The 56565-nt window shown below is 65.5% G+C and carries 53 protein-coding genes (2 of these 53 running past the window's edge); 10 read left to right on the top strand and 43 right to left on the bottom strand.

All coding sequences use genetic code 11. The features are described from left to right. A protein-coding gene (locus tag NUU27_RS00515; protein ID WP_257760069.1) for a LacI family DNA-binding transcriptional regulator crosses the window boundary here: on the top strand, positions 1–906 show its 3' portion. The gene continues 111 nt to the left of window position 1, outside the view; the window shows 906 of its 1017 coding nt (coding positions 112–1017); its start codon lies beyond the left edge, outside the window; the stop codon is at positions 904–906. A gap of 387 nt (positions 907–1293) precedes the next feature. Here NUU27_RS00515 and NUU27_RS00510 read toward each other — a convergent pair whose 3' ends face one another. The 8 genes from NUU27_RS00510 to NUU27_RS00475 form a co-directional block, all read right to left on the bottom strand. Continuing rightward, on the bottom strand, positions 1294–2124 hold the full coding sequence (locus NUU27_RS00510; RefSeq protein ID WP_257760068.1) for an amidohydrolase: 831 nt from the start codon (positions 2122–2124) through the stop codon (positions 1294–1296). A 2-nt stretch (positions 2125–2126) separates the two neighbouring features. After that, on the bottom strand, positions 2127–3167 hold the full coding sequence (locus NUU27_RS00505) for an aldo/keto reductase (RefSeq protein WP_257760067.1): 1041 nt from the start codon (positions 3165–3167) through the stop codon (positions 2127–2129). Next, entirely contained in the window at positions 3164–4459 is a 1296-nt protein-coding gene (locus NUU27_RS00500; protein ID WP_257760066.1) for an L-fuconate dehydratase, read from the bottom strand. The genes NUU27_RS00505 and NUU27_RS00500 overlap by 4 nt, the downstream gene beginning before the upstream one ends. Next, the gene (locus tag NUU27_RS00495; protein WP_257760065.1) at positions 4459–5313 is read right to left on the bottom strand and encodes a fumarylacetoacetate hydrolase family protein; all 855 of its coding nucleotides are present in this window, start codon (positions 5311–5313) and stop codon (positions 4459–4461) included. Before NUU27_RS00495 ends, NUU27_RS00500 begins: the two co-directional genes overlap by 1 nt. Positions 5314–5381: 68 nt before the next feature. Then, a complete protein-coding gene (locus NUU27_RS00490) occupies positions 5382–6329 on the bottom strand; it encodes an ABC transporter substrate-binding protein (RefSeq protein ID WP_257760064.1) in 948 nt (315 codons plus the stop codon). A gap of 83 nt (positions 6330–6412) precedes the next feature. Next, entirely contained in the window at positions 6413–7420 is a 1008-nt protein-coding gene (locus NUU27_RS00485) for an ABC transporter permease (protein ID WP_257760063.1), read from the bottom strand. Next, positions 7417–8994, bottom strand: coding sequence for a sugar ABC transporter ATP-binding protein (locus tag NUU27_RS00480; RefSeq protein WP_374565112.1), 1578 nt, complete (start codon positions 8992–8994; stop codon positions 7417–7419). Before NUU27_RS00480 ends, NUU27_RS00485 begins: the two co-directional genes overlap by 4 nt. 7 nt (positions 8995–9001) lie before the next feature. Continuing rightward, a complete protein-coding gene (locus tag NUU27_RS00475; protein WP_257760062.1) occupies positions 9002–9751 on the bottom strand; it encodes an SDR family oxidoreductase in 750 nt (249 codons plus the stop codon). Positions 9752–9892: 141 nt separating this feature from the next. Between NUU27_RS00475 and NUU27_RS00470 the strand changes: the two genes are divergently transcribed. Continuing rightward, entirely contained in the window at positions 9893–10660 is a 768-nt protein-coding gene (locus NUU27_RS00470) for an IclR family transcriptional regulator (RefSeq protein WP_257760061.1), read from the top strand. A 3-nt stretch (positions 10661–10663) separates the two neighbouring features. On the opposite strand, the gene nadC is transcribed toward NUU27_RS00470, so the two are convergent. The 9 genes from nadC to NUU27_RS00425 form a co-directional block, all read right to left on the bottom strand. Further along, positions 10664–11524, bottom strand: coding sequence for a carboxylating nicotinate-nucleotide diphosphorylase (gene nadC, locus NUU27_RS00465; protein ID WP_257760060.1), 861 nt, complete (start codon positions 11522–11524; stop codon positions 10664–10666). Between the two features lie 4 nt (positions 11525–11528). Further along, the gene (locus NUU27_RS00460; RefSeq protein ID WP_257760059.1) at positions 11529–13058 is read right to left on the bottom strand and encodes an L-aspartate oxidase; all 1530 of its coding nucleotides are present in this window, start codon (positions 13056–13058) and stop codon (positions 11529–11531) included. Beyond that, positions 13055–14029, bottom strand: coding sequence for a quinolinate synthase NadA (nadA, locus tag NUU27_RS00455; protein WP_257760058.1), 975 nt, complete (start codon positions 14027–14029; stop codon positions 13055–13057). Before nadA ends, NUU27_RS00460 begins: the two co-directional genes overlap by 4 nt. Positions 14030–14090: 61 nt before the next feature. After that, entirely contained in the window at positions 14091–15032 is a 942-nt protein-coding gene (locus tag NUU27_RS00450) for a hypothetical protein (RefSeq protein WP_257760057.1), read from the bottom strand. 119 nt (positions 15033–15151) lie between these two features. Continuing rightward, complete coding sequence (locus NUU27_RS00445) at positions 15152–16192, bottom strand: L-idonate 5-dehydrogenase (RefSeq protein WP_257760056.1); 1041 nt, start codon at positions 16190–16192, stop codon at positions 15152–15154. Positions 16193–16201: 9 nt separating this feature from the next. After that, positions 16202–17479 (bottom strand): TRAP transporter large permease, encoded by a 1278-nt coding sequence (locus NUU27_RS00440; RefSeq protein WP_257760055.1) that lies wholly within the window; start codon positions 17477–17479, stop codon positions 16202–16204. After that, positions 17476–17973, bottom strand: coding sequence for a TRAP transporter small permease (locus tag NUU27_RS00435; protein ID WP_257760054.1), 498 nt, complete (start codon positions 17971–17973; stop codon positions 17476–17478). Before NUU27_RS00435 ends, NUU27_RS00440 begins: the two co-directional genes overlap by 4 nt. Before the next feature lie 195 nt (positions 17974–18168). Then, positions 18169–19146, bottom strand: a complete 978-nt coding sequence (locus NUU27_RS00430; protein ID WP_257760053.1) for a TRAP transporter substrate-binding protein — start codon at positions 19144–19146, stop codon at positions 18169–18171. 34 nt (positions 19147–19180) lie between these two features. Continuing rightward, complete coding sequence (locus NUU27_RS00425) at positions 19181–19879, bottom strand: GntR family transcriptional regulator (RefSeq protein ID WP_257760052.1); 699 nt, start codon at positions 19877–19879, stop codon at positions 19181–19183. Positions 19880–20090: 211 nt separating this feature from the next. Here NUU27_RS00425 and uxuA point away from each other — a divergent pair, with 211 nt between their 5' ends. Together uxuA and NUU27_RS00415 are read left to right on the top strand one after the other, a co-directional pair. Further along, complete coding sequence (gene uxuA, locus NUU27_RS00420) at positions 20091–21308, top strand: mannonate dehydratase (protein WP_257760051.1); 1218 nt, start codon at positions 20091–20093, stop codon at positions 21306–21308. Continuing rightward, positions 21305–22810: a mannitol dehydrogenase family protein gene (locus tag NUU27_RS00415; RefSeq protein ID WP_257760050.1), complete on the top strand. Its 1506-nt coding sequence runs from the start codon at positions 21305–21307 to the stop codon at positions 22808–22810. Before uxuA ends, NUU27_RS00415 begins: the two co-directional genes overlap by 4 nt. On the opposite strand, the gene cysG is transcribed toward NUU27_RS00415, so the two are convergent. The 9 genes from cysG to NUU27_RS00370 all read right to left on the bottom strand — a co-directional run bounded on the left by cysG (position 22787) and on the right by NUU27_RS00370 (position 36209). Beyond that, the gene (gene cysG, locus NUU27_RS00410) at positions 22787–24262 is read right to left on the bottom strand and encodes a siroheme synthase CysG (RefSeq protein WP_257760049.1); all 1476 of its coding nucleotides are present in this window, start codon (positions 24260–24262) and stop codon (positions 22787–22789) included. The genes NUU27_RS00415 and cysG overlap by 24 nt on opposite strands. Next, positions 24234–26912 (bottom strand): nitrate reductase, encoded by a 2679-nt coding sequence (locus NUU27_RS00405; protein WP_257760048.1) that lies wholly within the window; start codon positions 26910–26912, stop codon positions 24234–24236. The genes cysG and NUU27_RS00405 overlap by 29 nt, the downstream gene beginning before the upstream one ends. A gap of 2 nt (positions 26913–26914) precedes the next feature. Then, the gene (nirD, locus tag NUU27_RS00400; protein WP_257760047.1) at positions 26915–27253 is read right to left on the bottom strand and encodes a nitrite reductase small subunit NirD; all 339 of its coding nucleotides are present in this window, start codon (positions 27251–27253) and stop codon (positions 26915–26917) included. Beyond that, complete coding sequence (gene nirB / locus NUU27_RS00395; RefSeq protein WP_257760046.1) at positions 27253–29703, bottom strand: nitrite reductase large subunit NirB; 2451 nt, start codon at positions 29701–29703, stop codon at positions 27253–27255. Before nirB ends, nirD begins: the two co-directional genes overlap by 1 nt. Positions 29704–29708: 5 nt before the next feature. Further along, a complete protein-coding gene (locus tag NUU27_RS00390; RefSeq protein WP_257760045.1) occupies positions 29709–31472 on the bottom strand; it encodes an ABC transporter ATP-binding protein in 1764 nt (587 codons plus the stop codon). A 9-nt stretch (positions 31473–31481) separates the two neighbouring features. After that, the gene (locus tag NUU27_RS00385) at positions 31482–32567 is read right to left on the bottom strand and encodes an ABC transporter permease (protein WP_257760044.1); all 1086 of its coding nucleotides are present in this window, start codon (positions 32565–32567) and stop codon (positions 31482–31484) included. A gap of 65 nt (positions 32568–32632) precedes the next feature. Next, positions 32633–33982, bottom strand: coding sequence for a CmpA/NrtA family ABC transporter substrate-binding protein (locus tag NUU27_RS00380; protein ID WP_257760213.1), 1350 nt, complete (start codon positions 33980–33982; stop codon positions 32633–32635). A 408-nt stretch (positions 33983–34390) separates the two neighbouring features. After that, a complete protein-coding gene (locus NUU27_RS00375) occupies positions 34391–35611 on the bottom strand; it encodes a CmpA/NrtA family ABC transporter substrate-binding protein (RefSeq protein ID WP_257760043.1) in 1221 nt (406 codons plus the stop codon). Beyond that, positions 35601–36209 (bottom strand): ANTAR domain-containing response regulator, encoded by a 609-nt coding sequence (locus NUU27_RS00370; protein WP_257760042.1) that lies wholly within the window; start codon positions 36207–36209, stop codon positions 35601–35603. The genes NUU27_RS00375 and NUU27_RS00370 overlap by 11 nt, the downstream gene beginning before the upstream one ends. Positions 36210–36625: 416 nt before the next feature. Here NUU27_RS00370 and NUU27_RS00365 point away from each other — a divergent pair, with 416 nt between their 5' ends. Then, positions 36626–37462, top strand: coding sequence for a universal stress protein (locus NUU27_RS00365; protein WP_257760041.1), 837 nt, complete (start codon positions 36626–36628; stop codon positions 37460–37462). 140 nt (positions 37463–37602) lie between these two features. Continuing rightward, positions 37603–37992 carry a phasin family protein gene (locus NUU27_RS00360; RefSeq protein WP_257760040.1) on the top strand — a complete coding sequence of 130 codons (390 nt, stop codon included), beginning with the start codon at positions 37603–37605 and terminating at the stop codon, positions 37990–37992. Positions 37993–38124: 132 nt separating this feature from the next. Here NUU27_RS00360 and NUU27_RS00355 read toward each other — a convergent pair whose 3' ends face one another. Continuing rightward, positions 38125–38337, bottom strand: a complete 213-nt coding sequence (locus NUU27_RS00355) for a hypothetical protein (protein WP_257760039.1) — start codon at positions 38335–38337, stop codon at positions 38125–38127. A 581-nt stretch (positions 38338–38918) separates the two neighbouring features. Between NUU27_RS00355 and NUU27_RS00350 the strand changes: the two genes are divergently transcribed. Beyond that, positions 38919–39599 (top strand): Crp/Fnr family transcriptional regulator, encoded by a 681-nt coding sequence (locus NUU27_RS00350; RefSeq protein ID WP_257760038.1) that lies wholly within the window; start codon positions 38919–38921, stop codon positions 39597–39599. Positions 39600–39620: 21 nt separating this feature from the next. On the opposite strand, the gene NUU27_RS00345 is transcribed toward NUU27_RS00350, so the two are convergent. The 11 genes from NUU27_RS00345 to NUU27_RS00295 all read right to left on the bottom strand — a co-directional run bounded on the left by NUU27_RS00345 (position 39621) and on the right by NUU27_RS00295 (position 49994). Beyond that, entirely contained in the window at positions 39621–40541 is a 921-nt protein-coding gene (locus NUU27_RS00345) for a 1-phosphofructokinase family hexose kinase (protein ID WP_257760037.1), read from the bottom strand. Next, the gene (locus NUU27_RS00340; protein ID WP_257760036.1) at positions 40513–41229 is read right to left on the bottom strand and encodes a CBS domain-containing protein; all 717 of its coding nucleotides are present in this window, start codon (positions 41227–41229) and stop codon (positions 40513–40515) included. The genes NUU27_RS00345 and NUU27_RS00340 overlap by 29 nt, the downstream gene beginning before the upstream one ends. Positions 41230–41342: 113 nt before the next feature. Next, positions 41343–42419, bottom strand: coding sequence for a saccharopine dehydrogenase family protein (locus NUU27_RS00335; protein WP_257760035.1), 1077 nt, complete (start codon positions 42417–42419; stop codon positions 41343–41345). A gap of 6 nt (positions 42420–42425) precedes the next feature. Next, positions 42426–43205 (bottom strand): amino acid ABC transporter ATP-binding protein, encoded by a 780-nt coding sequence (locus tag NUU27_RS00330; protein WP_374565098.1) that lies wholly within the window; start codon positions 43203–43205, stop codon positions 42426–42428. 12 nt (positions 43206–43217) lie between these two features. Continuing rightward, entirely contained in the window at positions 43218–43883 is a 666-nt protein-coding gene (locus NUU27_RS00325; RefSeq protein ID WP_257760034.1) for an amino acid ABC transporter permease, read from the bottom strand. Between the two features lie 180 nt (positions 43884–44063). Further along, positions 44064–44981, bottom strand: a complete 918-nt coding sequence (dapA, locus tag NUU27_RS00320; RefSeq protein ID WP_257760033.1) for a 4-hydroxy-tetrahydrodipicolinate synthase — start codon at positions 44979–44981, stop codon at positions 44064–44066. A 22-nt stretch (positions 44982–45003) separates the two neighbouring features. Beyond that, entirely contained in the window at positions 45004–45753 is a 750-nt protein-coding gene (locus NUU27_RS00315) for a dihydrodipicolinate reductase C-terminal domain-containing protein (protein ID WP_257760032.1), read from the bottom strand. Between the two features lie 12 nt (positions 45754–45765). After that, positions 45766–47163, bottom strand: a complete 1398-nt coding sequence (locus NUU27_RS00310) for an aldehyde dehydrogenase family protein (RefSeq protein WP_257760031.1) — start codon at positions 47161–47163, stop codon at positions 45766–45768. Further along, complete coding sequence (locus tag NUU27_RS00305; protein WP_257760030.1) at positions 47160–48512, bottom strand: FAD-dependent oxidoreductase; 1353 nt, start codon at positions 48510–48512, stop codon at positions 47160–47162. Before NUU27_RS00305 ends, NUU27_RS00310 begins: the two co-directional genes overlap by 4 nt. Further along, positions 48505–48810 carry a (2Fe-2S)-binding protein gene (locus NUU27_RS00300; RefSeq protein ID WP_257760029.1) on the bottom strand — a complete coding sequence of 102 codons (306 nt, stop codon included), beginning with the start codon at positions 48808–48810 and terminating at the stop codon, positions 48505–48507. The genes NUU27_RS00305 and NUU27_RS00300 overlap by 8 nt, the downstream gene beginning before the upstream one ends. Continuing rightward, the gene (locus tag NUU27_RS00295) at positions 48807–49994 is read right to left on the bottom strand and encodes an FAD-binding oxidoreductase (protein WP_257760028.1); all 1188 of its coding nucleotides are present in this window, start codon (positions 49992–49994) and stop codon (positions 48807–48809) included. The genes NUU27_RS00300 and NUU27_RS00295 overlap by 4 nt, the downstream gene beginning before the upstream one ends. Positions 49995–50141: 147 nt before the next feature. On the opposite strand from NUU27_RS00295, the gene NUU27_RS00290 reads away from it, so the two are divergent. The 3 genes from NUU27_RS00290 to NUU27_RS00280 all read left to right on the top strand — a co-directional run bounded on the left by NUU27_RS00290 (position 50142) and on the right by NUU27_RS00280 (position 52698). Beyond that, the gene (locus tag NUU27_RS00290) at positions 50142–51071 is read left to right on the top strand and encodes a LysR family transcriptional regulator (protein ID WP_257760027.1); all 930 of its coding nucleotides are present in this window, start codon (positions 50142–50144) and stop codon (positions 51069–51071) included. Positions 51072–51232: 161 nt separating this feature from the next. Continuing rightward, a complete protein-coding gene (locus NUU27_RS00285) occupies positions 51233–52057 on the top strand; it encodes a transporter substrate-binding domain-containing protein (protein WP_257760026.1) in 825 nt (274 codons plus the stop codon). 164 nt (positions 52058–52221) lie between these two features. Continuing rightward, positions 52222–52698, top strand: coding sequence for a group III truncated hemoglobin (locus NUU27_RS00280; RefSeq protein WP_257760025.1), 477 nt, complete (start codon positions 52222–52224; stop codon positions 52696–52698). Between the two features lie 37 nt (positions 52699–52735). On the opposite strand, the gene NUU27_RS00275 is transcribed toward NUU27_RS00280, so the two are convergent. The 5 genes from NUU27_RS00275 to NUU27_RS00255 all read right to left on the bottom strand — a co-directional run. Then, complete coding sequence (locus tag NUU27_RS00275) at positions 52736–53509, bottom strand: aspartate/glutamate racemase family protein (protein WP_257760024.1); 774 nt, start codon at positions 53507–53509, stop codon at positions 52736–52738. 3 nt (positions 53510–53512) lie between these two features. Then, positions 53513–54829 (bottom strand): TRAP transporter large permease, encoded by a 1317-nt coding sequence (locus NUU27_RS00270; protein WP_257760023.1) that lies wholly within the window; start codon positions 54827–54829, stop codon positions 53513–53515. Continuing rightward, a complete protein-coding gene (locus NUU27_RS00265) occupies positions 54829–55326 on the bottom strand; it encodes a TRAP transporter small permease (RefSeq protein WP_257760022.1) in 498 nt (165 codons plus the stop codon). Before NUU27_RS00265 ends, NUU27_RS00270 begins: the two co-directional genes overlap by 1 nt. Positions 55327–55388: 62 nt before the next feature. After that, entirely contained in the window at positions 55389–56402 is a 1014-nt protein-coding gene (gene dctP / locus NUU27_RS00260; RefSeq protein WP_257760021.1) for a TRAP transporter substrate-binding protein DctP, read from the bottom strand. Positions 56403–56469: 67 nt separating this feature from the next. After that, positions 56470–56565: the 3' portion of a 3-hydroxybutyryl-CoA dehydrogenase gene (locus tag NUU27_RS00255; RefSeq protein ID WP_257760020.1), read on the bottom strand. The gene runs 888 nt beyond the window's last position; only the last 96 of its 984 coding nucleotides appear in the window; the start codon falls outside the window, past its right edge — the gene reads right to left on this strand; it ends in the stop codon at positions 56470–56472.

Here is a 56565-nt window from a genome sequence, read left to right as displayed (position 1 = left end):
CGCGAAGAGATCGCCCGGGCCATCGACGAGCTGGGATATGTCCCCGACCGGGCGGCGAGAGCCCTCGCCTCCAGCCGGACGGATGTGATCGGCGTCCTCATCCCCTCGGTGACCAACAACGTGTTTTCCGAGGTGCTGCTCGGCATCTACACCGCGGTCGAAAACACGCCCTTCGACATCCAGCTCGGCAACACGCGCTACTCCTCGCTGAAGGAGGAGGACCTCCTGAAGGTCTTTCTGAGCCAGAAGCCCGCCGGCCTCATCGTCACCGGCATAGACCAATCGGAAACGTCGCGGGCGCTGCTGAAGAACGCGGCGTGCCCGGTGGTGCAGATCATGGAAATCGACGAGGATCCGATCGATCTCATGATCGGCTTCTCCCATTACGAAGGGGCGCGAACCGCCACGGCACACCTGATCGAGCAGGGATACAGGCGGCCGGGATTTGCCGGCGCCAGGATGGACCCGCGTTCGCAGCGGCGTTTCCGCGGCTTTCGCGACGTGGCGACCGAAGCCGGGCTTTACGCGGAGGAGCGGGTCATCACGACGACCGCGGCGTCCTCGGTGACGCTGGGCGCGCAGCTTTTCGCCGAGCTGATCGAGCGCGCTCCCGATCTGGATTGCGTGTTCTGCAACAATGACGACCTGGCGCTGGGAGTCCTTTTCGAGGCGCAGCGGCGACGGATCGCGGTTCCCGGGCAACTGGGAATCTGCGGCTTCAACGACCTGGAGATGATGGCCGCCGCAGAGCCCCCCATCACCAGCATCCGCACGTTCCGGCACGACATGGGCCGGCGGGCGGTGGAATTGCTGGTGGATGCGATCGCACAAGGCCGGCCCCGCAGCGGTGCGGTGGTCGATCTGGGATTCGAACTCAGGAAACGCAGCAGCACTAGATCGCGATGATTTTGGATTGAATCAATCCAGAATCATAAACGCGATCGCTTTCAAGAAATTAGAGCGGGATGCGGGTGGAAAACCGCTTCACACTTTTCCTCATCCCGCTCCAGCCGCAAGCCGAATTCTGCTTAGAGTATCCGTGTTGCTTGAAGCGTCTGGCGCCCTTCACACCCCCCTCTGCCCTGCCGGGCATCTCCCCCTCAAGGGGGGAGATTGGACGGCCGCAGGGATTTTGACCAACCGTCCAGCGTTGCAGGGGATGCGATACGGCGCGGTCTGCTAATCTCCCCCCTTGAGGGGGAGATGGCCGTCAGGCCAGAAGGGGGGTGTGAAGGGCGCGACACCGCTGGGCCGAAACCACGGCCGATCGCTTCCGTCAAAACAGGTAACGATCTAGACCAGGCCGTAGGCCCTCACGGCATTCCCGCCCAGGATCTTCGCATGATCCTCGGCGGCGCAGGATGCCAGCAGCGCTTCGGTCGCCCTGCACCAGTCGGCGTAGCTTGCGGCCATCGTGCAGACCGGCCAGTCGCTGCCCCAGATCAGGCGGCTGGCACCAAACACCTGCAGCACATGCCGGACATAGGGTTGCAGCCGGTCGGGGCTCCAATCCTTCCCCGCCTCCGTCACAAGGCCGGACAGTTTGCAGGACACCTGTTCCCGCTTCGCGAGCTCCGACATGCCGCGCGCCCATGTGTCGATCCCACCCCCGGCGATCTCGGGCTTGGCGCAATGGTCGATCACCACCCGCATGCCGGGATAACGGTCGACGAGTTCGATGAGCGCCGGAAGATGCCCTGGCAGAACCAGCGCATCGAAAACGAGACCGTTCCCGATCAGCGCCCGGAAAGCCTCGTCCAGCTCGGGCCGGAGCATCCATTCGGTGTCCGGCAGGTCCTGGATCATCGGCCGCAGCCCCTTGAAACGGGGATGGGCCGCCAGCGCATCGATCCGGGACGGCGCCTCATCGGCGGCAAAGTCCACCCATCCGACCACGCCTTTGACGAAGTCGTGGCGATCGGCGAGCGACAGCAGGAATTCCGTCTCCGCATCGCTGGGCGCGGCCTGCACCAGCACCGTACCATCGATGCCTTCCGCTTCGAGAAGCGGCACAAGGTCCTCGGGCATGAAGTCGCGATAGATGGCGGAAAGCGCCGGCGTCAGCCAGCCATAGTCACCGCGGGAGAGCTGCCAGAAATGCTGATGGGCGTCGATCCTCGGCACTTTCAGCCCTCCGCCGGTGTCGGCGCGTCGGGCCGGATCAGCCCTTCGGCTTTCAGATCACTCCACAGGCCTTCGGGCAGCCGGCGGGAGAACAAGGTGACGTTCGCCTCCACCTCCTGCGCCGTGGTCGCGCCGGGAATGACCGTGCGCACGGCCGGATGCCCCATCACGAATTGCAGCGCCGCCTCGATGAGCCGCACGCCGTGACCGGCACAGACCGCCTCTATGCGGCGCACACGCTCCAGGATGGAAGCCGGCGCCGGTGCATAGTTGTAGCGCGCGCCGTCGACGGCGCCGGTGGCCAGGATGCCGGAATTGTAGGGTCCGCCGAGGATGATGCCGATGTCGCGTTGCACGCAAAGCGGCAGGAAGCTGTCGAGCGCCTCCTGCTCGAGAAGCGTGTAGCGCCCCGCCAGCAGGAACGCGTCGAATTCGCCGAGGCCGAGGAGCCTCTCGCAGACCTGCCACTCGTTGACACCCGCACCGATTGCCCTGACGCGGCCGTCGGCTTTCAGCTCCCGCAACGCCCTGTAGCCGCCGCCATCGAACAGTTCGCGCACCCGTGCCTCGCTGGCCGCCCGGCTGCCATGGGTGAACACGTCCACGTCATGCACCAGGAGGATGTCGATGCTCTCGACGCCGAGCCGGGCGAGGCTCGCTTCGTGGCTGCGCATCACGCCGTCATAGGTGTAGTCGTAGACGATCCGCCTGTGGGGTGTGTCGACGAAGGCGGTCGGCGTCACCTCATCGGGACCGCACTCCTCGAGAAGCCGACCGACCTTGGTGGACAGCGTGACGGCTTCGCGGCCGAAGCGTGCGATGGCGCGCCCGAAGCGTTCTTCGGAAAGCCCCAGGCCATATTGCGGGGCCGTATCGAAGTAGCGCATCCCGCCATCGAAGGCGGCCTTGAGAGCAGCCTGTGCGTCCTCCTCCTCGACGCGGCGATAAAGGTTGCCGAGCGGCGCGCCGCCGAACCCCATGCGGGTCAGCATCACCCCTCGATGAGCGCCGCCGCGCAGTGCCACCGCGTCGGACGCCTTCATGCCGGAACGACGTCCTTGGCTGCCTTGTGCCGGTATTTCTCGAGCGAGGCAGGCTTCATCTCGATGGAGAAGCCGGGCGCCGTCGGCGGCATATAGGCGGCATCGCGGATCACGCAGGGATCGACGAAATGCTCATGCAGATGATCGACGAACTCGATCACCCGCCCTTCGCGCGTTCCGGCAATCGAGACGTAGTCGATCATGGAGAGATGCTGCACATATTCGCACAGCCCCACCCCGCCCGCATGCGGACAGACCTTCAGCCCGTGTTTCGCGGCCATCAGCATGACTGCAAGGATTTCGTTCACGCCACCCAGCCGGCAGGAATCGATCTGCACGACATCGATCGCGCCGCGCATGATGAGCTGCTTGAAGATGATGCGGTTCTGGCACATCTCGCCGGTGGCCACCTGAATGGGTGCGATGGCTTCGCGGATCCTGCGATGACCTTCGATGTCGTCGGGGCTGGTCGGCTCCTCGATGAACCAGGGCCTGGCGAAAGCGAGCTTTCGCACCCAGTCGATCGCCTGGTCCACCTCCCACACCTGATTGGCGTCGATCATCAGGTTCACGTCGGGGCCGACCTCTTCGCGGGCGATGGTCAGCCGGCGGATGTCATCGTCGAGATCGCGCCCCACCTTCATCTTGATGTGCCGGAAGCCGGCATCCACCGCCTCGCGGCAGAGCCGGCGCAGTTTCTCGTCCGCATAGCCCAGCCAGCCGGCAGAGGTCGTGTAGCAGGGATAGCCTTCGCGCTCGAGCGTGGCGATCCGCTCCGCCTTGCCCTCGGCTTTCGCGCGCAGGAACGCCAGCGCCTCGTCCGGCGTGATGCAGTCGGTGATGTAGCGGAAGTCGATGCACCGCACCAATTCCTCGGGGCTCATCTCGGCCAGGAGACGCCATACGGGCTTGCCTTCCAGCTTGGCCCACAGATCCCACACGGCGTTCACCACCGCGCCGGTCGCCAGATGGATCGCTCCCTTGTCGGGACCGATCCACCGCAACTGGCTGTCGGACGTGACGTGGCGCCAGAAGCGGCCCATATCGGCGGCCACCCACCCCATGTCGAGCCCGACCACGAGGTGGCGCATCGCCTCGATGGCCGCACAACATATGTCGTTGCCGCGGCCGATGGTGAAGGTCAGCCCGTGGCCCTCGTGCCCCGTATCCGTTTCCAGGATCACATAGGCGGCCGAGTAGTCCGGATCGGGGTTCATCGCATCCGATCCGTCCAGATGCTCCGACGTCGGAAAACGCACGTCGACGGTGCGCAGGCCGGTGATCCTGGTCATTATCCGCCCACGACTTTCTGCGTCTGCACGCCGAGGCCGTCGATGCCGAGCCGCATCACTTCGCCGCCCTTGAGATAGACCGGCGGCTTCTGCCCCATGCCGACCCCCGGCGGGGTTCCCGTGGAGATCACGTCGCCCGGCTGCAGGCTCATGAAGCGGCTGACATAGGCGATGAGTTCGGGCACCTTGAAGATCATCGTCGCCGTCGAGCCGTCCTGAAAGCGCCTGCCATCCACCTCAAGCCACATGGCAAGGCTGTCGATGTCGCCCACCTCGTCCGGCGTCACCAGCCACGGGCCGATCGGGCCGAACGTGTCGCAGCCCTTGCCCTTGTCCCACGTGCCGCCGCGCTCGATCTGGTATTCGCGCTCGGAGACGTCGTTGACGACGCAGTATCCGGCCACGTGGCCGAGCGCGTCCTTCTCGTCGATGTATTTGCCGCCCCTGCCGATCACGACGCCCAGTTCCACTTCCCAGTCGGTCTTGGTGGAGCCGCGCGGCAGTTGCACGTCGTCATCCGGACCGACGATCGCCGAGGTCCATTTGTTGAAGATGATCGGCTCCTTGGGGATCTCCGCACCGGTTTCGGCCGCATGGTCGGCGTAGTTGAGGCCGATGCAGATGAATTTTCCGACGCTTCCCACGCATGGGCCGAGGCGCAGGCCCTCCTGAGGCTCGCCTTCCACCAGCGGCAGGCCGGCCGGGTCGAGTGCCGCGAGCCTGGCGATCGTCTCCGGTGCAAGCGCGGCACCCGCAACATCGGCGATGATGCCCGACAAGTCGCGCACCTTTCCCGTTTCGTCCAGAAGGCCCGGTTTTTCCTGGCCGCGCGGCCCATAGCGCAGAAGTTTCATGTCAAATCCTGTCGGTTGGAAGGAAGCTCCGGGGCACGATACCTCCCCGGAGCCGGTTTGAAGACCCGTCAGTCATACAGCACGGCAGCGATTTCCGGATCGTCGATGTTGGTCTTGTCGTAATAATAATACCCGGTGTCGATGGTGTCGGGCACTTCCTCGCCCCTGGCGGCGGCGACGGCGGCCTTCACCGTCTCGTAGCCGATGCCGACGGGATTCTGCGTGATCGCACCGGCCATCAGCCCGTCGCGGATCGCCTGCTTCTGCTGGGTGCCCGAATCGTAGCCGATGATCACCACCTCCTTGCGGTCCATTTCGCGCACGCCGTTGACGACGCCGATCGCCGAGCCCTCATTGGTGCCGAAGATGCCCTTGATATCCGGATTGGCCTGCAGGATCGACTTGGTGATTTCCGTCGATTGCAGATGATCGCCACCGCCATACTGGATGGTGACGATCTCGATGTCGGGATATTTCTCGCCGATGCGGTTGACGAAGCCGTCGCGCCGATCGATGCCGGTCCGGCTCGTCTGGTCATGGGCGACAACCGCCACCTTGCCCGCGCCGCCGATCAGTTCAGCCATCTTGTCGGCGGCGAGCGCCGCAGCCGACACATTGTCGGTCGATGCCGTCGCCTTGGGAATGTCGCTGTCGACGCCGGAATCGAAGGCGATCACCGGGATGCCCGCTTCGTCGGCCTGTTTCAGAAGCGGGATGGCCGCCTGGCTGTCGAGCGCGGCAAAGCCGATGGCCGCCGGCTTTTTGGCAAGAGCGGCGGCCAGCATGTCGATCTGCCGATCGACCATGGTCTCGTTGTCGGGGCCCTCGAAGGTCACCTCGACATCCAACTCGGCAGCCGCCTTGTCCGCGCCGGCTTTGACCGCCTGCCAGAACTGGTGCTGGAAGCCTTTCGAGATCAGCGGGATGTAGACCTTGTCCTGCGCCGCGGCGGCGACACCGCTGGCGATGAGGGCTGCGGCGCTGATGGCGCCCAGCATTGCGCGTCTCGTGAACATGTTTGTCTCCTCCGGTTCCGTTCACACTCACTCTTCGATCTGGCGAGATTCCGGGGCGTTGCCCGCCCTCTTCTTCGTTGAGCTCAGCCCATGCGGCGCTTGCGCATCATGTCGGCATAGACGGCGAGAATGATGATCGCGCCCGTCACCACGGTCTGCCACTCCTGTGCGACCGACAGGATGCGCAATCCGTTTGCCAGGACCGCCATGATGAGCGCACCGATCAGCGTGCCGAGGATGGAGCCACGCCCGCCGGCAAGCGACGTGCCTCCGATGACGACGGCGGCGATCGCCTCCAGCTCGTAGCCGAGGCCCAGCGCCGGCTGGGCCGAGTTGAGGCGCGATGCGATCAGCAATCCGGCAATGCCGCAGATGCCGCCGGCCAGGGCATAGACGGCCATCTTCCAGGCATCCGTGTTCACTCCGGACAGGCGCACGGACTCCTCGTTGGATCCGAGCGCGAAGGTGTAGCGGCCAAGCACCGTGCGGCCGAGGATGTAGCTCGCCGCCATCGCCACCAGGAAAAGGATGAGCACGCCGTTGGGGATGGGCAGGCCCGGAATGACCGCGCCGATCAGCGAGCCGCGCGAAATTTCGGTGAAGCCCGGCGTGTCGTTGAAATAGATCGGCCGCGTGCCCGAGATGACCAGCGAGAGCCCCTTCAGCATCAACATCATGCCGAGGGTGGCGATGAAGGGCGGTATCTTCATCTTGGCGACGAAGGTTCCCGAGGTGAGACCGCACAGGGCTCCGGCGGCGATCGCCGCAACGATGCCGACGGGCAGCGGCATGCCCCAATAGGTCAGGACGACGCCGGCGATCACCGCGCAGAAGGTCATCAGCGTGCCGACCGACAGGTCGATGCCGCCGGTTATGATCACCAGCGTCGCGGCGATGGCCAGCACGCCGTTCACCGACGTCGCCTGCAGGATGGCGATGATGTTCGACGTCTGCATGAAGCTGGGCGAGGCAAGCGAGAAGCCGATCAGGAGGATCACCAGGCTCGCGAAGGCAAGCAGCTTCTGATGCGCCCCCGACTGGAAGAGGCGCGCGGCAAGGCTGGCGCGCGGGCTTGCTTCAACGGTGCTCATTGCATCCCTCCCATCGGCTGCATAACGCTCTCACGTTGCGTGGCAAGACGCATGATGTCCTCCTGGCTGGTCCCGGCGCCGCCCGGGAGAATGCCGGTCAACCGCCCTTCGCACATCACGGCGATGCGGTGGCTGAGCCTCAGCACCTCGGGGAGCTCCGACGAGATCACGATGACCGCCCGCCCCTGGGCGGCAAGGCCGTTCAGGAGCTTGTAGATCTCGCTCTTGGCGCCGACGTCGATGCCCCGTGTCGGCTCATCGAAGATCAGGACGTCGCAGTCGCGCAGCAGCCACTTGGCGATCACCACCTTCTGCTGGTTGCCGCCGGACAGAAGGCGCACTTCCTGCCGGTCCGACGGCGTGCGGATCGTCAGTTGCTCGATATAGGCGCGCGCCGCATCGCGCATGGCGGTCTCGTCGAGCGTGCCGAAGCGGCGCGTGAAGCGGCCGATGCTGGCCATGGCGATGTTGGCGCGCACATCCATGCCGACGGCCAGGCCGAAATGCTTGCGGTCTTCCGAAAGATAGCCGATGCCGGCTTCCACAGCGTCTGCCGGCGTCCGGATGTCGCGCCGCACACCATCGACGATGATCTCGCCGGCCTCGCGCGGGTCCGCCCCGAAGATTGCTCGCGCCACCTCCGTCCGCCCGGCTCCCATGAGGCCGGCAAAGCCGAGAATCTCTCCCTTCCTCACAGAAAAGCTGACATCGCGGATTTCCCGCCCGCGCGCCAGCCCCTTCACTTCAAGCGCCACCGGCGCGCCGGCGAGATCGGGCACGGTGAGCGCGCTGTCGGCCAGCGCCCGACCGACCATCATGGCGATGATGCGATCGACTGGCGTATCGGCCGCCGCCACCGTGCCGACATGCTGCCCGTCGCGCATCACCGTCACCCGGTCGGCGATGCGCTTCAGCTCATCCATCTTGTGCGAGATGTAGATGATGCCGACGCCTTCCGTCCTCAGTCGGCGGATGATGATGAACAGTTCCTCGATCTCCGCGTTGTTGAGGGCCGCGGTCGGCTCATCCATGATCAGGACACGCGCATTGAAGGACAGGGCCTTGGCGATCTCCACCATCTGCTGCTTGGCGATGGTCAGCCGGCCCACGAGCGCGCGCGGGTCGAGCTTGAGGTTCATGGAGGCGAAGATCTCGGCTGCCCGCCGGTTGAGCGCCGTCTCGTCCAGGCGGCCGAAGCTCAGCCGGGGTTCGCGGCCGATGAAGATGTTCTGCGCCGCCGTCAGATCGTTCATCAGGCTCAATTCCTGATGGATGATGCTTATACCCAGATCCTGCGCGGCACGCGGGCTCGGGACGTCCGTCGGCCGACCATCGATCAGCACCTCGCCGTCGTCCTTGGGGTAGATGCCCGACAGGATCTTCATCAGGGTCGACTTGCCGGCGCCGTTCTCGCCCATGAGCGCGTGCACTTCACCCGGCATGAGGTCGAACTGCACGTTCTTCAGCGCGTGAACACCGGGAAAGCGCTTCTCGATCCGGCGCATGGAGACGACCGGCTGGCGATGGCCGGAACCGGCCTCGGGCATCTCGTAAGGGGACACCGCAGCCATCATCGGATCGTCAGATCGTCACGCCGCCATCGACAAGCACGGCCTGCCCCGTCATGAACCGGCTCTCGTCCGACAGCAGGTACACGACGAGCGGCGTGATATCGTCGACGGTCGCAAGCCGCCCCATGGGCTGGCGGGCGATGAAGTCCTTCTCCGCCTGCACCGGATCCGCCGCCGAGGCGATGCGGCCACGCAGCGAGGGCGTGTCGACGGTGCCGGGGCAAAGCGCGTTGCAGCGCAGCCCCCGGGTGACGAAATCCGCCGCGATCGACTTGGTCAGGCCGATCACCGCGGCCTTGGTCGTGCCATAGACGGCACGGTTCACGAAGCCTTTGATGGAAGAGGCCATGGAGGCCATGTTGAGGATGGCGGCACCGCCCGTCTCGCCGGCACGCTCCAGCATGGCGGGCAGGAACGCCTGGGTCATGCGGTACATGGAGGTCACGTTCAGATCGACGCTGAACGCCCAGTCCTCTTCCGAGACGTCGAGAACGGTGCCGTGATGAACGAAGCCCGCGCAATTGAAGAGGCCGTCCAGCCCGCCGGTCCGCGCTGCCAGCGCGTCGATCGCGGCCCGGTCGCGGACATCGAGACGGTGCACCTCGATGCCGTTGCCCTCGCCGGCGAGCGTTGCAAGCCCGTCTTCATCGATATCGACGGCGACGACCGATGCGCCTTCCGCCGCACAGGCGAGCGCGCTGGCACGGCCCATGCCCTGCGCCGCGGCCGAGATGAGAATCCGCTTGCCCTGAAGTCGCATACGATGACTCCTCCCTGTTGAGCCGAAGCTCGATCATCGTTTATATACGAACATTCTATTCATATATAAAAGCTCTTTGCAACAACTAAGTTGACAAAGGCGCTTCCGCCTCATCAAAGCAGGCGTTCGGAGGACGAGCATTTGAACAGCAAGAAAACTGCCACCGAAGACCGCTATCGCGCGCCGGCTCTCGACAAAGGGCTCGACATTCTGGAGCTCCTGTCGAGCCAGGCCAACGGCCTGACGCGGGCCGAGATCGTCAAGGCCATGGGGCGCGGCCCGAGCGAGATCTACCGCATGCTCGAGCGGCTGGTGGCGCGCAACTATGTGAGCCGCTCCATCGAGGGCGACCGCTACACGCTGACCATGAAGCTGTTCATGCTCGGGAGCCAGCATCCGCCCCTGCGCCGCCTGGTGGCGCGCGCCCTGCCGCTGATGGATCTGTTCGCCCGAAAGACCCAGCAATCCGTGCATCTGGTGGCACCGGAGCGCGGCCATGCCATCGTCATCGCCCAGGCGAGCAGCCCCGCCAACTGGGAGTTTCGGCTGCGCACGGGCGCCCAGCTCGACCTGCTCACCACGGGATCGGGACAGACCCTGCTCGCCTTCCAGAGCCCGGAGCGGCGCAACGAGACCCTCGCCATATGGGGGAGCGCCGATCAGGCGCGCCATCTGGCCGGCATGGAGAGCGCGCTCGAAGACGTGCGCAGCAAAGGCTATCGCATCGGCGAGAGCCTGCAGCTGGTCGGCGTCCGCGACATCTCGGTTCCCGTCTTCGCCCCTTCCGGCGATGCGCTCGCCGTCCTCACCTGCCCCTATTTCCAGCGCCTGGACACGGAGAACGTGGCCGACGTGGAAACCGCGCTCGCTTCGCTGCAGGCGGTCGCCGAGAAACTGTCGATCATCTGATCGTCAGCCGCCCTGCCCGGCATGGTCGAGCCCGATGTCGAGGATCGGCGCACTGTGGGTCAGCCAGCCGATGGAGATCAGGTCGACACCGGTCGAGGCGATGGCCGGAGCGGTCTCCGGCGTGACCCGGCCCGAAGCCTCGGTGATCGCCCGTCCGCCCACCATGGCGACCGCAAGGGCGAGCGTTTCCGGCATCATGTTGTCGAGCAGCACCGCGTCGACACCGGTCTTCAGCGCTTCCTCCAATTGGTCGAGCGTGTCGACCTCCACTTCGATCTTGACCATGTGGCCGCAATGCGCCCGGGCCCTTTCGATGGCGGTGCGCAGGCTGCCCGCGACGGCGATGTGATTGTCCTTGATGAGCACGGCGTCATCGAGTCCGAAGCGGTGGTTGGAGCCGCCGCCGGCGCGCACGGCGTATTTCTCCACCGCCCGCAGGCCGGGCGTCGTCTTGCGCGTGCAGACGATGTGAGCGGGATATTGCTGCACCGCCTCGACCACCTGACGCGTCGCCGAGGCGATGCCGCTCAGATGGCAGAGAAAATTGAGAGCCGTGCGCTCCGCGGTCAGCAGACCGCGCGCCGGGCCGCTCACGCTGGCGATCACATCGCCCGGCCGCACCGCACTGCCATCCGCGCGCTGCACCGCGAATTCGAGCGACGGGTCGATGAGGCGGAAGGCGAGCATGGCCAGGTCGAGCCCGGCCACAACGCCCGTCTGCCGGCTGCAAAGAACCATCGCCTCGCACAGGTCGGCAGGAACGATCGCCGCGGTCGTGATGTCGCCGGCGCGACCGAGATCCTCCAGGAAAGCCGCCCGCACCAGGGGTTCCAGCATGACGATCGGGAGAGGCGCAAGGGTCATGGTGTCAGGCACTCCGTACCAGTGATGCCGGTTCGCCGACAATGCGGGAAGACGCCGCCATCGCGTCCCGAAGCGTCAGGCGCGAATGGAGGGCGATCGAACTCTGGTGTGGAAAATCGGCGCGCCAGTGTGCGCCGCGACTTTCCTCTCGCTCGAGGGCCGCGACCGCTATCATCAGCGCCAGAGCGGCTGCGTCATTCGTGCCGGCCACGGGCGACAAGATGGCGATCGCGCGGCGCAGCTCGTCGCCGTGACGCACGATCCCGAGCGCTGCGGAAACGATGCCGCGCACGGCTTCGGGGTCCGGCCTTGCGGGCATGCCGACCGTGGGGCACGAGCGGACCGCACGCGCCGGCCTGCCGGAAATATCCTGCGCCACGCGATCGGCGAACACCGCCGCCTCGACCAGCGAATTGCTGGCCAGACGGTTCGCGCCGTGGAGCCCGGTGCAGGCGGCTTCACCACAGGCCCACAGGCCTTCCACCGTGCTGCGCCCCATATCGTCCACCGCGATGCCGCCCATATGGTAATGCGCTGCCGGGCGTATCGGAACGAGATCGCGGGCCGGATCGATGCCCGCGCTTAGACAATGCGCGTCGATGGTCGGAAAGCGTTCTGCGAAGGCTGCGCCCAGGCTTCGCCTTGCGTCGAGAAAGACGGAATGCCCGTTCCGCAGATGCGCCGTCACGGCGCGGGTCACCACGTCGCGCGGGGCAAGCTCGGCCCCCGGAACCTCTTCCAGGAAACGCCACCCCGTCTCATCGACCAGCACGGCTCCCTCGCCGCGGACGGCCTCGCTGATCAGACGCATGGGACGGGACGCGCCATGAAGCGCGGTCGGATGAAACTGGACGAACTCGAGATCGGCCAGCTCCGCGCCGGCGGACGCAGCGAGCATCAACCCCTGTCCCCAGCAGCCAGGCGCGTTGGTCGTGTCGGCGAACAGCCCGCCGACGCCGCCGGTGGCGATCACGACGCTGTCGGTCGCGAGCCGGACCGGACCGTCTGCATGCTGCGCCAGGACCCCAAGCACCCGGCCGTCCCCGGTAATGAGCCGGCGCACTTCGACGTGCTCGAGCACCGTGATCGAATGCGTGCTCTGCACCCTGTCGACCAACGCCCTTATGATCTCGCGGCCTGTCCCGTCACCGGCCGCGTGAAGGATGCGACGACGGGAATGGGCCGCCTCGAGCCCCAGCGCGAGGCTCCCGTTTGCCGTCCGGTCGAACCGCACGCCGAACCCGACCAGCCGCTCGACGGCAGCGGGCGCGGCCTCCGCGACGCGTCGCGCAACCGCGACATCGCAAAGCCCGGCGCCCGCCGCCACCGTATCGGCCTGATGCAGAGCCGGATCGTCGTCGACACCGAGCGCTGCGGCCAGTCCGCCTTGGGCGAGTTCGCTCGAAGACGCGGCGCCGAGAGACGCTTTCGTGATCAGCACCACGGGCTCCGGCGCCAATGAGAGGGCCGTCATCAGGCCGGCGATGCCGCTCCCGATGATGACCGGCCGACCGTCAAGACCGCGAGGGCTCATACGGCCAGCATCCGCTCGACGGACAGCCGCGCACGGCGTGCCACCAAGGGGTCGATCGTCACCTCGTGGCGATCGTGCTCCAACGCCTCGCGGATGTTGGCGAGCGTGATGCGCTTCATGTGCGGGCACAGATTGCACGGACGGACGAACTCGACATCCGGATGGGCAACGGCAACGTTGTCGCTCATCGAGCATTCCGTCATCAGGGCGACACGCGGCGGCTTGCGCGTCGCCACATAGTCCGTCATGGCAGCGGTCGATCCGGAAAAATCGGCCTCGGCGACCACCTCCGGGGGACATTCCGGATGGGCGAGCACCGTGACGCCCGGATACGCCTCGCGCAACTCGCGGATGTCGCTCGCTTCGAACAGCTCGTGCACCTCGCAATGCCCTTTCCAGGCGATAATCTCGACATCGGTCTCCGCGGCGACGTTCTGGGCGAGGAACTCGTCCGGGATCATGATGACCCGCGAGGATCCGAGGGATTCCACCACCTGGCGGGCGTTGCCCGAGGTACAGCAGATGTCGGCCTCCGCCTTCACCGCAGCCGAGGTGTTGACGTAGGTGACGACGGGCACGTCCGGATAGCGCTCGCGCATCAGACGCACATCGGCGGGCGTCACGGATTCGGCCAGCGAGCAACCCGCCTCCGTGTCCGGGATCAGCACCGTCTTGCCGGGATTCAGCAATTTGGCCGTCTCAGCCATGAAATGCACGCCGGCCAGGACGATCACGCCGGCTTCGACCTCCATTGCCTTGCGGGCAAGCGCGAGGCTGTCGCCGACGATGTCGGCCACGCAATGGAAGATCTCCGGCGTCTGGTAGTTGTGCGCCAGGATCACCGCATCGCGTTGCCGCTTCAGCTCGAGAATTGCCGCGACATCGTCTCGAAAGACCGGCCATTCCATCGGCGGAATGACGTGGCGCACCTTGTCGTAAAGCGCGTCGGCGCGGGCCGAAGGATCATGCATGGCTCACCCTCTCTTATACTCATTTAGAGTATAAGCCACTTATGCTCAATGTAAGCATAAGTCAAGAGCGGGTTATCGGAACACGCGTTCCCATAAGGGTTCGCTCCATGTGAATGGAGGGGCGGAAGCGAAACAGCTTGGCGGGGCGCCCGCCCGTGTCGGATGCCGTCTCGCCGGTTTCCTCCACCAGTTCCTGCTGCTCGATCAGGCGCCGGAAATTCTGCTTGTGGGCGAGACGCCCCGACAGAGCTTCGACAGTGCGCTGCAACTGCAGCAGCGTGAAGACGGGCGGCATCAGCTCGAAAACGACCGGACGGTACTTGATCTTGGTGCGCAGCCGGGCAAGGGCCGTCGCCAGGATGCGTCGATGATCGGCGAACATCGGCTTGCCCGGCGCGTCGCCCGCCTGCGGCCCATGGCTGCGATGCGCCTCCGCCACCAGCCCGGCCTCATAAAGAAGCTCGTAGCGCTGCAGCACCAGCTCTTCGTTCCAGGATCGGTCGTCGAAGCCGAAGATGCTGCTCGCGCGTTGCCAGCGCGCCACCTGCGCTTGCCCGTCGCCGCCACTGGCGGCCCACTTCTTCAAGCCGGGCTCAATCTTTTCGGCCAGCACGGCGGGAAGGCCGGCACGATGATCCTCCCACGGAAAGTGCGCGTACCAGGGCGTCCATCGGGACTCGGCGGAGCCGTCCACCTCCTCCGGCCGCGTCAGCCCGAGATAGCTGATCGATATGGCCCGTCCCGCTCCGCGTCCGAACCGGTCGCGGTCGGCGAATGTGTAGAGCTGCTCGATGTAGCCGAGCGGATGGCCGGTCTGTCGCTCCACCCAGGCGCGCAGACCGGACTGCAGGGAGCGGTGCCCCAGCTCGAACGGACCCGACGGCAGCTTGTCTCCGCCGCCGATCGTCAGCACCGACGGCGTTCCCGCGATAACGGCGACCAGGACAGCGATAAGGTCGATCTGGACGTCACGGTCCGTCTCGGTTCCGCGGGTCTCATCCATCGGTGAAGCGCTCGCCCTTCCTCATGGTGCAACATTGCCTGTTCAATCGTTGCATACAATCGGGAAACGACAAAAACGAGCCACGCCGCCGAATGCCCACAAGAGCCGGCGGCCACCACTCAATCGAAGCGCAGCTGGACCTTCACCGAGCGCGAGCGATCGCCGGCGACGGCGAACGCCGCAACCGCGTCCTCGAGGGCATAGGTCCCCGTTATGATCGGCTTCACGTCGATCACGCGCTCGTCGATCAGGCGCACGGCCTCGGCATATTCCGCATGGAAGCGGTGCGTTCCCTTCAGGCTGATTTCCTTGCCGACAAGCACGTTGATCGGCACCGGAAGATCGCCCGTCACGCCGACCTGCACGATGGTGCCGAGCGGACGCACCGCGGCAAGGGCGGCGCGCATCGCCGGTGCGGCCGCGGAGCACTCGAAAACGACGTCGAAATACCCCTTGTCGGCACAATAGGCATCCATGCCGGCGGCATCCTTGGCCACGTTGACGGTGCGTGTCGCCCCCATTTCGGCGGCAACGGCGAGCGCCGCATCCTTGAGGTCCGTAACGACGACCTCGCGAGCGCCGGCATGGCGCGCCACCGCAGCGCACAGGGAGCCGATCGGCCCGGCGCCGGTCACCAGCACCCGTTTGTCCTGCAGGCTCCCGGCGCGCCGGCCGGCATGAACGCAGACCGCCAGCGGCTCGGCGCAGGCGGCCTCGGCCAGCGAGGTACCGTCCGAGATCTTTTCGCACTGACCGGCATCGACGATCATGCGCTCGCGGAAGGCACCCTGTTCATGCGGAAATCGAAGTGCCGATCCGAGGAAGCGCATGTTGAGGCAATGCTGGGAAAGGCCCTCGGCGCAATAGGCGCAGTGGCCGCAGGGGCGGCTCGGATTGAGCGCGACCCGGTCGCCCGGCCTGATGTCGCCGACACCCGTGCCGACCGCCTCGACGGTGCCCGCCGCCTCGTGGCCGAGGATGATCGGCTGCTGCACCCGGATCGGGCCGAATCCGCCATCGTGATAGTAGTGCAGATCGGAGCCGCAGATGCCACCGGCCCCGATGGCGATCAGGACCTCGCCGGCCTGGGGCTCCCCGACGGTGTCCGTCTCGATCCGCAGGTCATGCTTGTCGTACAATCTACAGACGCGCGTTTGCATCCACTACTCCTAGGGCAACAGGACGGAAGGCAGCCAGGTCGCGAAGCCCGGCACATACGAGACCAGGAGCAGCACGATCACATTGGTCAGCAGGAACGGCGCGATCGCCCGCACCACCGGTGTCAGCGGCAGTTTGGCGATGTTGGCACAGATGAACAGGCAGACGCCGACCGGCGGCGTCGTCAGGCCGATCATCAGGTTGAGCACCGCGAAGGTGGCGAAATGCAGCGGGTCGACGCCGACGCTCGTGGCCAGCGTGAGCAGCGGCACGAACAGGATGATGAGCGCGGCGATGGTTTCCATGAACATCCCGACGAACAGCAACAAGAGGTTGATGAGCAGAATGACGAGATATTTGTTGTCGGTGAGCGACAGCACAGCGGAGGCGATCATCTGCGGAATGCGTTCCGACACGAGAATCCAGCCGAACACATTCGCAAATCCCACCAGCACCAGGATGGCGGCGGAGGAAACGGCGCTGTCGACGAGGATGCGCGGCACCGCGCGAAGCGGCAGCTCGCGATAGACGAAGCTGCCGACGACGAACGCATAGATGCTGGCGACAACCGCCGTTTCGGTGGGCGTGGCGAGGCCGCTCAGGAGCCCGCCGATGATCAGCGCCGTCATCGCGATGGCCCAGAACGCTCCGAGGAACGACCGGCCGAGTTCCCGCACGCCCTGCCAGGGCTGGCGCGGGAAACCGTGCTTCAGGGCGATGAGATAGGTGGTCACCATCATCGCGCCCCCCATCAGGATGCCCGGCACCGCCCCGGCAATGAACATCTTGCCGACCGAAATGCCAGACAGGGCTCCGACGATGATCATCGGCACGCTGGGCGGAATGATCGGCCCGACGGTGGAAGAGGCCGCCGTGACTGCGGCGGAAAAATCGGCCGGATACCCCGCCTTCTTCATGCCGGGGATCATCATGCCGCCGATGGCCGCCGCGTCCGCCACGGCGGTGCCGGAGATACCGCCGAAGAGCATGGACCCCGCGACGTTGGTGAGGCCGAGGCCGCCGCGCGCCCACCCGACGAGGGCGTTGGCGAAGCGGATGATGCGGCCGGTGATGCCTCCCCCGTTCATCAGGTTGCCCGCCAGGATGAAGCCGGGAATGCACAGCAGGACGAACACATCGATGCCGGCGTACATTTTCTGCGGCATGACCACCAGCGGAATGCCGGCCGCGAGCAGGTAGGCCATCGATGCGAGCCCCAGCGTGACGGCGACGGGAATGCCAACCGCCAGACCGCCCAGGAAGACTCCTATGAGGATCGCAAGATTCATCGAGCCTCTCCTTCACCAGCATCGGGTCCGGCTTCGCCGATCAAGATGCCGATGGCTCGCAGGACCGAGAAAACCGCAAGGGAAACGAGCAGCACGAGGATCGATCCGTGAATGAAGGTCATCCGCCAGCCGAGCGCAGGCGATGTCTGCAGCGCGCCGATGGACGCGAAGGTCCAGGCGGGCATTAGCAACAGGATGCACAGGAAAGCCGTGGCAAGCGCCGAAACGAAACGCAGCCGCAGCGGCCAGCGCCCGGGCAGCGATTCGCAGATCAGGTCGACATTGACGAGATCGCCGCTGCGATAGGAAAGGCCCGCGCCGAAGGCGGCCAGGAACAGCAGGGCAAAGCGCGTCAGCTCCTCCGTCCACACCGGGGAATCCGCCAGGACCGAACGGCCGAGCACCTGCATGCCGACGGCGAGGATCAGCACGGCAAACGCAGCGCCCGTCCCAAGCCTGCTGAGCCATGTGACCGTACCCAATATCTGCTTCATCTGCTCACCTGCCTCTCAAGCCCCGATGCGCAAGGCGCCGGACGGGCCGCCCGGCGCCTTGCGACCGCGATGCCTAGTGGTCTGACCGAAACAGATGGTCCCCATCTGTTTCGACAAGTCAGCCCACAAGCTGTTGATCTGGTGGGGCGATTTTTCCCAACAGATGGGTACCATCTGTTGGGATCGCACCACTACTCAGTTGGCGAAGAGTTCCTCGACGACCGGCTTGATCGCTTCGTTGACATTGGCCAGCACCGCATCCTTCGCCTTGGCGGCGAAAGCAGCATTGTCGACGTCGACGAAGGTCATGCCCTTCTCCTGCAGCTCGGCGACCAGACGCTCCTCGTCGGCGAGGAAAAGCTCGCGCTCATAAGCCTGCGTTGTTGCCGCAGCCTTCATGACCGCATCCTTGTCGGCGTCCGACAGTTTGCTCCAGGTGAGCTCGGAGATGACCAGATAAATCCACGAGCGCACGTGCTCGGTCTTGTTGACGAACTTCTGCACCTCGTTGAAGTTCGCGGACTTGATCAGCGCCAGCGGGTTTTCCTGCCCGTCGATGGTGCCGTTCTGGAGCGAGGTGAAGACTTCGGAGAAGGCCATCGGCGTCGGGCTTGCGCCAAGCGCCTTCCAGACATCGACGAACAACGGCACGTTCGGCACGCGCAGCTTCAGGCCATTCAGATCGTCCGGCGACTTGATCTCCCGGTTGGAGGTGAGGTTGCGCGGGCCGCGGGCGAAATAGGCGACCGGGCGGACCCGCGCCTTCTCGACGATCTCGGCTTCGATGCGATCACCGATTTCACCACCGGCGACCTCGTCCATGTGCTCCAGGGAGCTGTAGGCATAGGGCACGGCCAGAAGGGCCGCCATCGGCGCCCAGTTCTGCAGGCTCTCACCGGTGATCGTCATGTCGGCCGTGCCAAGCTGCATGCCGTTGATGAGATCCATCTCCTTGCCGAGCGACTCGTTCGGATAGACCTCGACCTCGATGCGCCCGTCGGTCAGCGTCTTCAGTTCCTCACCGAACTTGACGGCCGCCTTGTGCCAGATGTTGTCCTCGTTCGCCAGGTGGCCGAGCTTGAGGGTCACCTCGGCGGCCAGGGCCGAGCCGGCCAGCATGCTTGCGGCAACGCCGGCGATCAACGTCTTTCCAAGTCGCGAAAAAATCAGCATCTCATCCTCCATTTGCCGATTGCACCGACGCGGCTCATCGATCCGCGTCTTCGAAATATTCCGGCCTGTCGCCGACAATGGCCGGCAGGTCGTTCAGGATCTCGCGCAGGTGGCCGCGCATCGCCGTTTCGGCACCGGCCTTGTCGCCGGCCGCGATGGTTTGCGCTATGGCCGTGTGCTGCTCGATCAGCTTGTGCATGGGAAAATGCGCCGCCGTCATGTAGCGAACGCGGTCCATCTGTGATTTCAGCCCTTCCACCACATGCCAGGCACGCGCCTTGCCGGCGGCTTCCGCCAAGGTGCGGTGAAACCGTTCATCGCATTCCAGGAAGCGATGCACATCCTTGTCGGCCACCGCCTTGCGCTGCTCGACCAACTGCCCGGTCAGCTCGCGGGCAAGCGCCGGATCGGGGGTTTCAGCGAGGAGTTTCACGACATCCGCCTCGACCGCTTCACGCACGAAGCGGGCGTCCATCACGGCGGCCGTCGAGATCTTGCGCACGAACGTCCCGCGTTGAGGGCGCACCTCAAGCAACCCCTCTTCGGCGAGCTTGATGAACGCCTCGCGGACCGGCTGGCGGCTGACGGCAAATCCCGCCGCGATCTCGGATTCGGAAATTCGGCTGCCGGGCGGCAGATCGTTGCGGATGACGCGCTCGCGCAGAATCCGGTAGAGCTGCGGCCCGACCGGCGCACCCTGCTCAATCATCCAATCCGGCTTTGCCTGAAGCATGTCTTCCATCTCCCGCATCAACACTGCACCATACTTCCATACTAGTCAACAGCAAGCTTTGCTGCTACGACTGTGTCCGTTGCTGCCGTCTGTCGGCCCCAAGGGTCCCACGAAGGGTCCATGCCGCTGTCGCGGGGGCTGGCGCAGGCCGACAACATGGCAGATTGGTTCAAGACCACCGGCATCAGGCCGACAGAATGGCGAGGAAAGAATGAGGCAAACGTGGCGCTGGTTCGGACCCAAAGACCTGGTCTCGATCGATGACATGCTGCAGGCGGGCGTCGAGGGGGTGGTCTCGGCCTTGCATCATGTACCGACCGGAGAGGTGTGGAGCCCGTCGGAGATCGCCGAGCGGCAGCAGCAGATCGCAACGATGAAGGATGGTAGCCCTTCCGGCCTCTCCTGGGAGGTGGTCGAGAGCCTGCCCGTCTCCGAGGACATCAAGAAGCAGAAGGGCGACTGGCGCCGGCACGTCGAAAACTACAAGGTCAGCCTCGGCCATCTGGCCGATGCCGGCATCAGGACCGTCTGCTACAACTTCATGCCGGTTCTGGACTGGACGCGGACGGATCTCGCATGGCGCCGGCCGACGGGCGCCACCTGCATGCGCTTCGACTACGTCGATTTCGCGGTTTTCGACATCCACGTCCTCAAGCGCCGCAACGCCGTCAACGACTTTCCCGAAGACCTCGTCCAGGAAGCCGCCGAACGCTTCGCCTCCATGGACGAGGCAGCATGCGGGACGCTCGCCAGAAACATCGTCTTCGGGCTGCCGGGGGCGGCAGAGCACTTCACCCTCGATGACGTGCGCCGGCACATCGCCGAGTATGATGCGATCGATACGGATCTGCTGCGCGCCCACTTCATCGCCTTCCTCGAGGAGGTGGTTCCGGTGGTCGAGAAACTCAATGTCAGGCTCTGCTGCCATCCGGATGACCCGCCCTTCGATCTCCTCGGCCTGCCGCGCATCATGTCCACCGAGGACGACTACCGTCTCATGATGGAAGCCGTGGACTCGCCGGCGAACGGCATCACCCTGTGCTCCGGTTCGCTCGGGGCGCGGCCGGACAACGACCTGCCGGGCATGATGCAGCGCCTGGGATCGCGCGTGCATTTCCTGCACCTGCGCAACGTGAAGCGCGACACGACGGCGATCCGCGGCTCCTTCTTCGAAGACGAGCACCTTCGCGGCGACACGGACATGGTTGCCCTGGTGGCTGCCGTGCTGAAGGAAGAGGCGATGCGGCGGGCCGAAGGCAGGGCCGACCACTCGATCCCCATGCGCCCCGACCATGGCCAGGACATCCTGGACGACCTGACCAGACGCGCGCAGCCCGGCTACCCGGCCATCGGCCGTCTCAAGGGTCTTGCGGAACTGCGCGGCATCATGACTGCCCTGGCGCATCCGGCATCAGGTGCGACCCGATGAAACGCCTGGCAGGGCTCGACCACGTCAAGGCGGGGGTTCGTCTGCCCGCCTTTGCCCCGGACGAGCACGGAAGCGGCATCGTCCATCTCGGTCTCGGCGCATTTCATCGCGCCCATCAGGCCGCCTATACGGACAACGCGCTGGCGGCGGCCGGCGGCGACTGGCGCATCGTCGGCGTCAGCCTGCGCGGCACGGCAACTGCCGCCGCGCTCAATCCGCAGAACGGCCTCTACACACTGATCGAACGCGGTGCGACGGGCACGAGCGCGCGGATCATCGGCAGCATCAGCCGGGTGCTGACGGCGGCGCAAGGCACAACCGGGATCCTCGAGACCATGGCCGACCGGTCGACGCGCATCGTCAGCCTGACGGTGACGGAGAAGGCCTACGGCATCGATCGCGCGAAACGCACCATCGACCGTTCACACCCCGCCATCGACGCCGATCTTGCCGATCCGCGCCACCCGGCCGGCGTGCTGGGCCTGATCGTCGAGGCTCTGCGCCTTCGCCGGCAGGCCGGCATTCCGCCCTTCACGGTTCTTTGCTGCGACAATCTGCCGGAGAACGGAGCGCTCCTGCGGGCCGGCGTGGTCAGCTTCGCCGATGCCATCGATGCCGAGCTCGGCCTGTGGATCGGGCAGAACGTCTCCTTTCCCTCGACCATGGTGGACCGGATCACGCCCGCGGCGACCGAAGAGACGCTGGCCGAAGCGCGGCGCCTGACCGGCTGCGAGGACCATGCGGCGATCGAGACCGAGCCGTTCAGCCAGTGGGTCATCGAGGACGACTTTCCGCTCGGCCGGCCGCACTGGGAGGCCGGAGGCGCGATCTTCGTCAGCGACGTCGCGCCTTACGAGCGGATGAAGCTCAGAATGCTCAACGGAACGCACTCCATGCTCGCCTATGCCGGTTTCCTGTCCGGCTGCACCCATGTGCGTGACGTCATGGCGGCGCCGGCGCTTGCCCGGCTGGTCGCCCGGCATTTGCAGGCCGCAGCGGCGACGCTCGAACCGCTCGCCGGTATCGACTTCGGCGACTATACGCGTCAATTGACCGAACGCTTCAGCAATCCGGCCATTGCGCACGAGACTTACCAGATCGCCATGGACGGCACGGAGAAGCTGCCGCAGCGCCTGCTGAAACCGGCCGTCGAACTGCTCGACAAGGACGGTGACATTCGCCCATTCGCCTTCGCGGTCGCCGCCTGGATGCGCTACTGCCTCGGCCGGCGGGATGACGGGTCCGCCTATGCCCTGCGCGATCCCCTCGAAGCGCGGATCCGGAACCTGCTTGCCGGGGTGGACGACAAGGACGCCGCTGCGGTCGCGGGCGCTCTCCACGCGCTGCCCGGCCTTTTCCCGCAGGAGCTTTCACGGAGCCAGACGTGGCGCCGCGCCGTCGAGCGGGCTCTCTCGGCCATGCTCGAAACGACGATGGGCGAGGCCATCCGTCGCGAAGTCCGGGCAATGGAGCCTTCGTCAAACATGCCGGGCGCGGAATGACGGCTCTTCCGCCGGTCGCTTAGCGGCGGCGGCCTGCTGAAAGACCTTCCCAATGCCGATCACGATGGGATTGTTCAGCCCGGCATTTTCCACATAAGCGGCGAGCGTGTCGAGCGTCGCGAAGCCGAGCCGCTCTTCCGGGCGACCAAGCGCGACGCCCACCGCAACCGATGTCGCAGGCGCCATGCCGAGCGCGATGAGACGGGAAGAGAGCTCTCTGGCGGTCCGGCCACCCATATAGACGATGGTCGTCGCGGATGGGTGAAGGATGCCCGGAAGGTCGATGTCGGATGGCAGGCCGCCATGCTTCGAGTGCCCGGTGATGAACCGCACCTGCCGCGCCGCATCGCGATGCGTCAGCGAGATCCCGAGCGAAGCCGCCAGAGCCGGACCGGCGGAGATACCGGGAACGACGGTGAAGGGAATGCCTTGCGCCTGCAGGGCCTCGATCTCCTCACCGCCGCGCCCGAAAATCGCCGGATCGCCGGATTTGAGCCGCACCACATGCCGCCCCGACCTGGCCAGCGTGATCATCATCCCGTTGATCTCGTGCTGCCGGCAGCTCGGGCGCCCGGCCCTCTTGCCGACGAGGATGCGTTTCGCCTCGCGGCGCGCCAGCTCCAGGACGGCATCCGAAACGAGATCGTCGAACAGGATGACGTCCGCGGCCTGCAGCGCCCGCACCGCCTTCAAGGTCAGGTGCTCGGGATCGCCGGGGCCGGCGCCGACGAAGGTCACCCGGCCGGAAGAAGGCGCTCCACCGGCCGCCTGCGTGTTCAAAAGGCGGTATGCGGCCGCATCGTCCGGGGCTGGCGGGGCGCCGAAGGCCGCATCGACGAACGCCTCCCAGAAGGCCCGCCGCCTCGCCCCCGAAGCGTTGGCGCGGCAAATGACACCGCGCATGCGGCCGGCAAACGCCGCCCAGGCGGCCAGCGTTGGCGGCAACAGGGTTTCGATGCGCCGCCGCACGGCCTGCCCGAGCACCGGTGCCGCACCGGATGTGGATATTCCCACCACGACGGGCGAGCGATTGACGATCGAGCCGAACTGAAAGGAGCAGTGCTCGGGCCGGTCGATGACGTTGCAGGGCACGCCAGCCCTGCGGGCGGCGGCGGCGAAAGATTGCGCCTCCTCCTCGTCAGCCGCATCGGCGATGGCGACGACCGCGGTCTCGAGATCGGACGACCGCCATGTGCGGTCGTGGTGAAGGAGCGTTGCGCGTTCGGTGGCCAGGATCAGACGCATCGTCTCCTCGTCCATTTCCGCCTGCGGGGCGACGAGCTTCACCCTGGCGCCCGCCGCCACCAGCAGCTCGGCCTTCCAGGCGACGGCCTGCGTCCCCCCGGCCAGAAGCACGTCCCTGCCGGCGAGATTCATGAAAACCGGCAGCACGGACAGCGGCTTGATCGGCGCGGGGCGCCGCTTACTCGGCAGCGTCGAGACGAGACGCATGAACGATCCCCCTGATCTCGGAAAGACATGAGCCGCAATTGGTTCCGGCGCGTGTGGCATTTCCGACGGCTTCGACACTGGTGCATCCGCGTGCCACCGCCTCGGTGATCTGGTTGATCCCGACACCGAAGCAGGAGCAGATGATACGGCCGACCGGCGGCTGCGCTCTGGCGAGGCGCCCGGCCAGCAGGCCTTGCCTGTCGGCAGGCTCGAGCGGCTCCCCGGAGGCGAACAGCGCCAGGAGCCAGTCCCGGTCCGGCAGCGCTCCGGGCGGCGCAACCAGAAGCACCTCGGCAAGCCTTCCTTCGGCATCGGTCGATGCGGCACGGAAGGCCGGCCCGTGCCGGTCCGTATACTCGATCATGCGCTCCCGACCGCGCGGGTCCAGCAACAGGCGCGCCAGGAGCATGCCCTGGTCGGCCGGCTCCGTTCCCGTCATCCTGTAGAGCCAGCCGCCGCTGACGGCGCTGCGGCTCCAGTGCACCAATCCGGACGGCCGTATGTCACGGCGGGTCAGCAACATGCCTTCCCAGCCGCACGCCTCGCGCACCAGCCTGACCGGGACATGCTTGAGCTCGGGCTGCCCCGACTGGGGATCCGTCGCCGGATTGGAAAGCGCGCCTGCCGCGGCGTTGGCCGCAAAGAACCCGCTCCAGTGCATCGGCAGGAAAACCTCGCCGCGCTTTTGGGTGTCGGTCAGGCGGGCCTTCGCCCTGGCAAAGCCGAAACGGCTCTGAATGCGGACGAGATCGCCCTCGCCGATGCCCATTCCGGCCGCGTCGCGCGGTTCGATGTCCAGCACCGGTTCCGGCGCGTTGGCGGTCAACTGCGGAACGCGGCCCGTGCGTGTCATCGTATGCCACTGGTCACGCATGCGGCCGCTGTTCAGGACCATCGGGAAGTCGATGTCCGGAAGGAGCGCCGGCCCTTCCTGGCGCACCGGCACGAAGCGGGCGCGCCCGTCACCCGTCGCAAAACCGCCGTCGCGGAAAAAACGCTGCCGGCGAATCGCCGGCCCTGCGGGGAGTGGCCACGTCGCAGGCTCCATCGCCTCGTAAGCCTCTTCGGCCAGCGAAGCCAGGCTGCCGATATCGAACAGGCGCACGCCGTCATTCTCAAAACCGGAAAGGGCCGCATGCTCGCGGAAGATCTCGGCACTCGACGCATAGCCGAAGGCATCGGCAAAGCCCATGCGCTGCGCGACCTGGCTGATGATCCACCAATCCGGCCGCGCCGTGCCCGGCGCTGCAAGGAACGCCCTTTGACGAGAGATGCGGCGCTCGGAATTGGTGACGGTTCCGTCCTTCTCGCCCCAGCCGAGCGCCGGCAGCAGGACATCGGCCAGGCGCGTGGTATCGGTTCGCGTCACGTCGGAAACGACGACGAACGGGCAGGCCCTTATCGCCGCGCGCACCCGCCCCGCATCCGGCATGCTGACGGCCGGATTGGTGCCCATGATCCACAAGGCCTTGATGCGGCCGTCGGCCACCGCACCGAACATGTCGACGGCCTTCAGCCCTTCGCCCCGGGCGATCCGCGGCGCCTTCCAGAAGCGGGAAACCCGCTCCACCGACGGATCGTCGAAGCCCATATGCGCGGCGAGCTGATTGGCGAGCCCGCCGACCTCCCGGCCGCCCATGGCGTTCGGCTGGCCCGTAACGGAGAACGGCCCCATTCCCGGCTCGCCGATGCGCCCGGTCGCAAGGTGACAATTGATGATCGCGTTGACCTTGTCGGTGCCGCGTGCCGACTGGTTGATCCCCTGGCTGTAGACCGTCACCGTCCGGCGAGTCTTGCCGAACCATTCAAAGAACAGTTCCAGATCGGCCGGCGCGAGCCCGCAACGTTCCGCCACATCCTTGAGCGAAGCCGCATCGGCCGATGCCAGGGCCACAGCCTCGTCAATCCCGCTCGTATGATCGCGGATGAAGGCGTGGTCGAGCAGATCCGCCTTGGCCAGATATGAAAGGAGCGCGTTGAACAGAAGCACGTCGGACCCCGGCCGCAGGCCGAGATGCAGATCGCAGTCGGAGCTGGACGCCGTGCGCCGCGGGTCGATGACGACGATGCGCGTGCCGCGCCGGCGGCGCGCTTCCATCAAGCGCCGGTGCAGGATGGGATGGCACCAAGCGAGGTTGGAACCGGCCAGAACGACGAGATCGGCCTCTTCCAGATCGGCGTAAAGCCCGGGAACGACATCCTCGCCGAAGGCACGCTTGTGCCCGGCCACCGAGGATGCCATGCACAGGCGCGAATTCGTATCGATGTTGGCCGAGCCGATGAAGCCCTTCATCAGCTTGTTGGCGACGTAATAATCCTCGGTCAGCAATTGCCCCGAGACATAGAAGGCCACGGAGTCGGGACCATGTCTTGCGATCGTTTCGGCGAACGTGCCGGCGACGCGTTCGAGCGCCTCGTCCCAGGAAGCCTTGCGGCGCCCGATTTCCGGCTCCAACAACCGCCCGTCGAGGCCGAACGTCTCGGCCAGCGCCATTCCTTTCGAGCAGAGCTTCCCGAAATTGGCCGGATGATCGGGATCGCCCCGCACCACCGCGCGGCGGGCCTCGCTTGTGCCGACCAGCACACCGCAACCGACACCGCAATAGGGGCATGTCGTCCTGGTCTCGGGCAGGCCCTGCACAGCCGTCATCGTCAGGCAGCCTTGCCGATGGCTGCGTCGAGGGCGATGAACAGCGCCTCGCCTTCGATCTTGACCGGGATCGTGCGGACCCGCCCCTCGTCGGCGCCGAGGGCCTCGCCCGTTTCCAGCGAGATCACCCAATTGTGCAAGGGGCAGGTCACCGAGGCGCCATGGACGATGCCCTGGCTCAAAGGGCCGCCTCGATGCGGGCAATGGTCCTCGATCGCGAAGACCTTGCCATCGGCCGTGCGGAAGACGCCGATCTTGCCGTGGGGCGTGGCAACGCAGCGCGCGCCGCGCAGCGGGATGTCGTGGATCGATCCGACGGGCGTCCATTTCAACGTGGTCATCACTCGGCGGCCTCCGCAAATCCGATGTTCGCCATCGGCTTGAACTCGTGCTTGTCCTTACCGGAAACGCGTTCCGACCACGGGTCGACCTGGGCGAATTTCTGGCTGAAGACGAACCGGTCGAAATAGGCCCGGCGCCTGTCCGCATCGTCCATGATCTGCCGGCGGACCTCGTCGAGGCCGATCCGCTTCGCCCATTTGTAGATGCGTTCGAGATAGTGGCCCTGCTCGCGGTACATCTGGACGAGCGCGACGATGTGCTCCAGCGCCTCGTCCTCGGTCTTCACCATGCCGAGCTTTTCCGTGCCCTTGATGTCGAGGCCGGCGGCGCCCGCGAAATGGATCTCGAAACCCGAATCGACGCAGATGACGCCGACATCCTTGCAGGTCGCTTCAGCGCAATTGCGCGGGCAGCCGGAAACCGCCATCTTGACCTTTGCCGGTGTCCAGGAGCCCCACATGAACTTCTCGATGCGGATGCCGAGGCCGGTCGAATCCTGCGTGCCGAAGCGGCACCAATCCGAGCCGACGCAGGTCTTCACCGTTCTCAGCCCCTTGGCATAGGCATGCCCCGAGACGAAGCCGGCCTTGCCGAGCTCGGCCCACACGGCTGGCAGATCCTCCTTGCGCACGCCCAGCATGTCGATGCGCTGGCCGCCGGTGACCTTGACGGTCGGAATGGCGAACATGTCGACCACGTCGGCGATGGCGCGCAGCTCCGCCGCCGAGGTGACGCCGCCCCACATGCGCGGAACCACCGAATAGGTCCCGTCCTTCTGGATGTTCGCGTGCACCCGCTCGTTGATGAAGCGCGACTGATAATCGTCGGCGTAGTCCTGCGGCCAATCGCAGACCAGGTAATAGTTCAGCGCCGGCCGGCACTTGGCGCAGCCGCAGGAGGTCTTCCACTCCAGTTCCTGCATCACCGCCGGAATGGTCTTCAGCTTCTTGGCCCGGATCAGCCGGCGCACGTCGGCGTGACCGAGCGTCGTGCAACCGCAAACGGGCTGCACGGCGGCGGGGTTATAGCCATCGCCGAGCGTCAGGCTCATGAGTTGCTCGACCAGCCCGGTGCACGACCCGCAGGAGGCCGATGCCTTGGTGTGAGCCCGCACGTCGTCGAGCGAGGTCAGTCCCTTGCCGGTGATCGCCGTCACGATCCGGCTCTTGCAGACGCCGTTGCAGCCGCAGATTTCCGCATCATCCGGCAAGGCTGCAACGGCCGCCAAAGGGTCCGCCGAGGCACCCCCCTGATAGGCCTGTCCGAAGATCAGGCTGTCGCGCATCTCCGAAACGTCCGTGCCCCGCTTCTGGAGATCGCTGAACCAGGCGCCGTCGGCGGTTTCGCCGAACAGCACCACGCCGATGACACGATTGCCCTTGAGGACCAGCCGCTTGTAGACGCCGGCCGCCGCATCGCGCAGGACGATCTCCTCGCGATCGTCCCCGTCGGCGAAGTCGCCGAGGGAGTAAAGGTCGATGCCGGTGACCTTCAGCTTGGTCGGCGTCTCCGAATGAGCGAAGCCCGTCCCTTCTTCGCCGGCAAGGGCGGCCGCGGCAACGCGCGCCATCTGGTAGAGCGGCGCCACCAGGCCGTAGACGTTGCCGCCGACTTCGGCGCATTCGCCGAGCGCCATGATGGCCGGATCGGACGTCCGCATCCATGGATCGGTGACGATGCCCCGGTTGACCTCCAGCCCGGCCTCCCGCGCCAGCGCGACATTCGGCCTGATGCCGACCGCCATCACGACCAGCGTCGCCGGGATGACCCGGCCGTCATCCAGTTCGACGCCCTCGACCCTGCCGGTGCCGACGATCCTCCTGGTGTTGGCCTTGGTGACGACGTCGATGCCGCGCGCCTCCACCGCCTTCTGCAGGAGGTAGCCGGCTGCCGGGTCGAGCTGGCGCTCCATCAGCGTCGGCATGACATGCAGGACCGTGACCTCCATGCCGCGCGCCTTGAGGCCCGCCGCCGCTTCCAGCCCCAGAAGCCCGCCACCGATGACCACCGCCTTCTCCCGCGATTGCGCCGCCAGGAGCATTGCCTGCACGTCGTCGAGATCGCGATAGGAGATGACGCCCGGCAGTTCGGCGCCGGGAACGGGGATGATGAAGGGAACCGAGCCGGTGGCGACGACCAGCCGGTCGTAGGGCTCGACCGCACCGTGGTCGGAGGTCACCGTCCTGGCCTCGCGATCGATCGCGACCACCTTGTGCCCTTTGTAGAGCGTGATGCCGTGATCGATGTACCAGCCGTCGCCGTGAATAATGATCTCTTCGTAGGCCTTCTCGCCGGACAGGACGGGCGAGAGCATGATCCGATCGTAGTTGACCCGCGGCTCGGCATTGAAGATGACCACGTCGTAGCGGTCGGGATCGGTCTCGAACAGGTGCTCGAGCATGCGCCCGGGGGCCATGCCGTTGCCGATGATGACGAGCTTCTCCTTCATCGCATTCACTCCGCTGCCGCCAAACGGGCCTGGTGCTGCCTTGCAAGACGCGCCGCCCGTTTTTCCTTGATGCTTTCCAGTTGCTCGCCCGTCGGGTTTGCCCCGCCTTCATAGGCCTCCAGGAATTCCAGGAGCTCCTCGCGATAGGCGTAGTAATCGGGATGGGCGAGAAGGGCCGCGCGCGAGCGCGGCCGTGGCAGATCGACGTCCATGACGTTGCCGATGCGCGCGTTCGGCCCGTTCGACATCATGACGACGCGATCGGCGAGGAGGATGGCTTCGTCGACGTCGTGGGTCACGCAGATGGTCGTCACCCTCGTCCGCTGCCAGACCTCCATCAGGACATCCTGAAGCTCCCAGCGCGTGAGGCTGTCGAGCATGCCGAAGGGCTCGTCGAGCAGCAGCAGCTTTGGGGAAAGCGCGAAGGCACGGGCAATGCCGACGCGCTGCTTCATGCCGTTGGACATGTCCTGCGCCAACCGGTGCATCGCCTCGGCGAGCCCCACCCGGGAGAGATAATACTCGACGATGTCCTTCCGCTCGCCCCTGGAAGCATGCGGATAAACGCGATCGACGCCGAGCTGGACGTTCTCGAAGGCCGTCAGCCAAGGCATCAAGGAAGGCGACTGGAACACCACCGCGCGGTCGGGCCCGGCGCCGGAAACCGCCTTGCCGTCGAGTATGATGCCCCCCTCGGTGATCTTGCTGAGGCCGGCAGCCATGGAGAGGACCGTGGATTTGCCGCAGCCCGAATGGCCGATCAGCGTGATGAACTCGCCCCTCGGCACCTTCAGATCGAAATCGTCGACGACGGTCAGAGGCCCCTTGGGCGTCGGATAGACCTTCTTCAGCCGGCTGAACTCGAGATAGCGCGGGTTGTCGGCCGCGGCTGCGGCAACGGCGCCAGCGGACGCCGACGAACCGCGCTTCTTCTCGCCCGGCATCAGCGGAACGACGTTCGGGAGCGCCGGGCCATGCTCGGCCCCGGCGCCGTGCGCCGCTCCCAGTTCCATCAGATATTCGGTCACCTCGGCACGCAGCCGGATGAAGGTGTCGTCGGAATTCATCGCGGCGCGATCGCGGGGGCGCGGCAGGTCCACCTTGAATTCCCGCCCCAGCGTGGCGTCCGGGCCCGGGGTCAGCGGCACGATGCGGTCCGCAAGCAGGATCGCCTCGTCGACATCGTTGGTGACGAGGATGATGGTCTTCTTCTCCTCCTCGCAGATCGATGCGAACTCGTCCTGGAGCTTGGCGCGCGTCAGGGCGTCGAGCGCCGACAGGGGCTCGTCCATGAGCAGCACCTCCGGCTGCATCGCCAAGGCGCGGGCCACGGCCACGCGCTGACGCATGCCGCCGGAAAGCTCCGCCGGCTTGCGATCGGTCGCGTGGCCGAGGCCGACCATGCGGATGTATTTTTCCGCCATGGTCCTGCGCTCCTCCCTCCCAAGAGCCTTGAAGACCTGGTCGACGCCCAGCCGGACGTTTCCTTCCACCGAAAGCCAGGGCATCAGCGAATAGGACTGGAAGACGACGCCCCGCTCGGGGCCCGGCCCGTCGATCTCCCTGCCCTTGAAGATCACGCCGCCCTCGTCGGGCTCGATCAGCCCGGCAAGCGCCGAGATCAAGGTCGTCTTGCCGGAGCCCGAGAAGCCGACGATGGCGATGAACTCGCCCTGCCTGACTTTCAGGTTCACCTTGTCGAGCACACGGGTGCGTTTGGCGCCTTCGCCATAATGCTTGGAGAGGGCAGAGACTTCGAGAATGGTCATGCCCCTCTCCTATCGGTTCGCGGAGAAGGTGAATGCCCGCTGCAGGGCGAACATCAGCCGGTCGAGCAGGAAGCCGATGATGCCGATGGTCAGCACCGCGACCATGATCTTGGCCAGCGACTGGGACGAACCGTTCTGGAACTCATCCCAGACGAACTTGCCGAGGCCCGGATTCTGCGCCAGCATTTCCGCCGCGATCAGCACCATCCAGCCGACGCCCAGCGAAAGCCGCAGGCCCGTGAAGATGAGCGGCAGCGCCGAGGGCAGGACGAGCTTGGTCACGGTCTTGCTCGTCGGCAGTTGCAGGACGCGGCCGACATTCATCAGGTCTTTGTCGACGGAGGAAACGCCGAGCGCGGTGTTTATGAGCGTCGGCCAGAGCGAGCACAGCGTCACCGTCACGGCCGAGATGAGAAGCGATTTGGGCAGCCAGTCCGCCGTGTTTACATAGAGCGCCGACACGACCATGGTGACGATCGGCAACCAGGCGAGCGGCGACACGGGCTTGAAGATCTGGATCAGCGGGTTGATGGCGCCGTTGACCGTTCTGGAGAGTCCCATGGCGATCCCCAGTGGCACCGCCAAGAGCGTGGCGATCACGAAGCCGAGCCCCACGGTGATCAGCGACGTGCCGATCTGGTCGAGATAGGTCGGGCGGCCGGTATAGTCACGCCACTTGACGCGGTCGGCCTTGCCTTCCGCGGCAAGCTTTGCGTTGCGCTCTTCCTGGCGTTCGTAGAAGGCGTCGGCCTTGGCGCGTTCGCCCAGATGATCGTGCCACAGATTGACGGCCTCCCCCCACACCTGCACGGGCCCCGGGATGGCTCCGAGCGAGGTTTGCACCTGCGGGGCCAGAGCGCCCCAGGCGAGGAGGAAGAAGCCGATGCCGAGAAGCGGGATGAACAGCGCCCGCTTCAGTTCCTCCATCTGCTCGGACGGGTTGTCGCCGGCCGCGATCCTGAGCAGCGGCGTGACCCAGGAGAGCCCGAGGGCGTCGAGCCAGCCGGCCGCCCGGTTGATCCGTGCAAAGACGCGTTCCTTCCTGGCCTGGCGGTCGGCACGGCCTGCGTCGAATGCATCGCTGGTGTCGGTCATGTCTGTTCCTTTGACTTGCTGCGGACGTGAGGGCCTCGCCAGCCGTCAGCGAGGCTCTTTCGGCCTCAACCGCCCACGACTTCGTTGCCGTCGATGGTCTCGTTCGACTTCAATCCGATCGGCAGGGAATCGATGTATTCGTTGGGCTTGCGGCCGTCGTAGCCGATGCCGTCGATGACGTCGGCAGCCGGCGTCGGCTCACGATAACCGTCCGCGTCCCAGGGGAAATCCGCTTCATCCGCGAGGCCCTCGTCGACTAGAAGCCGCGCGGCCTTGAGATAGACGTCGGGACGGTAGACGGAGCGGGCCACCTCGTCGTACCAGCCATCCGGCTTGCTTTCGGCGATCTGCCCCCAACGGCGCATCTGGGTGAGATACCAGACCGCGTCCGAATAATAGGGGTAGGTGGCGTAGTAGCGGTAGAAGACGTTGAAGTCGGGCACCGGCCGCTGGTCGCCCTTCTCATACTCGAAGGTCCCGGTCATCGAGTTGGCGATCACCTCCGCGTCCGCGCCCACATATTCGGAGCGCGACAGCATCTCGACGGCTTCCATCCGGTTCGCGTTGTCGTTCTCGTCAAGCCACTTGGCGGCACGGATCAGCGCCTTGGTGATGGCGAGCGTGGTGTTCGGATTTGCCTCCACGAACTCCGCCGTCATGCCGAACACCTTCTCCGGATTGTTCTTCCAGATTTCGTAGTCGGTGATGACGGGCACGCCGATGCCCTTGAAGACGGCCTGCTGGTTCCAGGGCTCGCCAACGCTGTAGCCGTAGATCGTGCCGGCCTCGAGCGTCGCCGGCATCTGCGGCGGCGGGGTGACGGACAGGAGCGCGTCGGCCTTGATCTGGCCGGAGACGTCGGTCGGCGAGTAGAAGCCGGGATGTATGCCCCCGGAGGCCAGCCAGTAGCGCAATTCGTAATTGTGCGTGGAGACCGGGAAGACCATCCCCATGTTGAAGGGCTTGCCTTCGGCCTTGAACTTCTCGACCACCGGCTTCAGCGCATCGGCCTTGATGGGATGGACCGGCTTGCCGGCCTCGACCGGCACGTTCTCCTTCATCATCTCCCACACTTCGTTGGAGACAGTGATGCCGTTGCCGTTCAGGTCCATGGAGAACGGCGTGACGATGTGCGCCTTCGTGCCAAAGCCGATCGTGGCGGCAAGCGGCTGCCCCGCCAGCATATGGGCTCCGTCCAGCTCCCCGGTGATCACCCGGTCGAGGAGCACCTTCCAGTTCGCCTGCGGCTCGAGGGTCACGTAGAGGCCCTCGTCCTCGAAATAGCCAAGCTCCTTGGCGACGGCGAGCGGGGCCATGTCGGTGAGCTTGATGAAACCGAAGGTGAGCTCGTCCTTTTCGACGTCCAGCATCTCGGCCTGGGCAGCGGGCGCCAGGGAGATCATGGCCAGGGCCATACCGAGCAGAAGGCGCTTCGTTCCTGGGATCACCGGGTTCCTGTTCATTGCGGTCTCCTTGCGGGCCGGCGGGAGGAGCGGCCCTGGTTGCGTGAAACGTGTCCAAAGAAAAAGGCTGCCGACAGGATCGCCAGCGCCGTCGGAGCGCGGACAGACCTGTCTGGCAGCCTTGCCTGGAGCGCCCGCCATTGGACGCGAATTTTGTGGGCCCTAAGGCCTCATGCCCAACAAAGCATGAAGCGTGCCAAGTTCGCGAAATCCTGAAAACATCAGTTATTTTCTGCAGTTACCGGACGGCCCGCCAAACCGGCCGTCGTTGGACGATGACCAAACAATCATCATCCGCCCGCACAATCGCCCATTCTTTGTGCAACGCACAATTCTGCCTAAAGATGAATCAGCGCGTTTTCAGCGGGCTTGCGCGGCGATGTAGGCGTCGATCTGATCCGGATCGAACAGGCTCTCGTCGAAGAAGCCATCGGGGCCGAGCGTCAGGCTGGCGCCGGCGGAGCCGACCGGCGTCGCGGTGCGCAAAGCGCCCTCCACCTTGGCGTTGGCGCCGGGCAAGGCCGCGCCGAGCGGCTTGAGGGCCAGGCGATACAGATCCGGACGATAGGTCCCGCTGGCGGTCGCGAGATGTGCCGGCGTGTGCTCCACCTGCCCCCACCGCGCCATCTGGCTGTAGAACCAGAGCGCGTGGCTCTTCCACGGAAAGGTGGCCGCCTTCGCAAACGGCAGGAAGAAGTCCTCGACCCGGGTCACGGCATCACCGGCGATCTGCAGGTCTCCCGACAGGGCCGGCAGCATCCATTCGGACGGGCGGCCGACATAGCCGGGCTCAGCCAGCATCGCGGCGAGGTCCGAACGGTTGCCGGCATCGGCGCACCACTGGGCGGCCCGATACATCGCGCGCAGAAGAGCCGCCAGCGTATCCGGCCGCGCCTCGCCCCAGCCAGCCGAGACGCCCAGCACCTTCTCCGGGCTCGAACGCCAGATCGCCGCCTTCGCGGTCAGTATCCGCCCGTGCCCCGCCTTCACCGCGGCCGTGTTCCAAGGCTCACCGACACAGAAGCCGTCGATGCTGCCGTTTTCCAACGCATCGGCCATCAGCGGCGGCGGCACGATCACCATGTCGATCTCAACGTCGGGATCGATGCCGCAGGCGGCCATCCAGTAGCGCAGTTCGTAATTGTGCCCTGAATGCGGATGCACAACGGCGAACCGCAGCAGCGGCCTGCCCGCGGAACGGCGGCGGGCGACGACGCGCCGCAACGCCTCGCCGGCGGATCTGGGATCGAGGTCGGCGGACGCCCCCTCTGCCTCAAGGTTGCGCCACAGTTCCCCGGACACGGTCACCGCGTTGCCGCCCAGTCCGAGGGCCATCGGCACGATGGTCGGAGCGGGAAGCGGCGTCAGCCCCAGATTGAAGGCGATGGGCATCGGCGCCAGCATATGCGCAACCTGGAAATGCCCTATCGCGAGGCGGTCGCGGATGTTGGCCCAGGATGTTTCGCGCACCAGAGCCAGTTCGAGTCCCTCTTCATCGGCGAAGCCCTGCTCCCTGGCGACGACCATTATGGCGGCGTCGAGCAGCGGGATGAAACCGGCGGTAATGGTCTCACGGCTCATGTCGGTCTCCCGGAGCAAGAAGGTCTGCGCTCATGACGAGGCTCTGCGCCACTTCGGCGATCTTGCGGTTCTGGTTCATCGCGGTCTTGCGCAACAACGCGTAGGCCTCTTCCTCTGAGATGCCGCGCGACCGCATCAGGATGCCTTTGGCCCGATCGATCACCTTGCGGCCCTCAAGCTCGCTTCTGGCCTCCTCCAGCTCGCGCGAGAGGCGGGAAAAGGCGTTGAAGCGGCTGACCGCCATATCGACGATCGGCTTGACGCGCTCCTGCCGCAGACCGTCGACGACATAGGCGGAGACCCCCGCATCGACAGCCGCTTCGATCGCCGCCTGGTCCGACCGATCGACGAACATGGCGATCGGACGCCTGACGGCGCGCGTGAATTGAAACATGTTCTCGAGCATGTCCCTGTTCGGGTTCTCAAGATCGATCACGATGACGTCGGGGTTGATCTCGGCAACCTTGCGCGCGATCCCCTCGACGTCGTGCAGGATGGTGACGTTGTCGTGCCCGGCCTCCCGCAGGCCCGCCTCGATGATGGACGAACGAATGTGGTTCTCGTCGAGGACGAGGATAGCCAGAGGGGTTGGTGGCATGCCTGTCTTGCCCACGGGTCAACACCCGACCATCAGTGATGCGTCCGCATGAAATCCGACCTCGGCCTTCGCTTTTGCAGTGCACAATTCACGATGTTTCGGCGTCTGGTCAAGAGACCCGGACCGGGCCGGGCATTTTCGGCAGCCCTCGCAGGGACGGCCGCATCACCCGATCCGCAAGCATGCAGCCGCTGCATGCTGCCCGTCAACGAACATCGCGGACACCTCATTCGCGCAACCTTGTCGCTCTCCTGGAGTTACCAGTTCAGCGGCTCGCCGGCACGGACGCGACGGGAAGCGGGAAGGCGGAGCGACTGTCGCAAGACCCGGATCGATGTGTTGATCCAACGCAAAGCCGCCCTCGCACGGACGCACTAGCTTCATACGAGCACACGCGCATGCCGAAGGAGGCAACCATGGCACTCAGGACCATTCTTAGTCCGGTCGGCGTCGATCAGTCCGATCAGGACATCAAGCTGGCTGTCGACCTCTGCCGGGAAAACGACGCCCATCTCGCGGTCTTCGTTCTGTCGCTCGCCGCCCCGCCGCCGGTCGGCGAATACGCGGCCGCCGTTTCCGAGACATGGGCCGAGGAGCGCGAAGAGGATATTCGCAGGTTGAAGCAGCGCGTTGCCGAGGTGACGGACCTCCTCGCCGGCAGCGATGTGTCGGCGGAGGTCGATTCTGCCTACACGGAGCGTGCCGTGGCAGACAATGCAATCGGCGTGCGCGCCCGGTATGCGGATTTGGCGCTGATCGGCCCCGATCTCTGCGCCTCGGACTCCCTCAAGAAGATGGTCCTGGACGGGCTCTTCTTCGAGGCGCAGAAGCCGGCCCTGCTCGTCCCGCACGCTTCCATGGCGACGCTGGCGCCGACGACCATCCTCATCGCCTGGGATTCAAGCCTGGAAGCGTCGCGGGCCGTGCATGAGGCGATGCCGTTCATCGCCGGCGCGGGCGATGTCCACATAACGATGGTCGATCCCAGGGCGGACGATGTCGGCAATGGCGCCGAGCCCGGCGCCGATCTTGCGGCCTATCTGGCCCGTCAGGGGGCCAAGGTGACGATCGACCGGCTGCCGAGCTCCGGGCACGCCGTCGCGGATGTCCTGCGGGTGCACGCCAACGATATTGCCGCCGACATGTTGATCATGGGAGCTTACGGGCATTCGCGCTTGCGCGAACGCATTTTCGGCGGCGTCACCGTGTCGCTGACGGACGATCCCACCCTGCCGGTATTCATCGCGCGATGAAAATGCGCCGCCATTGACGAACGTCAATGACATTGGAGCTGCATCCTGAATATTTGACGGTGGGTGCAGTGCGTTGCGCCCCGAACCATGCGAACCGATCGGCAATCACGCGAGATTGCCATGAGCGATGAGGTTACGACATGACGGAAACTGCCACGGAGCGCGTCACCAGCGCGACCGGCGACTGGTTCAAGTCGCTTTCCTACGGCCAGCAGCCCTACCTTTCGGCCGCTCGGCTGCAGGCTGACTTCTTCAAGGCCGCCATGCGCTATCAGATCGAGGCACTGGCTTTTCTCAGGCACCGCTACGAGCAGGATGTGAAGCTGGTCGACGATCTGCTCGCAAGCGTGGAACACGGCGACGCCTTCGACGTGTGCACGGAGTTCTGCCAGAAAGCGGTGTCGGAATACATCAATGAGGGCGAGAAAGTCGTCAAGATCGGTTCCGGTCTGGCTTCCGATGCGGCGAAGGAAGTGCGCAAGCAGACAAAGGCGGTCAACGAGGACATGGCGGCAAAGGCCGTCGCCTAGGGTCAGGACCTACAGTACCTTTGCGCGTCCGAACGGACGCACGGCGCTGTAAAGCCTCTCATCACGGAACGGGAAGCCGCGCATTTGCGGCTTTCCGTTTCTGCTGCAGAAGCGGATTGTGGCAAAGACGGGCTATTTCAAGCAGAAACCATTCCGCCACTCCCGCCAGTGCGTGGGGTGGATTTCGATGCTCAGGCCCGATTTCGCGTCGGTCCATCCGTGGGCAACGCGCCGGCAAGGAAACACCAGCACGTTCTCGCCATCCTCGTTGATGACGGCGAGCTCGATATCCCGGTCGAACGGAGCGCTGCCGATCTCATTCCAGCGTTCCTCACGGCCGGGCATGTTGATCACCGCAAATCGACGCGTCTTGCCCCTCGCCCCTGAAGCGCCGCGCATCCTTTTGGGTGCACCAACGACGCTCAGTCTCCCTGTTTTCCGCGTTCATGTGGACGCAAAGGGAAGCCGCCCGGCTGCAAAATGCTGTAGCGCGAGACACCTTCATCGCGTTCTGTGCTGTGAAGAAAGGTCCGGACATTTCGAGGATCGCTGTTGCGCTGACTTCACAAAAAGATGGAACAGTTGGCCGTGGGTCGCCTTGACACGGGTCAAACACGCGCCGGGAACGCACGCCGTCTCCTTGCGATTTGATCCAACGCAAGGATCGGCCGCTGTTGGTGCGTAGGATTTTTTCACCGACGGGAAAGGGCTCGTGCCGGGTGTGGCCCTTGGTGTGCCTTTCGCGGCCGGATATAGTCGTGAGAGGTCCTTTTGTGGCGGCTGGCCTTTCGGGTTTGACCGTGACAGCCAAGCGGAGGCTGAAGATGACGATTGGGTCGAATGTCGAGTCACAGGGCAAATGCGCTCAATGCGGGATTCGACAAAGCGCGTTTTGCACCTCGGCCGATGCCCATGTGCGATCGGAGATGGAGCGTCTGTCGCATATCCGGACCTTCAAGGCGGGGGCGACCATTCTCGCCGAGGGCGAGGACATGCCGATCGTGGGAAATGTCGTCAGCGGCGTTCTGCGTGTGCAGAAGACGATATCGGACGGGCGCCAGCAGATCGTCGGGCTGCTGCTGCCGCCGGACATGTTCGGCAGGGTTTTTGCCCCTCTTTCGCCCTTCGCCATCGAGGCGGCGACGGACGTCACCCTTTGCTGTTTCCCCAGACCGGCTTTTGAAAAGCTCCTCACCGCCCATAGAGAGCTCGAGCACCGCATGCTCCTGACCGTTCTGGAGGAACTCGATGCCGCCCGGGAATGGATGCTCATGCTTGGCTGCCAGACCGTGGCGGAGCGGGTGGCGAGTTTTCTCCTGATCCTCCATCGCCGCTTCAAGGATTCCTGCCGCGAAGCGGATATCGGCTGGGCGCGGATGTATGTCGAGATCCCCATCAGCCGCCGCGACATGGCCGCCTATCTCGGCACCACCGTCGAGACGATCAGCCGGACCATCCAGACCATGGCGCGCAAGAACGTGATCCGGATGCTCGACACACGGCACTTCGAAATTGTGGACGAGAAGCGGATGGTGAAGATGTCCGGGCGCGAAGAGCTGGCGATCAGTGCCGATCCGCTCCCCTCCGCGATGTATGGCGCTCACTGAAAGGCCCAATGGACCTGAGGCTCAACCGACACGTTGTGCCAGCGACAGCACGTCTTCGCGGCGGCACAATTCGGTGCCGGGCGTCATGACGGCGGCAGCGCCGGCGGCGACCCCCAGCCGGAAGGCCCGTTCGGTTTCCCGGCCCTCAGCCAGCGCCCAGATCATCGCCCCCAGAAAGCTGTCTCCCGCTCCAACCGCCGAGCGGACTCGCACATGAACGGCGGGCAAGCGGAGCACGCCAGCCGTGCTCGCAAGCAGCGCGCCGTCGTCTCCCATGGTGACGGCGACCAGCTCGGCCGCTCCGCGTTCAACGATCGCCACCGCTGCCTGCCGGATGCCCTCTTCATCGAGCCTGCGCCCGACATACTGCTCGAGCTCGCCTCTGCTCGGCTTGACGAGATAGACGCGCGTCTTCTCCAGGACGGTCTTCAGCCCTATCCCTGATGTGTCGAGGACGAATTTCGCGCCACGTGCGGCGGCGCGTTCAGCCATCGTCGCGTAGGTATCATCGGGAACACCGGCAGGCAGGCTGCCGCTGGCGACGACGAAACCGGCCTCATGGGTGTCGATGAGGTCGAGGCAGGGCTCCAGTTCGTTCTCGCCGATGGCCGGTCCCTCGGGCACGAACCGGTATTCCAGCCCCGTGCTTTCCTCGAAGACGGTGAAACCGATCCGCGTTTGTCCGGCGATCGCCATGGCGTGGCAGGCGATTCCCTCCTCACGGATGAGGCGGCCGAGGATCGCGCCGATCTCACCGCCGGCGAGGACCAGCGTTTCGGCTTCACCGCCCAAGCGGCTGATGACGCGCGCCACATTGATCCCGCCCCCGCCGGGATCGCAGCGCATGCCGGACACCCGCGTCTTTCTCGTCGGCCGGACGGTCTGCGTCCGGCTGGAAAAGTCGACGGCGGGATTAAGGGCGATCGTCAGGACGTTCGCCACCGGCCTCTCCCTTTGCGGAGGCTTCGTCTCCAAGGCGCAGGAGATTCGTGACCCCGTCGACGCCCGGGACGCCTTCTGATGCAACCCGCGCGGCGGTCCGCTCCACGCCGGTTCCGACCCGGCCGGAAAGACGGACGATGCCGCCCGATACGGCGACCGTCACGGAGGCCGCCCTTGCTCCCAGGACATCCTCGATCCGCGCCCGCACGGCGCGCTCAATGGCTTCGTCGCCGGCGGCAATCTTCGGCGATCTGTAATCGGCGATGATCCGCATCAGGTCGCTGCGGCTCACCACGCCGACAAGCTTGCCTTCGTGAAGCACGGGCACCCGCTTGATGCCCTTCTCGTTCATCAGCGCGGCCAGATGACCGATCGGCGCACCCTCATCGACGGTGACGACATCGCGCGTCATCACGTCGCCGACGCGCCAGCTGCATCCCTTGATGTAGGCCTCGAGATGTTCGAGGGAAGCCGGATCCGCCGAGTCCGGTTCGAACATCGCCGGAACGACCAGCTCCGTCCGGCGCAGAAGATCGCCTTCGCTGATGATGCCGACCAGAGCGTGATCGTCGTTCACCACGAGAAGCCCGCTGACATCCTTGTCCAGCATGATCTGTGTCGCGTGGCGCACGCCGTGGGCCGGCGTGACCGTCACCAGTTCGCGTGTCATGACATCCTTTGCCCGCATGGTCCGCTCCACATGGTTCTTATGGGAAACGATAGCACAACTGGGCGCGGCGCGTTGATCTGCCTCAACGATCCGGTGCCTCGATGGAAATCGGAGGTCGCTCCGTCCGCGGGTCAGTTCTTCAAAAGCGGGTTCAGGAACTCTCCGCTCAGCAGTTCCGAAGCGCGGAAACGGTGGTGAGCGATGAAGCCGGACTGCGCGATGGCGCCCGATTGCAGCATCGACAACAGACTTGCCGCATAGCCCGCAGCCACCGAATTCAGGGCGTTGAACGGGTTGTTTTCGCCGAGCGGACGGAAACTGTAAACCAGCGTCTTCTCGCTCGGCCTGTGCTCCCGGCTCCCCTTGGCGGTCACCGCCAGCAGGAGCAGGTCGTCGTCGATCTGCGGCAGGCCGTTCATCAGCAGGGAGCGCAGCATGTCGCGCCGGTGCCGGAGGCCGAGATCGTCGAGCAGGAAGCGCATGTAGTCGAGATGGCCGGGATAGCGCAGCGTCTTGAAGGTGATGTTGCGCGGCCCCGCATCGGCCAGCGTCGCCAGGGTCTCGAGCCCGCCGGAGGTGACGAACCCCTCATAGGCGACACCGTCGATGCGGATCTGCTCATACTCCTCGAGCGGCGCCAGGCTGACGGACCGACCGTCGCGGACGGCAGCGCTCGGCAGCGTGTATTCATCGATGAGGCTGTCGACATTCCATATCTGCCCATAGCCCAGCCGGTTGGTCGGGAAACGGGGGATCGCCCCGACGCGGATCGTCAGGTCGCTGACGGAGGAGACCGTTTCCAGGAGGTCGCCGGCCACATTGTCGATGAAACCCGGCGAAACGCCGCATCCGGTCATCACGGCCCGGTGCTCGGCAAGCGGCGCGAGGACCTCGCGCGTGCGCGGCCGGGCGGGCGAGAAATCGAGATAATGCGATCCGGCCTGAACGGCCGCCGCGGCAATCTCGATGGCCGCCGCTTCCGGCACCGCCGCCACCGTCACGTCGCGGCCCGCGAGCAGCGAGGGCAGCTCGTCGCGATGCCCATAGGACCGGGCGGCGACTGGCAGGTTCAGAGCGCGCAGCCGGTCGATGGCGTCCTCCGAGCAGTCGATGACCTCGACGGCGAATTTCGGCCGCCCGGCAAGCGCCCCCGCCAGGGCGCTGCCGACCTTGCCGGCCCCGAGGATCGAGATTTTGAGCGGATGCATGGACACTCAGCCCCTGAAGCGCGAGACGAAACCCTGCAGACGCGGGTTTTGAGGATTGAGGATGACCTGTTCCGCCGAGCCGGATTCAGCGATGACGCCCTGGTCGAGGAACAGGACCCGGCTTGCGACGTCGGCCGCGAACGCCATCTCGTGCGTGACGATCGCCATCGTCATCCCCTTCTCGGCAAGCCCGCGGATCACCGACAGAACCTCGCCCACAAGTTCCGGATCGAGCGCGCTCGTCACCTCGTCGAGCAGGAGCACTTCCGGCTCCATGGCCAGGGCCCGTGCGATCGCCACGCGCTGCTTCTGGCCACCGGAAAGGTGGTTGGGGTAGGCGCCGTGCTTGTCGGCGAGCCCGACCTGGGCAAGCAGGCTCATGGCCCGCTCCTCAGCCTCTTTTTTCGGCGTCTTGCAGACGACGATGGGGCCTTCGGTGACGTTCTGCAGCACCGTCTTGTGCGGAAACAGGTTGAAATGCTGGAACACCATGCCGACATGGCGGCGCAGCGTGCCGATGCCGATCTCGCCACCCTTGTCGCGGAACCGCTCGCCGACCGCCTTCTGGCGAAACCGGATCATGCCGCCGGTCGGGATCTCCATCATGTTGAGGCAGCGGATGAAGGTGGATTTGCCCGATCCCGAAGGGCCGATCAGCGCAACCACCTCGCCGCGCTCCAGACTGAGGTCGAGCCCCTTCAGGACCTCGTGTTTGCCATAGCTCTTGTGAAGGTCGATCGCCTCAATGATGGGAGCAGCCTTCTGCATCTGTGCGTTCATGCTCATGCCTCCATCCGTTCAGTCGCTCACCCGGAGCCGTTTTTCGATCCAGTCGGCCGCCTGCGTCAGGGGCAGGAGCATCAGGATGTAGAGCACCGCCATCACCGTGTAGGATTCGAGCGGCCGATAGGTCTGCCCGTTCACCACCGCAGCCATGTAAGCAAGATCGGCGACGGAAATCACGGACACGAGCGAGGTGTTCTTGAACTGGATCACCGACTGGTTGATGAAGGACGGCAGGACGCGCTTCAGCGCCTGCGGCAGAATGATGCGCGTCATGGATTGCCAGGGGCTCATGCCGATGGCGGCGGCGGCCTCGCGCTGGCCGCGATCGATGGAAACGATGCCGCCGCGGAAGATCTCCGCATAGAAGGCGCCGACATAGAGTGACAACGTCAGCATGCCGGCGACGCGATTGTCGATGGAGGCGCCGATGAGCAGCGGGAAGGCGTAGTAGAACCAGAGAAGCTGGACGAGGAGCGGCGTGCAGCGGAACACTTCCTGATAAATGCGGGCGACCGCGTTCAAAGCCCGCCAGCGCGACAGGCGCGCCGCGCAGGTGAGGAAGCCTATGATGACGCCGAAGAAGATCGACCCGAACGTGTAGAGGACGCTGATCCACAGTCCCAGAAGAAAGAGATCGTAATATTGCCAGACTGAATGGAAATCCCAGTTGTAGCTCATCGCGCTCCCCGTCCCTGCATGGTGCCTGCGCAGAGATTCCGGCAGCGCCATGCTTTGCTTGTCTTGGCGATCATCCTCTTTCCCCGTTGTCCTTGTTTTCGGCCGCGATCGCGGACAATGGCGGCCCTTTCACTGTCGTATGTCGATCTGCGGCACACAATGCAAAGCTTCTGGAAGCCGTTAGCGCATTTCTTGGAAGGCGGTCGCGGCAGACGTGAAGCGGCCGAGGACGTCGGCGAGCTTCTCGCGATTGTCGCGCGAGACCGGAAGCAGCGGCAGGCGCATCTCCGGTCCCGACAGGTTGGACAGGGCGAGCGCCGCCTTCACGGGCCCTGGATTGCTCTCGATGAACATGGCGTCGGTCAGCTCGGCGATCATGTCGTTGAGGGCCAGGGCCTTCGCCGCCTCCCCCTTCTGCCAGGCCTCGACCATCCGCACCATCTCGCGCGGGGCGATGTTGGCCACCACGCTGGTGACGCCCACCGCGCCGAGCGACAGGAACGGCAACGTCAGGCCGTCGTCGCCCGAATGGACGATCAAGCCTTCGCCGCATGCCTTGCGCAGGCGCGTCACCCGGCCGGCATCGCCGCCGGCCTCCTTGATCGCCACAATGTTGGAGTGCTTTTCCATAAGCGTTGCGCAGGTCTCAGGCGCGATCTCGACGGCGCAGCGTCCGGGAACCGAATAGAGCATGATCGGCAGGCCCGCCGCCTCGGCGGCGGCACCGTAATGCGCGATCAGCCCGTCCTGGGTCGGCTTGTTGTAGTAGGGCGTCACGATCAAGAGCGCATCGGCGCCGGCCTTTTCGGCACGCTTCACCTTGTCGACGGTCTTCAGCGTGTCATTGGCTCCGGCGCCGGCCATCACGAGGGCGCGGCCGCCGGCGAGCCGGACGGTGCGCGCGATGAGTTCGTCCGCTTCCTCGTCGGACAGCGTCGCCGCCTCGCCCGTCGTGCCGACCGGCACGAGACCCGCGACCCCGGCCGAAAGCTGCCGCTCCACCAGGGCGTCGAATGCCGCAAAATCGATCGCGCCATCCCTGAAGGGCGTGACCAGCGCGGTGAACACGCCCTTGAAGCGCTTTGCCAGTTCGTTCATCGTCATCATCCTTTCGTCCTCATCATCCTCGGTCGATCAGGCTGTCCACCAGGCTGTAGAGGCCGGGGCCTCGAGCGTGGGAAACCAGCCACTGCGCAGCGGCGAGCGCGCCTTCCGCATACGCGGCGAGCGCATGGACCCGGTAGGTCATGATCAGCTCCGCCGAGCCCATGTCGAAGCGGATCTCGTTGAGGCCCACCGTGTCGCCCTCGCGGCGCACGGAAATCGGCGGCTCGGGGGCCGCGAAGCCCATGGCGCGGCTGCGGGTTTCAAAGAGATTGCGCGCCAGGAGCCGCGAGGTCCCGGATGGCTCCGTCTTCTTGCGCGCGTGATAAACCTCGCCGACCGCCGCCTCGGCGTCCGGCATACGGCCCGCGAACTCCACGGCACCCAGCCGGAACGCCTCGAAGCCATGGGCGAAGTTGGCGCTTACCAGAAGCGGCCGGTGCTGCGACCATGCGGAAAGCCGCTCCTGCTCCTCCGGGGCGAAGCCGGTGGTGCCGATCACCATGGGGATCGGCTTCGTGCCGACGTCTTCCTGCAGGGCAAGGCTCGCCGACGGCGTGGAAAAGTCGATCATCACGTCGCAATGCGTGTTCATGGCCGTCTCTGCCGGCCGGTATTCGATGCTGCCGCCCGCGACCGGCGAGCCGACCAGCTTCGACCCCGGCGAGACGAGCGCCGCCACCAGATCGAGCCCCGGACTGGCAAGCACGAGTTCCACCAGCTTCGTGCCGACCCGTCCCGACGCGCCGAAGATCGCGATCCGCATGATCCTCCTCCCTCAGTCGATCACAACCTTGGGCTCGGACATCTCGCGCAACGCGATCCGCACGCCCTCGCGCCCGAGACCGCTGCGCTTGACGCCGCCGAAGGGGACGTGCTCGGCGCGAAAATCCGGCCCTTCATTGATCATCACGCCACCCACGATGAGATCGCGGGAGAAGCGCTTGACGAGGGCGTGGTCATTGGTGAAGACCCCCGCCTGAAGCCCATAGGCACCGGCGTTCACTTCGGCGATGGCCTCGCCGGCATCGGCGAAACTGCGGATGGCGATGATCGGGCCGAAGGTCTCGTCGGCGATGACCGGCGCCTGCGGCGCCACGCCGGAGATCACCGTCGGCGCAAACAAGGTGCCGTCGCGGGTTCCGCCATGCAGGAGACGCGCTCCGGAGGCGAGCGTCGCTTCGACCCGCTCCGCCACGGTCTCGGCGGCGGCAAGATCGATGACGGTTCCCATGTCCGTATCCTCCCGCGACGGGTCGCCGAACTCGACCGCATCCACGGCGGCGAGCAACCTTTCGGTGAAGGCCTTCTCGATGTCGCGGTGCAGATAAAGCTTCTTCACCGCAGCGCAGCTCTGGCCGGCGATCTCGAAGCGGTGCCCGATGGTGGTGGCGACCGCCTTGTCGAGATCGGCATCGGGCAGCACGAACAGCGGGTCGTTGCCGCCGAGCTCCATCAGGCAACGGACGAGGCCGCTGGCCTTCTTGAGGGCAAGGCCGGCCGCCGGACCTCCCGTGAAGGAGAGAAGGTCGATCTGCGAGGCGACCAGCGACAGCGCGGCTTCGGCACCGCCCTGCACCACCTGGAAGACATCTTCCGGCCAACCTGCCTTGAGCGCCAGTTCACGCAGGCGCGCTGCCGCCAGCGGCGCCTTGGGCGACGGCTTTGCGACGACCGCATTGCCGGCGGCAATCGCCGGCCCCAGCTTGTGGCAGAGAAGGTTGAGCGGATAGTTGAACGGCGTTATCGCACCGACCACGCCGACCGGCTCATAGGTCACCGTCGCCTGACGCTCCGCACCGCCCTCGACGATCGCGCAATTGAGCACCTCGCCATCGAGGAAGGTCGCAGCGTCGCCCGAAAGCTTCAGCGTGTTCTGCGCACGCCGCACCTCGTTGCGCGCCTCGCGAATGGTCTTGCCCATTTCTGAGGAGATGGTACGGGCGAGGCCTTCCGCGTCCGCCGCGATCTCGGCGGCGAGCGCATTGAGCATCGCCCGGCGCTCGGCCGGCGTGGAGCGACGGAAGTCGTGCTGAGCCCGCCTGGCGCGAAGCACCGCCGCCGCGATCTCGGCATGGCTTGCCTCGGCGACCTCGCCGACGAGCGACCCGTCGAAGGGGTTGCGGACGACGACCGCCTTATAGGGAGAAACGGTTACGCGCTGCGTCTGCATCATTTGTGAACCTCGTCAGTCATCTCGTTGTCCTGGGAAGCGGCCTGCACCAGCGAGCCGATCGAAACGGGGCGGGCCGGCCAGCGCCGGCCGGTCAGATCTTCGGGCACCGGCGGCGGGGCGGCGGGATGCATGCGCGCCATCAGGGCCGCCGTGTTGGCGGCGCAAAACCGCCCCTGGCATGAGCCCATGGCAAAGCGCCCATTGTGCTTCACCTCGCGCCCCGTCAGCCTGTCCGGCCGCGAGCACAGCGCCCGCAGATCGCCGACGGTCTTGCCCTCACAACGGCAAAGGACCGTATGATCCGGCAGGTCCTCAAAGGGCATCGTGCCCGGCAGAGGCGCGAAGAGCTCGGCAAGGGTGGCCTGCGCCCCGCGGTTGCGCGCGATGACGCGCTCCGCCTCCGCCACGTCCTTCGCCTTGCCCGACAGATGCTGTGCGACCAGCCTGCCGGCGCGGCGGCCGTCGGCCTCGGCCGCCAGGACACCGAGCGCCTCCCGGCAATCGCCGGCACGAAGGACGAGCGGGCCGGGCGCCGCGCCGCGATGGTCCGGCGGCAGGCCGAAATCATTGGGCCGGATGCCATCGTGAAGGGCAACCCGATCCGCCTTCAGCCGGCGTGTCCCGCGGGCATCCTCAAGGAGGATCGAAAAGGCCTCGCCCTCGCGTTCGATGCCGGCAAGCCTTGTGCCGCGAAGCCAGGGAACCCGGCTGCGCCGCATGTCGATCAGGTAGCGCCCCGCTTCCCGAAGCAAACCGGGAAAACGGAGCATCCTTGCGCCTCCGCAAACGCGCCGCAAGGGATCGCCGGCCTCCACGACAGCGATGGGCGGGTTGCCCAGACGCGCCATCTGCGCAGCGGCGGCGATCAGCAAAGGGCCGTTGCCGGCGAGCAGGACCCGGCCCTGCGGTGCCCGCCCCCGCTCCTTCATCATCACCTGCAGGCCGCCGACCGTGGACACGCCCGCCAGATGCCAGCCCGGACGCGGGTGAACCGTCTCGACGGCGCCCGTCGCCAGGACGACGGCCTTCGGGCGGAGGCAGGCGACCCGGCCGGAGCGGCGATCGTCGACGAGCACCAGCCCGTCGGCCTCGACCCCGAGGAAGACGGACGCGTGGCGGGTCGCAACCCGGCTTTCCGCAAAAGCACGCGACAGCGTGTTCCAGCGGGCCTTTGCGGCCGCCGCCTGCGGCATGGGGTTCGCACCGGGGATCGGCTGGCGATAGATCGCGCCGCCGATCGTTTCGCGTTGCTCGACGAGCTCCACGGCAAGGCCGGCGCGCGCCGCTTCGACGGCAGCGGAAAGGCCGGCCGGACCGCCGCCAATGACGAGCACATCAGGTTCAGTCACGTGTGCCCCCCGCGACGGGATGAGGAAAAGTGTGAAGCGGTTTTCCGCCCGCATCGTGATCCAGCGGTTCGACCAGGCTTTGCGCGGAAGCCGGCGCGAGACAGGCCTCGCGGACCACGCCGTTCACCCTGACGAGGCAGCCCTGACAGGCGCCGATGCCGCAGAAGTATCGGGTGTCCCCGGCAACCATGCCCGGACCGAACGAGACAAGGCCGGCGGCATCCAGCGCCGAGGCGATGCTCTCGCCTTCCAGGAAGGGCACGTCCCTTCCCAGCCATGAAAAGGTGGCCCGTTTCATGCGGCCACCTCGCGCACGCCGAAACGCGCCGGGTCGAACGGACGCAGGTCGAAGGACGGCTCCCTTCCGCAGACGAGGTCCGCCACCGCCTTGCCGGTGAGCGGGCCGAGGCATATTCCATCTCCCTCGAAGCCGGTCGCCACATAGAGATTGTCGCAGCCCGACACGCGGCCGATCAGCGGCAGCCCGTCAGCCACGGCGGTGCGGTTTCCCGCAAAGCTGCGCAGCAACCGGACATGTGCCAGCCCGGGCAGGAGCGCCACCGCATCCCTTAGGATTTGCGCAACCGCACCGACATCGTTGGTCAGCCGGTCGCCATGGTCTTCGCGCGTGCCGCCGATCAGAAACTGGCCGGTGCGCAGCGGGTCGATCACCAGCCCCAGCCCACGCGCCGGCGCGCCCTGCCCGCCGCCCTGGCTGCCTTTCGACAAAAGGTAACGGCCGGACATGATGGCGCCGGGCAGGCCGGCGTTGAGTTCGGGAGCCCGCTCGGTCACAAGCAGCTGGCCCTTGCGGGGCATCAGCACGTCGGAGAGCCCCAGCAGCCGCCCCGATCCCGTCCCCGCGGCAACCACCACAGCATCGCCTTCGACCGGCCCGTGCTGCGTCATGACGCCGCGAACGACGTTTGCCCGCGCCCCGCTCAGGATGCCCTCGACCATGGTGCGGCGCTGGACGACGATGCCGGCCGCCGTCAGCAGGCGATGGACGATCTGGTAGCCGATCGCATGCCCCTCGTCATGGACTTCGACGGCCATCAGGGCCCTGCCGGACACGGCCGGCATGCGCTGCCGCACCATTGCCTGCGACAGGAGGTCGACGCGCACGCCGGCAGCCGACAACGCCGCCGCGTGGGTTTGGAGAACGCTGCATTCGGCTTCGGAAGCCGCGACGATGAAGGTCGACCGCGACTTGAAGAGGCCGGAAAAGAGCCCTGCCTCGGCAAGTTCGCGATAGAGGCGGACGCCGGAAAGCGCCGCCGCCATCATCGGGCCCGGCCGCTTGCTGGCGACCGACACGGCGCCGTCTGCGGCCCCGGTCGCCTCGGCGGCCGGAGCCACGGCCTCGATCAGTCGGACCTCGACGCCCTGCTTCGCCAGGAAATAGGCCGTGGCCGCTCCGACGATGCCGGAACCGACGACCACGACGGTATGTGGGAAGGCGGAGGGAGCACGGACTGACATTTTTCTGACCGGACGGTTTTAACGCCCGGATATTGGCGGCAGCCCGCTTCGGCCGTCGATACAAGATGACGGCCTTGCTTGTTCACGAAATTTGTATCGGATAGGAGGGGTGGCCCCCTTAAGCGTTCAGGAAGGGGAAAGACGATCATGGCCGAGATAAGCCTTACACTCATCCAGACCTTCTATCAGGTCGCCCGCCACGGGTCCTTCTCGGGAGCCGCCCGTGAGTTGAACCTCAGCTATCAGTCGGCGGCAAACCATGTTCGACGGCTCGAACAAATCCTCAAGGGGAAGCTGATCGAATCCGAACAGGGCGCCAAGCGCATCGCCCTGACGCCGCGCGGCCGCGCGCTCTACAATCTTCTCCATCCCGAACTCGACATCATGCTCGAAAGGCTGACCAAGCTGATCGAGAGCCAGCGCTCCTCGCTACGCGTCGGCATGCCCCAGGCGATCTTCTTCTATCTCTTCCCGAAAGTGCTCACCCGCTTTCGCGAGAAATTCCCGGAGATGGAGTTCGCCGTCTACGAGCGCGATACGGTGTTGGCCGAACTCGTCAAGAACGGCAGCCTCGACGTGTGCATCTCCGAGCGCTATTTCGGCGATCCGGTCGTGCCGCAGCGACTGCTCGGCAGCTACCGGCTCAGCCTCGTCTATCCCCGCCAATGGGGCGAAGCGCCGAAACAGCAGGACATCCCCTCATGGGCCGAGGGCCGCCGCTTCATCACCTTCGAGCCGGGCCAGACGCTGAGGAACCTCGCCGTCGACTTCCTGAGCCGCGACGGCGCCCTGGTGCAACCGGTCATTTCGACCTCAGGCAGTTCGAGCGTGAAGCGCTGTGTCGAGGAAGGGCTGGGCTTCTCGATCATCCCGTCCTGGTGCATCGGGCCGGAAGACGTAACGATCAGCTCGGCGAAGCTCAACAACCTGCCCGAAGTGCGCGTCTATTTCGGCAGCGCCGGCTTCCTGCAGAAGCACCCGACCGTGCAGCAGCTCTTCGAGGATTGCCAGCGCGAGCTCGTCGGCCCCATCCTCGATCCGCCGCGCGGCGGCGAGTTCACGCACCCGCCGCTGTGACCCCGACATACAAAAAAGCGAATAAGTGGCTCCGCGTCTCTAGCATTGTCCCCGCCTCATGCGGGGATAGGCTGTCTCCCGGCCGAAAAAGCCGTGCCCCCTTGCAAAGAGGTACGGAAACGGACCTTACCACCTCTCGGGGAACCATGGAGAACCTGACGATGAACCTGATTTCCAGAATTTGCGGCGCCGCGGCGGTCGCGCTGTCGCTGCTGACCGGCATCGCCCACGCCGGCACGATAGACGACATCCGCTCGCGCGGCGTGTTGCGCATTCCCGCCATCCTCAACGAAGTCCCCTATTTCAACAAGGATCCGCGCAGCGGTGAATGGCAGGGTTTCGTCATCGACATGGCGAACGACATCGCCAAGACATTGGACGTCAAGCTCGAAGTCGTCGAATCCAGCTGGGCCAACGCCATTCTCGACGTGCAAAGCGGCAAGGTGGACATGGCGTTCGCCGTGACCGCGACGCCGGTGCGGGCAATGTCGGTCTCCTTCTCCGACCCGACCTACTACAACAGCTTCGTCCTCGTTTCCGCCAAGGACGAACTCAACGGCAAGAGCTGGAACGAGCTGAACGACCCGCAATACACCTTCGCCGTCGACCTCGGCTCCGCCCAGGACCTGATGACGCAGCAATATCTGCCGAAGGCGAACATCCTGCGCTTCAAGACCCGCGACGAAGCCATCGTGGCCGTGACCACCGGCAAGGCGGACGCGCTCGTCAACACCATGCTGAACGGCCTCGTGATCGCCAAGAAGGCGCCGACGATCGGTGCCGTCAAGGTGCCGACGCCCGTGCTCTCCACGCCGTCGGTCATCGCCGTCAACTATGGTGCGGACGAGACCTTCAAGAGCTTCGTCTCGGCCTGGGCCGAATACAACCGCCGCATCGGCAACAACCAGACCTGGATCCTGAAGAGCCTCGAGCCCTTCGGCGTGATGCTCACCGACATGCCGGCCGGCTTCGGCTTCGGCGGCTGATAACGAGAACGACGTATCCCAACGACTGGCCTTCGCACGATCGTGCGAAGGCCTTTTTGTTTGCGACTGCGCGGTCGTTTCGGCACTGCGACAATTCACCGGTTGCCGCCGCGCGCCGAGCTTCTTTAAACGGTACGCTGATCATCGAACCTCTGTGAGGCGCCATGCGCAGTCGCGATGCCACGCCCGTTCCTCCGCCCATTGAGCGGGCACTCGTTCATCCGCAGGTGGATCGTGTGTTCATCGGCCGCCTGGTGCGTGAATTCTACGGTCGCGTGAGGCACGACGCGCGTCTCGGGCCGATATTCGCCGAGGCGATCCAGGGCGATTGGGAACCGCATCTGGAAAAGATGACGGATTTCTGGTGCGCGGTCATTCTCAAGGACGGCAGCTATCAGGGACGGCCGGTGCCCGCGCATCTGAAGCTGAAAACCGTGGTGCCGGAGGATTTCGCGGTCTGGCTCGGCATCTTCCAGGAAACCGTGGACGACCTGTGCGAGCCAGAAGTGGCAACGGTGTTCGTCGAACGCGCGCAGCGGATCGCCCGGAGCCTGCAACTCGCCATGTTCTTCCGCCTGCCCGCGGCAGGGATCGAGGCGGATCGGTCTTCAAAAGCCGGAGAACTGCCACCCGCCCGGTGACAGGCTGCGGTCGAGGCGAAACCTGCCGCCGGATCCTTCACAGCCCCTTCGGGTTGGTCATGAATTCCTCGATGATCTCCATCGGGGGCTTCACGTAATCGGAGGTGCGGCTGATGCCGAGGCCGCAGAGACGCCGCAGCTTGACGGCCGTCTCGGCGAGCTTGACCACGATCGGGATGCCGTTGATCACCGGCGCGCCGTCGACCCGATGCGCCTGCAATTGCGAAAACAGAAGCATGGGAATACCCCCGCCAGGGATAAGAACGTCCACACCCTGCTCCACCAGCGGCCTGGCCTGTGTCTCGAATAGCGCCCGTACCGTCTCGAGCCGTTCATCAGAACCGAAGGCGGCGAGGATCTGGCCGGGTTCGAAATCCATGGCGTGGACGCCCGTCACGCGCTCCTTCAGCCCGTATTTGCCGATCTGGTGGTGGAACCAGGGAATGTAACGGCGGTTGATCGTGACGATGCCCGAGCGCTGGCCGAGCTGGCAGGCATGGAGCATCGATGCCTCGCCCATGCCGAGCACCGGAATATCGACCACCGAGCGCGCCTCGTAGAGGCCCGCATCCTGGAAATGACCGATGATGAAGGCGTCGTATCCCTCCCGCTCGGCCCTCACCGCATTGCAGATCACCTCGCGGGCGCAGCGGAACTCGACGATGGCATGGGCATAGCTGTCATGCGGCGTGATGCCCTTGATGTCGATCTGCGTGCCCGGGTCGACGATCGCGTCGAGATGCTTGCGCAGCTCGTCCCAGTAACCGGCGCCGTGCTCGTAATCGACATAGCTCTGATACCAGATCTTCATGCGTCAACTCCTGATCAAACCGGGAAGCCACAGGGCCAGTTGCGGGAACAGCGTGAGAAGAACGACGAGCAGAACGGTGCAGCAGATATAGGGAAACGCCGCCCGCGCCACCTGGCCGATGGTGGTGCCGTTGGGGCTGACGCCGACCATGACGAACAGCAGCAGGCCGAAAGGCGGTGTGGCGAGGCTGAGCTCCAGCGCCAGAAGCATGATGACGCCGAACCAGATCGGATCGAACCCGTAAAGCCCGACCAGCGGCATGAAGATCGGCAGCGTGAGCATCATGATCGAGAGCTGATCCATGAACATGCCGAGGACCAACAGCACCAGGAACATGATGGCCAGCACCAGATAGGCGTCGAGCTCGAAGCTGGTTGCAAACGCGATCAGCCCGGACGAAGCCCCCGAAAAGGCGAGGATCTGCGAGAATGTCGTCGAGCCGACGATGATCATCAGCATCATGGCCGAGACCTTCAGCGTGCCGGTGAGCGACCTCACGACCGCGTCCCAGCTGAGCGAGCGATAGACCGCCGCCAGCGCCACCACCGACAGGGCGCCGAAGGCCGCCGATTCCGTCGGCGTCGCCCAGCCGAGCAGGATGAGGCCGACGACCGAGAAGACGACGATCCCCATCGGCAACACGTCGACGAGAAGTGCCCGGGCGATCTCGGCCAGGCTTGCCCGCTCCGCCGCGTAGCCCGGTGCGGCCTCGGGATCGACGGCGATCTGCAGGCGGATGGTGGCGATGAACAGGAGGGCCAGCACAAGACCGGGCACGAGACCGGCGATCAGCAGCGCGCCCACGTCGATGCGGGCCAGCGACCCCAGGAGCACGGCGAGCGAAGAGGGCGGGATGATCATAGCAAGCCCTCCCGTGGCGAGGATCGGGCCCATGATCATGTGCGGCTTGTATCCGCGCCGGATCATGTCCGGCATCAGCGTCGTGCCGAGCATGGCCGTGTTGGCCATGGAGGAGCCGGACAGCGTGGCGAAGATCGTACCGCCGCCGACCGTCAGGTAGGAGAGCCTTCCCTTCACGCCGCCGAAACACTTGTCCAGCGCATCGAACACGCGGATGGCGAGCCCGGTGTGAAACAGCAGCTCGCCCATGATGAGGAACAAGGGGACGGGCACCAGCGCGAAGCTGGTCACCGAGGTGGTGGCGTTGGCGACGAGCTGATCGATGCCGATCATGCCGCCCATGAAGATGTAGACGCCGACGATGTTGATGGTCAGGAAGGCGATCGCCACCGGCATGCCGAAGAACATCAGGAAGAGCAGGCCGCCGATCATCAGCATGGCGGCTTCGTACCAGGCCATCAGTGCGCTCCCCCGCTGCCCGTATAGGTTTGCCCGCGCATAAGAAGACGCAGGAACTCGAGCGCCATAAGGCCGAAGCCGACCGAAAGCATCGCGTAGAGCACCCAGGACGGAATGTTGATGGAGCGCATGTCCACCGAGCGGGACTGCACCATCTCCAGGCCGACCGCAGCAGAGCGCCAGCACAGAAGGCCGAGCGTCAGGATGGCGAGGGCAAGGACGATGCGGCCCGCCAGGAGGCGGGTCTTCTCCGGCATCGCCCCGACGAAGGAATGGATCGCCACATGCCCGTTGGTCCGCACCAGCCAGGGCGCCGCCGCCATGGTCGAGAACAGCATCACATATTCGACGATGGCGCTGGTGGACTGGAACGGGCGATAGCCGGTGTTGCGCAACACGACGTCGACGATGATCGCCACCGAAATGAACACCAGGCTGGCTGCGCCGAGCATCGCCAGGCCAAGGATGATCCAATTGTAGATACGAAGCAGAAACATGGTGCGCGGCTCTTCGAGGGTAAGCGGCGGACACCCCTTCCTGGATATCCGCCGTCTTGTTGTCAGCGGTCGTAATAGGCCTTGCGCAGCGCGTCGTAATATTCCGAGCCGGCGTCCTTCATCCGCTTCCAGGCGCTGTCATAGGCAAGGTCGAGGAATTTCGCCTGCGCTTCACCCTCGAGAGAAACCACCTGCATGCCGTCCTCTCGCACGGCCTTGTCGGTTTCCTCGATCACGCTCTGGAAATTGTCGTAGGAGGTCTTCTCATACTCGGCGGCCGCCTCGTTGAGCACCTTCCTGGCTTCGTCGCTGAGCCCCTCCCACTTGGCCGGATTGATGACGACGGCAAGATCTGTCTGGAAGAAGCCGGGATCGATGCGGTAGCGCAGGAACTTGTCCCAGGAAAGGTCGCGGATGCCGACGATCGGCCAGCCCGAACCGTCGAAGGTGTTGCGTTCGAGGCCGGTATAGACATCCGGAACCGGTACGGACACGGGGATCGCGCCCATGGCTTCGAAGAAGGAATTGTAGATCGGTTGCGAGCGGATGCGCAGCCCGTCGAGATCGACCCCGCCGTCTTCCGTGCGCCGGGGCTCATTGATCGTGTAGATGTAGAACTTGACGCCGGTGTCGAGGTGGGCGAGCAGGTTCACCCCGAGCTTCTTGGAGAACGCCTCCTGCATGATGGCGAAGCCGCCGTTCTCACGCGCCGCCGCGGCCGTCACCGTGGAGCCGACCCAGGCGTCGGCCTCCGGCATCGTGCCGAGATAGTAGGAGGCGGGGCCATATTGCATGTCGATCACGCCGCGGCGCACCGCATCGACCTGCTGGTTCGGCGGAAACATCTCCGGGCCGCCCGCATAGTTGATCTGGACGATGCCCTTGCCGCGCTCGTTCACGAGGTCGACAAACCCTTTGAAGCTCTGCGAAAAGGCCAATGACTGCGGGAAGGCGGAGATCGCCCGCAGGGTTTCCTCGGCATTCGCCTGCCCCACGAAGGCCACGGCTGTCAGCGCCGTCGCAAGAAGGCCCCTCTTCAGCATTCCGGTGATGGTCGGTGTCTTGCCCTGATGCATTGTCCTGTCCTCTCTGGTTGTCCGGCTTGTTCCGCCGGTTGGTTTCAGTCTTTCCTCGATCCTGTCTTCAAAGAACCGGAGCGCGGATGAGGCCCGCATGGTCGAGCGCCTTCAGGAACGCCGCCATCCGGCGTTGACGGTAGGCGTCGACATCCACACCGGT

The sequence above is a fragment of the Nitratireductor sp. ZSWI3 genome (genome assembly GCF_024655565.1).
Taxonomy (GTDB): Bacteria; Pseudomonadota; Alphaproteobacteria; order Rhizobiales; family Rhizobiaceae; genus Nitratireductor.
The sequence above is the reverse complement of the archived record's forward strand: the minus strand, read 5'-3'. Positions and strand labels throughout refer to the sequence as shown.

Coding starts and splice junctions, on each gene's coding strand:
- NUU27_RS00415 (WP_257760050.1), top strand. CDS start 21,305: ATGAAACGCCTGGCAGGGCTCGACCACGTCAAGGCGGGGGTTCGTCTG.
- nadC (WP_257760060.1), bottom strand. CDS start 11,524: ATGACCCTTGCGCCTCTCCCGATCGTCATGCTGGAACCCCTGGTGCGG.
- NUU27_RS00485 (WP_257760063.1), bottom strand. CDS start 7,420: ATGAGCACCGTTGAAGCAAGCCCGCGCGCCAGCCTTGCCGCGCGCCTC.
- NUU27_RS00310 (WP_257760031.1), bottom strand. CDS start 47,163: ATGATGCAGACGCAGCGCGTAACCGTTTCTCCCTATAAGGCGGTCGTC.
- NUU27_RS00340 (WP_257760036.1), bottom strand. CDS start 41,229: ATGCGGGCAAAGGATGTCATGACACGCGAACTGGTGACGGTCACGCCG.
- NUU27_RS00495 (WP_257760065.1), bottom strand. CDS start 5,313: ATGAAACTTCTGCGCTATGGGCCGCGCGGCCAGGAAAAACCGGGCCTT.
- dapA (WP_257760033.1), bottom strand. CDS start 44,981: ATGAACGAACTGGCAAAGCGCTTCAAGGGCGTGTTCACCGCGCTGGTC.
- NUU27_RS00355 (WP_257760039.1), bottom strand. CDS start 38,337: ATGCCCGGCCGTGAGGAACGCTGGAATGAGATCGGCAGCGCTCCGTTC.
- NUU27_RS00440 (WP_257760055.1), bottom strand. CDS start 17,479: ATGAATCTTGCGATCCTCATAGGAGTCTTCCTGGGCGGTCTGGCGGTT.
- NUU27_RS00265 (WP_257760022.1), bottom strand. CDS start 55,326: ATGTTTCTGCTTCGTATCTACAATTGGATCATCCTTGGCCTGGCGATG.
- NUU27_RS00330 (WP_374565098.1), bottom strand. CDS start 43,205: ATGAGCATGAACGCACAGATGCAGAAGGCTGCTCCCATCATTGAGGCG.
- NUU27_RS00325 (WP_257760034.1), bottom strand. CDS start 43,883: ATGAGCTACAACTGGGATTTCCATTCAGTCTGGCAATATTACGATCTC.
- NUU27_RS00350 (WP_257760038.1), top strand. CDS start 38,919: ATGGAGCGTCTGTCGCATATCCGGACCTTCAAGGCGGGGGCGACCATT.
- nirD (WP_257760047.1), bottom strand. CDS start 27,253: ATGACCACGTTGAAATGGACGCCCGTCGGATCGATCCACGACATCCCG.
- NUU27_RS00385 (WP_257760044.1), bottom strand. CDS start 32,567: ATGACCGACACCAGCGATGCATTCGACGCAGGCCGTGCCGACCGCCAG.
- NUU27_RS00300 (WP_257760029.1), bottom strand. CDS start 48,810: ATGAAACGGGCCACCTTTTCATGGCTGGGAAGGGACGTGCCCTTCCTG.
- NUU27_RS00430 (WP_257760053.1), bottom strand. CDS start 19,146: ATGCTGATTTTTTCGCGACTTGGAAAGACGTTGATCGCCGGCGTTGCC.
- NUU27_RS00285 (WP_257760026.1), top strand. CDS start 51,233: ATGAACCTGATTTCCAGAATTTGCGGCGCCGCGGCGGTCGCGCTGTCG.
- NUU27_RS00435 (WP_257760054.1), bottom strand. CDS start 17,973: ATGAAGCAGATATTGGGTACGGTCACATGGCTCAGCAGGCTTGGGACG.
- NUU27_RS00505 (WP_257760067.1), bottom strand. CDS start 3,167: ATGAAGGCGTCCGACGCGGTGGCACTGCGCGGCGGCGCTCATCGAGGG.
- NUU27_RS00480 (WP_374565112.1), bottom strand. CDS start 8,994: ATGATGGCTGCGGTGTCCCCTTACGAGATGCCCGAGGCCGGTTCCGGC.
- NUU27_RS00295 (WP_257760028.1), bottom strand. CDS start 49,994: ATGTCAGTCCGTGCTCCCTCCGCCTTCCCACATACCGTCGTGGTCGTC.
- NUU27_RS00270 (WP_257760023.1), bottom strand. CDS start 54,829: ATGGCCTGGTACGAAGCCGCCATGCTGATGATCGGCGGCCTGCTCTTC.
- NUU27_RS00450 (WP_257760057.1), bottom strand. CDS start 15,032: ATGGATGAGACCCGCGGAACCGAGACGGACCGTGACGTCCAGATCGAC.
- cysG (WP_257760049.1), bottom strand. CDS start 24,262: ATGCGTCTCGTCTCGACGCTGCCGAGTAAGCGGCGCCCCGCGCCGATC.
- NUU27_RS00375 (WP_257760043.1), bottom strand. CDS start 35,611: ATGAGCCGTGAGACCATTACCGCCGGTTTCATCCCGCTGCTCGACGCC.
- NUU27_RS00460 (WP_257760059.1), bottom strand. CDS start 13,058: ATGAGCCCTCGCGGTCTTGACGGTCGGCCGGTCATCATCGGGAGCGGC.
- NUU27_RS00370 (WP_257760042.1), bottom strand. CDS start 36,209: ATGCCACCAACCCCTCTGGCTATCCTCGTCCTCGACGAGAACCACATT.
- NUU27_RS00360 (WP_257760040.1), top strand. CDS start 37,603: ATGACGGAAACTGCCACGGAGCGCGTCACCAGCGCGACCGGCGACTGG.
- NUU27_RS00425 (WP_257760052.1), bottom strand. CDS start 19,879: ATGCTTCAGGCAAAGCCGGATTGGATGATTGAGCAGGGTGCGCCGGTC.
- NUU27_RS00280 (WP_257760025.1), top strand. CDS start 52,222: ATGCGCAGTCGCGATGCCACGCCCGTTCCTCCGCCCATTGAGCGGGCA.
- uxuA (WP_257760051.1), top strand. CDS start 20,091: ATGAGGCAAACGTGGCGCTGGTTCGGACCCAAAGACCTGGTCTCGATC.
- NUU27_RS00315 (WP_257760032.1), bottom strand. CDS start 45,753: ATGCGGATCGCGATCTTCGGCGCGTCGGGACGGGTCGGCACGAAGCTG.
- NUU27_RS00445 (WP_257760056.1), bottom strand. CDS start 16,192: ATGCAAACGCGCGTCTGTAGATTGTACGACAAGCATGACCTGCGGATC.
- NUU27_RS00390 (WP_257760045.1), bottom strand. CDS start 31,472: ATGACCATTCTCGAAGTCTCTGCCCTCTCCAAGCATTATGGCGAAGGC.
- nirB (WP_257760046.1), bottom strand. CDS start 29,703: ATGAAGGAGAAGCTCGTCATCATCGGCAACGGCATGGCCCCCGGGCGC.
- NUU27_RS00405 (WP_257760048.1), bottom strand. CDS start 26,912: ATGACGGCTGTGCAGGGCCTGCCCGAGACCAGGACGACATGCCCCTAT.
- nadA (WP_257760058.1), bottom strand. CDS start 14,029: ATGCATGATCCTTCGGCCCGCGCCGACGCGCTTTACGACAAGGTGCGC.
- NUU27_RS00380 (WP_257760213.1), bottom strand. CDS start 33,982: ATGGCCCTGGCCATGATCTCCCTGGCGCCCGCTGCCCAGGCCGAGATG.
- NUU27_RS00335 (WP_257760035.1), bottom strand. CDS start 42,419: ATGCATCCGCTCAAAATCTCGATCCTCGGGGCCGGCAAGGTCGGCAGC.
- NUU27_RS00475 (WP_257760062.1), bottom strand. CDS start 9,751: ATGCGACTTCAGGGCAAGCGGATTCTCATCTCGGCCGCGGCGCAGGGC.
- NUU27_RS00275 (WP_257760024.1), bottom strand. CDS start 53,509: ATGAAGATCTGGTATCAGAGCTATGTCGATTACGAGCACGGCGCCGGT.
- NUU27_RS00500 (WP_257760066.1), bottom strand. CDS start 4,459: ATGACCAGGATCACCGGCCTGCGCACCGTCGACGTGCGTTTTCCGACG.
- NUU27_RS00290 (WP_257760027.1), top strand. CDS start 50,142: ATGGCCGAGATAAGCCTTACACTCATCCAGACCTTCTATCAGGTCGCC.
- NUU27_RS00365 (WP_257760041.1), top strand. CDS start 36,626: ATGGCACTCAGGACCATTCTTAGTCCGGTCGGCGTCGATCAGTCCGAT.
- dctP (WP_257760021.1), bottom strand. CDS start 56,402: ATGCATCAGGGCAAGACACCGACCATCACCGGAATGCTGAAGAGGGGC.
- NUU27_RS00490 (WP_257760064.1), bottom strand. CDS start 6,329: ATGTTCACGAGACGCGCAATGCTGGGCGCCATCAGCGCCGCAGCCCTC.